General features: G+C 65.4%; 52 protein-coding genes, 1 tRNA gene and 1 pseudogene (1 of these 54 cut by a window edge). 22 read left to right on the top strand and 32 right to left on the bottom strand.

What is annotated here, in order from left to right; genetic code table 11:
* The 4 genes from EPN59_RS14920 to otsA all read left to right on the top strand — a co-directional run.
* Window positions 1-549, top strand: the 3' portion of a protein-coding gene (locus tag EPN59_RS14920) for a sigma-54 dependent transcriptional regulator (RefSeq protein WP_293034190.1). It extends 855 nt beyond the left edge of the window; the window shows 549 of its 1,404 coding nt (coding positions 856-1,404); its start codon lies off the left edge, out of view; its stop codon occupies window positions 547-549.
* A 162-nt stretch (window positions 550-711) separates the two neighbouring features.
* On the top strand, window positions 712-885 hold the full coding sequence (locus EPN59_RS14915; RefSeq protein ID WP_293034191.1) for a hypothetical protein: 174 nt from the start codon (window positions 712-714) through the stop codon (window positions 883-885).
* 208 nt (window positions 886-1,093) lie between these two features.
* A complete protein-coding gene (locus EPN59_RS14910; RefSeq protein WP_293034192.1) occupies window positions 1,094-1,318 on the top strand; it encodes a hypothetical protein in 225 nt (74 codons plus the stop codon).
* Between the two features lie 213 nt (window positions 1,319-1,531).
* The gene (otsA, locus tag EPN59_RS14905) at window positions 1,532-2,956 is read left to right on the top strand and encodes an alpha,alpha-trehalose-phosphate synthase (UDP-forming) (RefSeq protein ID WP_293034193.1); all 1,425 of its coding nucleotides are present in this window, start codon (window positions 1,532-1,534) and stop codon (window positions 2,954-2,956) included.
* A gap of 163 nt (window positions 2,957-3,119) precedes the next feature.
* On the opposite strand, the gene EPN59_RS14900 is transcribed toward otsA, so the two are convergent.
* From EPN59_RS14900 to EPN59_RS14860, 9 genes are all read right to left on the bottom strand, one after another.
* Complete coding sequence (locus EPN59_RS14900; RefSeq protein WP_293046284.1) at window positions 3,120-3,677, bottom strand: hypothetical protein; 558 nt, start codon at window positions 3,675-3,677, stop codon at window positions 3,120-3,122.
* 206 nt (window positions 3,678-3,883) lie between these two features.
* Entirely contained in the window at window positions 3,884-5,299 is a 1,416-nt protein-coding gene (locus EPN59_RS14895; RefSeq protein WP_293034195.1) for an MFS transporter, read from the bottom strand.
* A 150-nt stretch (window positions 5,300-5,449) separates the two neighbouring features.
* On the bottom strand, window positions 5,450-5,953 hold the full coding sequence (locus EPN59_RS14890) for a YbhB/YbcL family Raf kinase inhibitor-like protein (protein WP_293034196.1): 504 nt from the start codon (window positions 5,951-5,953) through the stop codon (window positions 5,450-5,452).
* 170 nt (window positions 5,954-6,123) lie between these two features.
* Window positions 6,124-6,573: a DNA mismatch endonuclease Vsr gene (gene vsr / locus EPN59_RS14885; RefSeq protein ID WP_293034197.1), complete on the bottom strand. Its 450-nt coding sequence runs from the start codon at window positions 6,571-6,573 to the stop codon at window positions 6,124-6,126.
* Between the two features lie 66 nt (window positions 6,574-6,639).
* The gene (gene dcm / locus EPN59_RS14880; protein ID WP_293046282.1) at window positions 6,640-8,088 is read right to left on the bottom strand and encodes a DNA (cytosine-5-)-methyltransferase; all 1,449 of its coding nucleotides are present in this window, start codon (window positions 8,086-8,088) and stop codon (window positions 6,640-6,642) included.
* Between the two features lie 111 nt (window positions 8,089-8,199).
* Window positions 8,200-8,481 (bottom strand): hypothetical protein, encoded by a 282-nt coding sequence (locus EPN59_RS14875; protein WP_293046280.1) that lies wholly within the window; start codon window positions 8,479-8,481, stop codon window positions 8,200-8,202.
* Window positions 8,482-8,769: 288 nt separating this feature from the next.
* On the bottom strand, window positions 8,770-9,042 hold the full coding sequence (locus EPN59_RS14870; RefSeq protein WP_293033843.1) for a hypothetical protein: 273 nt from the start codon (window positions 9,040-9,042) through the stop codon (window positions 8,770-8,772).
* Window positions 9,043-9,111: 69 nt separating this feature from the next.
* A tRNA-Arg gene (locus EPN59_RS14865) sits at window positions 9,112-9,186 on the bottom strand.
* A 207-nt stretch (window positions 9,187-9,393) separates the two neighbouring features.
* Window positions 9,394-9,576: a rubredoxin gene (locus tag EPN59_RS14860; protein ID WP_293033851.1), complete on the bottom strand. Its 183-nt coding sequence runs from the start codon at window positions 9,574-9,576 to the stop codon at window positions 9,394-9,396.
* 285 nt (window positions 9,577-9,861) lie between these two features.
* Between EPN59_RS14860 and EPN59_RS14855 the strand changes: the two genes are divergently transcribed.
* From EPN59_RS14855 to EPN59_RS14835, 5 genes are all read left to right on the top strand, one after another.
* On the top strand, window positions 9,862-10,263 hold the full coding sequence (locus tag EPN59_RS14855; protein ID WP_293033841.1) for a DUF4399 domain-containing protein: 402 nt from the start codon (window positions 9,862-9,864) through the stop codon (window positions 10,261-10,263).
* A gap of 121 nt (window positions 10,264-10,384) precedes the next feature.
* The gene (locus EPN59_RS14850; RefSeq protein WP_293033839.1) at window positions 10,385-12,313 is read left to right on the top strand and encodes an ATP-binding cassette domain-containing protein; all 1,929 of its coding nucleotides are present in this window, start codon (window positions 10,385-10,387) and stop codon (window positions 12,311-12,313) included.
* A gap of 332 nt (window positions 12,314-12,645) precedes the next feature.
* On the top strand, window positions 12,646-14,631 hold the full coding sequence (locus tag EPN59_RS14845; protein ID WP_293033837.1) for a DNA topoisomerase IV subunit B: 1,986 nt from the start codon (window positions 12,646-12,648) through the stop codon (window positions 14,629-14,631).
* Window positions 14,632-14,695: 64 nt separating this feature from the next.
* Entirely contained in the window at window positions 14,696-17,011 is a 2,316-nt protein-coding gene (parC, locus tag EPN59_RS14840) for a DNA topoisomerase IV subunit A (protein WP_293033835.1), read from the top strand.
* Between the two features lie 178 nt (window positions 17,012-17,189).
* Window positions 17,190-17,648, top strand: coding sequence for a CopD family protein (locus EPN59_RS14835; RefSeq protein ID WP_293033833.1), 459 nt, complete (start codon window positions 17,190-17,192; stop codon window positions 17,646-17,648).
* 148 nt (window positions 17,649-17,796) lie between these two features.
* Here EPN59_RS14835 and EPN59_RS14830 read toward each other — a convergent pair whose 3' ends face one another.
* From EPN59_RS14830 to EPN59_RS14810, 5 genes and pseudogenes are all read right to left on the bottom strand, one after another.
* Window positions 17,797-20,154: an EAL domain-containing protein gene (locus tag EPN59_RS14830; RefSeq protein ID WP_293033831.1), complete on the bottom strand. Its 2,358-nt coding sequence runs from the start codon at window positions 20,152-20,154 to the stop codon at window positions 17,797-17,799.
* Window positions 20,155-20,519: 365 nt separating this feature from the next.
* Window positions 20,520-20,648 (bottom strand): annotated as a pseudogene (locus tag EPN59_RS14825) (PhzF family phenazine biosynthesis protein); the annotation flags it as partial.
* A gap of 191 nt (window positions 20,649-20,839) precedes the next feature.
* Entirely contained in the window at window positions 20,840-21,304 is a 465-nt protein-coding gene (locus EPN59_RS14820; RefSeq protein WP_293046278.1) for a RidA family protein, read from the bottom strand.
* 78 nt (window positions 21,305-21,382) lie between these two features.
* The gene (locus tag EPN59_RS14815; RefSeq protein ID WP_293033827.1) at window positions 21,383-22,582 is read right to left on the bottom strand and encodes a PLP-dependent aminotransferase family protein; all 1,200 of its coding nucleotides are present in this window, start codon (window positions 22,580-22,582) and stop codon (window positions 21,383-21,385) included.
* 107 nt (window positions 22,583-22,689) lie between these two features.
* Window positions 22,690-23,598 (bottom strand): DMT family transporter, encoded by a 909-nt coding sequence (locus EPN59_RS14810; protein ID WP_293033825.1) that lies wholly within the window; start codon window positions 23,596-23,598, stop codon window positions 22,690-22,692.
* 166 nt (window positions 23,599-23,764) lie between these two features.
* On the opposite strand from EPN59_RS14810, the gene EPN59_RS14805 reads away from it, so the two are divergent.
* The 4 genes from EPN59_RS14805 to EPN59_RS14790 all read left to right on the top strand — a co-directional run bounded on the left by EPN59_RS14805 (window position 23,765) and on the right by EPN59_RS14790 (window position 28,681).
* A complete protein-coding gene (locus EPN59_RS14805) occupies window positions 23,765-25,273 on the top strand; it encodes a PLP-dependent aminotransferase family protein (RefSeq protein WP_293033823.1) in 1,509 nt (502 codons plus the stop codon).
* 157 nt (window positions 25,274-25,430) lie between these two features.
* A complete protein-coding gene (gene htpG, locus EPN59_RS14800; RefSeq protein ID WP_293033821.1) occupies window positions 25,431-27,356 on the top strand; it encodes a molecular chaperone HtpG in 1,926 nt (641 codons plus the stop codon).
* Window positions 27,357-27,496: 140 nt separating this feature from the next.
* Entirely contained in the window at window positions 27,497-28,168 is a 672-nt protein-coding gene (locus EPN59_RS14795) for a chorismate lyase (protein WP_293033819.1), read from the top strand.
* Window positions 28,169-28,186: 18 nt separating this feature from the next.
* A complete protein-coding gene (locus EPN59_RS14790) occupies window positions 28,187-28,681 on the top strand; it encodes a DNA-deoxyinosine glycosylase (protein WP_293033817.1) in 495 nt (164 codons plus the stop codon).
* 51 nt (window positions 28,682-28,732) lie between these two features.
* Here the strand turns inward: EPN59_RS14790 and EPN59_RS14785 are convergent, their stop codons facing one another.
* The 4 genes from EPN59_RS14785 to EPN59_RS14770 form a co-directional block, all read right to left on the bottom strand.
* Window positions 28,733-29,047 carry a CcdB family protein gene (locus EPN59_RS14785; RefSeq protein ID WP_293033815.1) on the bottom strand — a complete coding sequence of 105 codons (315 nt, stop codon included), beginning with the start codon at window positions 29,045-29,047 and terminating at the stop codon, window positions 28,733-28,735.
* The gene (locus EPN59_RS14780) at window positions 29,047-29,292 is read right to left on the bottom strand and encodes a type II toxin-antitoxin system CcdA family antitoxin (protein WP_293033813.1); all 246 of its coding nucleotides are present in this window, start codon (window positions 29,290-29,292) and stop codon (window positions 29,047-29,049) included. Before EPN59_RS14780 ends, EPN59_RS14785 begins: the two co-directional genes overlap by 1 nt.
* Before the next feature lie 312 nt (window positions 29,293-29,604).
* Entirely contained in the window at window positions 29,605-30,063 is a 459-nt protein-coding gene (locus EPN59_RS14775) for a DUF2846 domain-containing protein (protein ID WP_293033811.1), read from the bottom strand.
* A 368-nt stretch (window positions 30,064-30,431) separates the two neighbouring features.
* Window positions 30,432-30,647 (bottom strand): DUF3079 domain-containing protein, encoded by a 216-nt coding sequence (locus EPN59_RS14770; RefSeq protein ID WP_293033809.1) that lies wholly within the window; start codon window positions 30,645-30,647, stop codon window positions 30,432-30,434.
* 291 nt (window positions 30,648-30,938) lie between these two features.
* Between EPN59_RS14770 and EPN59_RS14765 the strand changes: the two genes are divergently transcribed.
* From EPN59_RS14765 to EPN59_RS14745, 5 genes are all read left to right on the top strand, one after another.
* A complete protein-coding gene (locus EPN59_RS14765) occupies window positions 30,939-31,139 on the top strand; it encodes a DUF3562 domain-containing protein (RefSeq protein WP_293033807.1) in 201 nt (66 codons plus the stop codon).
* 137 nt (window positions 31,140-31,276) lie between these two features.
* Window positions 31,277-32,245 carry a spermidine synthase gene (locus EPN59_RS14760; protein ID WP_293033805.1) on the top strand — a complete coding sequence of 323 codons (969 nt, stop codon included), beginning with the start codon at window positions 31,277-31,279 and terminating at the stop codon, window positions 32,243-32,245.
* Window positions 32,246-32,596: 351 nt separating this feature from the next.
* Window positions 32,597-32,833, top strand: coding sequence for a DUF3311 domain-containing protein (locus EPN59_RS14755; RefSeq protein ID WP_293033803.1), 237 nt, complete (start codon window positions 32,597-32,599; stop codon window positions 32,831-32,833).
* A complete protein-coding gene (gene mctP / locus EPN59_RS14750) occupies window positions 32,830-34,380 on the top strand; it encodes a monocarboxylate uptake permease MctP (RefSeq protein WP_293033801.1) in 1,551 nt (516 codons plus the stop codon). Before EPN59_RS14755 ends, mctP begins: the two co-directional genes overlap by 4 nt.
* A gap of 159 nt (window positions 34,381-34,539) precedes the next feature.
* Window positions 34,540-35,727 carry an FUSC family protein gene (locus tag EPN59_RS14745; protein WP_293033799.1) on the top strand — a complete coding sequence of 396 codons (1,188 nt, stop codon included), beginning with the start codon at window positions 34,540-34,542 and terminating at the stop codon, window positions 35,725-35,727.
* 21 nt (window positions 35,728-35,748) lie between these two features.
* Here the strand turns inward: EPN59_RS14745 and EPN59_RS14740 are convergent, their stop codons facing one another.
* From EPN59_RS14740 to EPN59_RS14715, 6 genes are all read right to left on the bottom strand, one after another.
* The gene (locus tag EPN59_RS14740; RefSeq protein WP_293033797.1) at window positions 35,749-36,180 is read right to left on the bottom strand and encodes a VOC family protein; all 432 of its coding nucleotides are present in this window, start codon (window positions 36,178-36,180) and stop codon (window positions 35,749-35,751) included.
* Between the two features lie 385 nt (window positions 36,181-36,565).
* Window positions 36,566-37,525: a transaldolase gene (gene tal / locus EPN59_RS14735; protein WP_293033795.1), complete on the bottom strand. Its 960-nt coding sequence runs from the start codon at window positions 37,523-37,525 to the stop codon at window positions 36,566-36,568.
* Window positions 37,526-37,782: 257 nt separating this feature from the next.
* The gene (locus EPN59_RS14730) at window positions 37,783-39,006 is read right to left on the bottom strand and encodes a benzoate/H(+) symporter BenE family transporter (protein ID WP_293033793.1); all 1,224 of its coding nucleotides are present in this window, start codon (window positions 39,004-39,006) and stop codon (window positions 37,783-37,785) included.
* Between the two features lie 68 nt (window positions 39,007-39,074).
* Window positions 39,075-40,247 carry a VWA domain-containing protein gene (locus tag EPN59_RS14725; RefSeq protein WP_293033791.1) on the bottom strand — a complete coding sequence of 391 codons (1,173 nt, stop codon included), beginning with the start codon at window positions 40,245-40,247 and terminating at the stop codon, window positions 39,075-39,077.
* A 34-nt stretch (window positions 40,248-40,281) separates the two neighbouring features.
* Window positions 40,282-40,869 (bottom strand): GNAT family protein, encoded by a 588-nt coding sequence (locus EPN59_RS14720; RefSeq protein ID WP_293033789.1) that lies wholly within the window; start codon window positions 40,867-40,869, stop codon window positions 40,282-40,284.
* 41 nt (window positions 40,870-40,910) lie between these two features.
* A complete protein-coding gene (locus EPN59_RS14715; RefSeq protein ID WP_293033787.1) occupies window positions 40,911-41,762 on the bottom strand; it encodes a MoxR family ATPase in 852 nt (283 codons plus the stop codon).
* 374 nt (window positions 41,763-42,136) lie between these two features.
* Between EPN59_RS14715 and EPN59_RS14710 the strand changes: the two genes are divergently transcribed.
* Both EPN59_RS14710 and EPN59_RS14705 read left to right on the top strand, forming a co-directional pair.
* Window positions 42,137-42,502 (top strand): c-type cytochrome, encoded by a 366-nt coding sequence (locus EPN59_RS14710; RefSeq protein ID WP_293033785.1) that lies wholly within the window; start codon window positions 42,137-42,139, stop codon window positions 42,500-42,502.
* A gap of 97 nt (window positions 42,503-42,599) precedes the next feature.
* Window positions 42,600-43,019, top strand: coding sequence for a cytochrome c (locus EPN59_RS14705; RefSeq protein WP_293033783.1), 420 nt, complete (start codon window positions 42,600-42,602; stop codon window positions 43,017-43,019).
* Between the two features lie 151 nt (window positions 43,020-43,170).
* Here the strand turns inward: EPN59_RS14705 and EPN59_RS14700 are convergent, their stop codons facing one another.
* From EPN59_RS14700 to EPN59_RS14685, 4 genes are read right to left on the bottom strand one after another with little or no spacing between them, the layout of a single operon-like run.
* Entirely contained in the window at window positions 43,171-43,644 is a 474-nt protein-coding gene (locus tag EPN59_RS14700; RefSeq protein WP_363928566.1) for a DUF1841 family protein, read from the bottom strand.
* Window positions 43,645-43,688: 44 nt separating this feature from the next.
* Window positions 43,689-44,333 (bottom strand): endonuclease III, encoded by a 645-nt coding sequence (gene nth / locus EPN59_RS14695; protein ID WP_293033779.1) that lies wholly within the window; start codon window positions 44,331-44,333, stop codon window positions 43,689-43,691.
* 25 nt (window positions 44,334-44,358) lie between these two features.
* Complete coding sequence (gene rsxB / locus EPN59_RS14690) at window positions 44,359-45,315, bottom strand: electron transport complex subunit RsxB (RefSeq protein ID WP_363928565.1); 957 nt, start codon at window positions 45,313-45,315, stop codon at window positions 44,359-44,361.
* Window positions 45,296-45,553 (bottom strand): hypothetical protein, encoded by a 258-nt coding sequence (locus EPN59_RS14685; protein ID WP_293033775.1) that lies wholly within the window; start codon window positions 45,551-45,553, stop codon window positions 45,296-45,298. The genes rsxB and EPN59_RS14685 overlap by 20 nt, the downstream gene beginning before the upstream one ends.
* 138 nt (window positions 45,554-45,691) lie before the next feature.
* Here EPN59_RS14685 and EPN59_RS14680 point away from each other — a divergent pair, with 138 nt between their 5' ends.
* Window positions 45,692-46,324: a TetR family transcriptional regulator gene (locus EPN59_RS14680; protein ID WP_293033773.1), complete on the top strand. Its 633-nt coding sequence runs from the start codon at window positions 45,692-45,694 to the stop codon at window positions 46,322-46,324.
* A gap of 110 nt (window positions 46,325-46,434) precedes the next feature.
* Here the strand turns inward: EPN59_RS14680 and phaZ are convergent, their stop codons facing one another.
* From phaZ to EPN59_RS14665, 3 genes are all read right to left on the bottom strand, one after another.
* Window positions 46,435-47,712 carry a polyhydroxyalkanoate depolymerase gene (phaZ, locus tag EPN59_RS14675; RefSeq protein ID WP_293033772.1) on the bottom strand — a complete coding sequence of 426 codons (1,278 nt, stop codon included), beginning with the start codon at window positions 47,710-47,712 and terminating at the stop codon, window positions 46,435-46,437.
* A gap of 237 nt (window positions 47,713-47,949) precedes the next feature.
* Window positions 47,950-49,803 carry a glycoside hydrolase family 15 protein gene (locus EPN59_RS14670; RefSeq protein WP_293033770.1) on the bottom strand — a complete coding sequence of 618 codons (1,854 nt, stop codon included), beginning with the start codon at window positions 49,801-49,803 and terminating at the stop codon, window positions 47,950-47,952.
* Between the two features lie 131 nt (window positions 49,804-49,934).
* On the bottom strand, window positions 49,935-50,084 hold the full coding sequence (locus tag EPN59_RS14665; RefSeq protein ID WP_293033768.1) for a DUF3096 domain-containing protein: 150 nt from the start codon (window positions 50,082-50,084) through the stop codon (window positions 49,935-49,937).
* A gap of 275 nt (window positions 50,085-50,359) precedes the next feature.
* Between EPN59_RS14665 and EPN59_RS14660 the strand changes: the two genes are divergently transcribed.
* A complete protein-coding gene (locus EPN59_RS14660; RefSeq protein ID WP_293033766.1) occupies window positions 50,360-51,532 on the top strand; it encodes a lactonase family protein in 1,173 nt (390 codons plus the stop codon).
* Window positions 51,533-51,633: 101 nt separating this feature from the next.
* On the opposite strand, the gene EPN59_RS14655 is transcribed toward EPN59_RS14660, so the two are convergent.
* Complete coding sequence (locus EPN59_RS14655) at window positions 51,634-55,899, bottom strand: DNA translocase FtsK (RefSeq protein WP_293033764.1); 4,266 nt, start codon at window positions 55,897-55,899, stop codon at window positions 51,634-51,636.
* Window positions 55,900-56,116: the final 217 nt, after the last annotated feature.

The following is a 56,116-nucleotide window of genomic DNA, read 5'->3' as shown; positions in this document are numbered from 1 at the left end:
GAGCAGGCCGTCGCCGAAGGCAAGCTGCGCCTCGATCTCTATCACCGGCTCAACGTCTTCCCGATCAACCTGCCGCCGCTGCGCGAGCGCGGCAAGGATGTCGGGTTGCTCGCCCAGTCGTTTCTCGACGAACTCAACGAACGCCACGGCACGAAGCGGCAGTTCCCGGCCGCCGTGCGCGAAATGCTGGCCGCGTACCCGTGGCCCGGCAACGTGCGCGAGCTGAAGAACTACGTGCAGCGCGCGCACATCATGGCGAGCGCCGATGGCGACCTGACCGCCGCCGTGCCGTTGCAGATCTCGCTGTCGAAGTCGATGGCCGGGACGGCGGTGACGATTCCATTTGGGACCTCGCTCGCCGACGCCGACCGGCAACTGATTCTCGCCACGCTTGAACAATGCGGCGGCGTGAAGACGCGGGCGGCGGAAATTCTCGGCATCAGCCTGAAGACGCTCTATAACCGGCTCGTCGAATACGGCAACGAGCGCGGCAAGGGCGAAGCGGACGATCCGGCGTCCACGCATGTCACGGGCGGCGCGGACGTCTGAGCATGCGACCCTGCGGCGGCCCGCGCAGGCTGTGGATCGGGCCGCTCGCGCCTGGTTCATGGTATGTCCCTTGCGCTGGTGAGCGGAGGGAGAGATTTCGAGGAGTGAGCCATGCCCCACTGCCAATTCACAGGTCACACAGACCACACCGGAAACACCGGTATGAAGCCGTATCTCGCACATACCCCGCAGCCTGACGACCCGCCGCCGGGCGAGCCGGACGAGCCGGATGGGCCGCCGATCGGCGATCCGCCGCCCGAGCCGTTCGAGGCGTCGCAATCGAATGGGCATGGGCTCCGGCCTGCCGACCCCACGCAGCGCAGTTGTGCCGTGTGAATACGGCGCACTCGACGGCCGGGCTGGCCAGGCTGACGTGCTCGGCCGCGCCGGGAAGCACATCGCGTACCCGCGTCGGGGTGGCTCTTACGCTTTTATGTACGAGTTACAAAGCTTTCGCCATTTTTACCGGAAATTTCACGCGACGAACCCTAGACTATGATCACGCGCTGCCGCCAGGTAGCGGCCTGGCGCTGGAGGCATGGACATGAGACATCCCGCATTGCGTCGTTCAGCACGTCATTCGGGCAAGCGCGGTCCGCGTGATGGAGATCAGCCGGGCAACTATCCGCCCACCATGGGCGCACCCGATCCGGCCGGGCAAAACCGCACGGCGCCGGGCGTGCCGCCCGATGGCGAGCACAACCAGGGCGGTGCGCGGGCTGAAGGGCTCGATTACCAGCGCGATCTCGGGTCGGAACAGGACGCGTGAGTTTCATCCGGCCCCCACAGCGCGTCATCCAGTCATTTCCAGCCGTTTCCCGCTGTTTTAGCCATTCCGCAGGGCGCACCCGCTGTGCGGGATGCGCTTGTCCCGTCGCTGCCGAAAGCGTGCTTCCACCCAGGCTGTCGGACACGTGGCACGCGTCTTGCGATCTTCAGGTCGATATCGTCTTGGAATCAACGAAACAGGAGGTTAGCCGCAATGGGCAGACTGATCGTGGTATCGAATCGCGTTGCGCCGACGCAGGAAGGGCGGCCCGCCGCTGGCGGGCTCGCTGTCGGCGTGCTGGACGCGCTCAAGGAAACGGGCGGTGTGTGGTTCGGCTGGAGCGGCGAGACCGTCACCGCGCCGTCGCATCCGGCCATTGAGCAGCAAGGCAACGTGACCTACGCGACGGTCGGCCTCACGCGCCGTGACTACGACCAGTACTACAAGGGCTTTTCGAACACCACGCTCTGGCCGACTTTCCATTACCGCAACGACCTCGCGCGGTACGAGCGCCAGGACTACGCGGGCTATCTGCGTGTGAACGTGGCGCTTGCGCGCCAGCTTCAGCCGATGATCGAACCCGACGACATCGTCTGGGTCCACGACTATCACCTGATCCCGTTCGCGCGCTGCCTGCGCGATCTCGGCGTGAAGAATCCGATCGGCTTTTTCCTGCACATTCCGCTGCCGGTGCCCGAGGTGCTGCGCTCGGTGCCGCCGCACGAGGAACTGATGAAGTTCATGTGCCACTACGACGTGGTCGGCTTCCAGACCGATTCGGATCGCCAGGCGTTCCTCGACTACGTCGAGCGCGGCGGCCACGGCAGCGCGAGCGACGACGGCATGGTCCACGCGTGGGGGCGTTTCCTGAAGGTGGGCGCCTACCCGATCGGCATCTATCCCGACGCAATTGCAACCTCCGCCGCGCAGTTCTCCGACCGCAAGTCCGTGCGCAGCCTGCGCGACGCCATGCGCGGGCGCAAGCTCATCATGAGCGTCGACCGGCTCGATTATTCGAAGGGCCTCGCCGAGCGCTTCCAGGCCTTCGAGCGCCTGTTGCAGAACGGGCCGGGCTGGCATGGCCGCGTGTCGCTTTTGCAGATCGCGCCGCCGACGCGTTCGGACGTGCAGACCTATCAGGCCATCCGGCGCAACCTCGAAGGCGAGGCGGGCCGCATCAACGGCCGCTTCGCGCAACTCGACTGGACGCCGATCCAGTACCTCAACCGCAAGTACGAGCGCAATCTGCTGATGGGGCTCTTCCGGCAGGCGCACGTCGGCTATGTCGCGCCGTTGCGCGACGGGATGAATCTCGTCGCGAAGGAATATGTGGCGTCGCAGAATCCCGAGGATCCGGGCGTGCTCGTGCTCTCGCAGTTCGCGGGTGCGGCGGAGCACATGCCGGGCGCGCTCGTCGTCAATCCTTACGATCTGAACCAGACGGCGGAAGCGCTCGAGCGCGCGCTCTCGATGCCGCGCAGCGAGCGTCACGCGCGCTACACGGACATGATGGCTTCGCTACGCGAGAACAATCTCTCGGTGTGGCGCGATACGTTCCTCACCGATCTGCGCAGCGTCGCGACGGCCGCATCGGTCACGGCCAGGGCGCGCAGCGTTGCACCGGCGAAGGCCGGGTGACCGCTCGGCTGCTCTGAGCCGCTGCGGCGTAGTAGTGCGTCTCGGCGTGGCGCAGCGGCGCGCGCACAAACGCGCACAAACGCGCGCACGCGCACATATCCACTCACGCGGCGGCCTGCGGGCCGCCGCGTTGCGTTGCAGCGCTCGCGCGTGTCAGGCGCGTTTAAGCCGCCTTGCCGTACGGCTCGGGCGTGCGGGTCGGATCGAAGTCGGCCCAATGGCCGCCTTGCCAGCGGCCCGAGGCCCGCTCGACGTCGGCCGCACCGGCTTCGCGCAGCACATCGGCGGCGGCGGCCTGGTTCTCGGGGCTCACGTGCACCGCGAGCAGCACGCCCGAACTGCGCATTTCGTGCAGCACGCGCTCATGATGCTCGGCGGCGTGCTGCCGGCTCGCGCTGATGCCGATCCAGGCGCCGATCCACGCGCCGACGCCCGCCGCAAGCACCATGACCGGCAGCGAGCCCGACAGCCCTGCAAAAAGCACGACGCCGACCACGGCGCCCGCCACCGCGCCAGCGGTGAAGTTGCGCGTGAAATGCGGCGACAGGAGGACGGGGCCTTGCGGCGTGGCGGTGTGGATCGCGTGACGGGCGTGCTGCCCGCGCGGGTTGACGAAGAAGAAGTTCACGTCTTCCTCGACGAAGCCGCGTGCGAAGAGTTTCTCGGCGACGGCCTCGGCGGCGGGGAAGGTCGTGAACCGTCCAGCGACGATCAATGACATGGAAATCCCCTTGGGTTTGATTGAACACCGTGAAGGGAAGATCGCGGCGGCACGAATCGACATGAATCGACATGAATCGGCGCGCCGTTATGCGTTTGGACAGCGGCGACGCGCACGAGTGCGAAGGACGAGCGGGCGTAAAACGGGGGCGCTACGGCGGCGTAATGTTGCCGTCGGGTTGCCGTTGAGTTGTCGTTGGGTTGTCGTTACGTCTTCGCGGTCGCCGCGCTGCCCGGTATGAGCCGCAGCATGCTGATGACGGCGGCAACGGCGGAAAACGCGGTTGCGGCATAGAGGGCGAGCGTCGGCCCGTGTTGCGGCGCAATGCCGAAGATCAGTGCGACGAGCGCGGCGCCGAGTGTCTGTCCGGTGAGGCGCGCCGTGCCGAGCATGCCGCTCGCGCCGCCCGAGCGTTCGCGCGGCGCGGACGAGAGCATCTGCCGGTTGTTCGGCGACTGGAACGTGCCGAATCCCGCGCCGCACAGCGCCATGCGCCAGCTGATGTCGAATGCGGACGGATGCCCGCCGAGCGTTGCGAGCAGCAACAGGCCGAGGGCGAACAGCGCGAGCCCGATGCCGCCGAGGATGCCCGCCGGATAGCGGTCGGACAGCCAGCCCGCGAGCGGCGCAGCCGCGACGATGACGAGCGGCCACGGCGTCATGAGAAAGCCGGTCTGTACCTGCGAGAGACCGAACGTGTCCTGCAGCAGGAACGGCAACGCGACGAAGGCAAGCATTTGCGCGCAGAACGAACACATCGACGTTCCGACCGAAAGCGAGAAAGCGGGAATGCGCAGCAGATCGACGGGCAAGAGCGGCGCAGGCTGGCTCAACTGGCGGCGCACGAAGTACCAGCCGATCGCGATGGCGGCCAGGAGCTCGACGGCGATCCAGATGCGGCGCTCGCCGTGGCCGAGGCCGTCGACGGCGAAGATCAGCAGGCCGAACACAAGTGCGTTGAGGACGGCGCTCCAGTAATCGTAGTGCGCCCGATGCGGATCGTTGAGGGGCAGCGTGCGCAGCCCGAGTGCAAATGCGGCGACGCCGATCGGCACGTTGATCGCGAAGAGCCACGGCCACGAGGCGACGGAGAGCACGGCGGAGGCGATGGTCGGGCCGACTGCGGAGGCGATGGCGACGACCATCGCGTTGATCGCGACGCCGCGGCCGAGCTTGCTGCGCGGATAGATCATGCGCACGAGTGCGGTGTTGACGCTCATGATGCCGGCGCCGCCGAAGCCCTGCACCATGCGCGCGAACGCGAGTTCGGGCAGCGACGTGGCGAGCGCGCAACCGAGCGACGCGACGGTGAAGAGCGCGAGCCCCGCCAGGTACACGCGCCGGTAGCCGATCCGGTCGCCGAGCGACGCGAGCGGCAAAAGCGAGATGGTGATCGAGAGCTGGTACGCGTTGACGATCCAGATCGAGCTGGCGGCGCTGGCGTGCAGGTGACGCGCGATGGTCGGCAAGGCGACGTTGGCGATTGCGCCGTCGAGCACGGCGAGCGTGATGCCGAGCGCAACGACGATGATCGCGTGATAGCGCTGCGGCAGCGGCAGCCCGGGCTCGGCTTCAACGAGGGCGGCGGCGGATGGTCCGGATAGCGAAGGATGGGTGGGCATCGATGATTGGGCGTGCGCCGCGCGTCGCTTCGCGGGCGGTTCGTACGCGATACACGCGAGCGAGCGGTTGGCATGCGAGCGGGCGCGAGGCGCCAAACGCGGGCGGCGTCCGGCGCATGGCCTGCGCGCTCGCCGCCCGGCGGCACAGCGTTATTTCAGTTCGTAGAGCCCGACGTAGGTGGCCGAGTCCAGTTCGTTCAGGTGCGTCATGAAACGCGCGACCGCGTTGGTCGTTTCCGGCGTAACCGGCAGTTGCGCGATCTTCAGCGCATGCACGCGGAAGATGTAGCGATGGGGCTGGTCGCCGCGCGGCGGCGCCGCACCGCCGAAGCCGACCGTGCCGTAGTCGTTGCGCACCTGCACCGCGCCTTGCGGCAGCAGACTGCCGTCGGCCTTGCCCGCGTTGCGTGCGAGCGAGCGCACGTCGGGCGGAATGTTGACGACGATCCAATGCCAGAAACCGCTGCCGGTGGGCGCGTCCGGATCGTAGACGGTCAGCGCGAGGCTTTGCGTATCCTCGGGCGGCGCTTCCCATTGCAGGGCGGGCGAGACGTTGTCGCCGTCGACGCCGAAGGCCCGATCGTCGAATTCCTGCGCCTTCGGCATGAAGCCGTTGCTCGGAAAATCGTCGGACCAGAGTCGGAAATCAGCCATCCTCCTTACCTCCTTCTTGTGAGTTGCAGCCGTCGATGCGTCTGCGGGCGCGGCCGAATCGGTCGAGTGAGTTTATCACCGCCACGCGCGCGCCATGGCTGGGCCTGACAGCGATGTCTGGCAGCCCGGCGCGCTCGTCCGCACGCGCATCCGTACGTTTTTCAGCACGCTTATCCGTGCGCTTCGAACCAGGCTGATGCCCCGTCCTTCAGCCATGCGCCGAGCCGCTCGACGACGGCTTGCGGATCGTGACCGGCGCCGCGCAGCGCGCACTCCCAGATCACCGCGACGCGCCAGCCCTGTGCGGCGAGCGCGGCGAGCGCGCGCGCGTCGTTGGCGCGGTTGCGCGCGATCTTCTCGCGCCAGAACTCGGGGCGTGTCTGCGGCCATTTGAAGAGTGCGCAGGGGTGGCCATGCCAGAAGCAGCCGTGCACGAACACCACGGCGCGATAGCGCGGCAGCACGATGTCCGGACGGCCCGGCAGCTCGCGCACGTCGAGCCGGAAGCGAAAGCCGCGCCGGTGCAGCAGGCTGCGGATCGTGCGCTCCGGTTTCGTGTCGCGGCCGCGGATGCCGGACATCATCCGGCTGCGGGTGGCGGAATCGACGACGTCTGTCATGGTCCGAGGTCTGTGCGCCGTCCGTTGGCTAGTCGTAACCCAGGTGGCTCAGGTGGCGCGGGTGGTTTAAGCGGCTTCGGCGGCTGGCCGCTTGCGCCGCGTTGCGCGCGCTGCTTTGTCCGCTGCTTCGTTCGCTGCTTTGTCCACCGCTTTGTCCGCCGCTTCTTCCGCAAGCTTGCGCGCTGTCCCGGGCCGTGTCTTGCGCGCCGCAGCCGGTTTTGCCTCGGCACGCGCGCTGGTTTTTTCGTCGCCCGTCGCACCCGCCCGTCCGAGTGCCGCATCGAGGTGCGGCATCATCGTGCGCGCGACTTCGCGCATCACGGGCATCACCACGCTGTTGCCGAACTGCCGGTACGCCTGGGTATCGCTGACGGGAATGCGGAACGTGTCGGGAAAGCCCATCAGCCGCGCGCACTCGCGCGGCGTGAGGCGGCGCGGGCGCACGCCTTCGCCCTGGTGGACGAGGATCTCGCTGCCGTCCTTGTGATAGCGCGCCGAAAGCGTGCGCGTGACGCTGTGGGGAAACGCGAGGCCGTAACCGAAACCGTTGCCGGCTGCGCGATGCTTCGCGGCGTACTGCTGAAGGTACTGCCAGAGACCGGGTGTGAGCGTGTACTTCGGCTGCACGCGGCGCGCGCGGTGATCGAAGAAACGATCGCCGTCAGCGGGGAGCAGCGGCTCCGTGCCGTCGGTGCGATGGAGGATCGACGCGAGGCGCGGGCCTTCGTCAGGCAGGGCGAGCGCGTCCCACGTGAATGCCGCGGGCTCGCGAAACCCGGCGATGATGATGCGCTCGCGATGCTGCGGCGTGAAATGGCGCCCGTCGATCACGCGATAGTGGACGTCGTAGCCCAGTTCGTCGCGCAGCACCTGGAGGATCACGTCGAAGGTGCGGCCGCGGTCGTGCGAGAGCAGGTTCTTCACGTTTTCGAGCAGGAAGGCGGCGGGGCGCTTCTCGGCGATGATGCGCGCGACGTCGAAGAAGAGCGTGCCTTGGGTCGTGCACTCGAAACCGTGCGGACGGCCCAGCGCGTTCTTCTTGGACACGCCCGCAATCGAGAACGGCTGGCACGGGAACCCGGCGAGCAGGACGTCGTGATCGGGGATGTCGGCGGCGGGGACGACAGTGATATCGCCGGTGATCGCGTGTCGATCGCCGTGGTTTTCCAGGTAGGTCTTGTTCGAGAACGGATTCCACTCGCTCGTGAACACGCACTCGCCGCCATGCGCCTCGAAGCCGAGGCGAATGCCGCCGATGCCCGCGAACAGGTCGACGAACCGGAACCGCGCAGGCGTTCCGACGGCGCGCTCGCTGCCGGACAACAGTTCGCGCAATGTGGCGTCGAGCATGGCGGGGCAGGGCGTTTCACCCTTTTCCCAGCGGCGCACGGTCTTGACGTCCTTGCCGACATGCGCGGCGATCTGTTGCTGGGTGAAGCGTTGACGTGCCTGCCGCAGCAGGTCTCGCGAATGAGCCGTGGACACGGAATCCTCTCTGGGTATTTTGGCGGACATTATGACCGACAGACGACCCGCGGCACCAGGGATTCCGTGAGCGGCGCGCAAGTCGCGCCGTGGGATGGCTCGGCCTGCCGCGTCGCGGCCGGAGGACGGATCGACGATCGATCAGGCGTGCCCGGATCTGGCTGCGGCTTCCTGCTGTGAAGGTGAGGGCGAGGCCGCCGACTCGGCCGCTTGCGTTGCGCCGCGCTCGTATTGGTCGAGCAGGGCAAGGAGGCTGTCGATTTCGCTGAGCTGGCCTTTGCTGACGAGGCCGGTGTCGAGCAAGCGGAACAGGCGTTGGCGCCAGTAGCGTGCGGGAAAGATCGGGCCGGCCAGATCGCCGTTCAGCGCGAGCGGCACGACACGGCGGATGTGCGCGATGTCCTGGTCGATCAGGTTCGACATGAGATGGCCAGCGACGGTGGGACGATTCGAGTCCATATCGCTATAACGGCAGCGGCCGCCGCAGCTTGAGGGCCGCGCGCCTCCCTGTTTACCCGGATCAATGCGTGGAGCAAAGCGCGGATCAACGCGCGGATCAACACGTGAAGCAAAGCGGCGACGTGCGCGATGGCCGATGCGGCGGATGGGTCGGCGGTGCGGCAGCCGTGCGAATCGGCTTTTGCGGCTTGCGCGGCGGGTGCAGGTTTATGCGGCCTGTGCGGCTTATGCAGCTTGTGCCGCTTGTGCGTTTTATTCGTCGCTCGGCGGCGTATCGGCTTGCGGCTGCGCGGCGGCTTCGAGGAAGCGGCGGGTGGCTTCGAACGACTGCAGCATCTGCTCGGGCCACGGCGTCTGGAGCATGACGGCCTGATGGTTTTCGAACGCCGACGTGAGGAGCCGTGCGAGTTCCGGCGAATTCAGATGACGCAGCACGACGCTGAGCGCAATCGCGCTGGCCTGGCTCGCGCCGGCCGTCTGCAGTTCGGAGGCGGTGAGGGCGGCGAGTTGCTTGTTGATGTCCATGAAGGATCTCTGCTTGGGATAGTGGCGTCCAGCCGTCCGGATGGGGGGAGGCGGCGCGTGGCGGGCGGCTGGTCCCCCTGGCAGGAATCGAACCTGCATCTAGCGCTTAGGAGGCACTTGTTCTATCCATTGAACTACAGGGAGGCGTGCGGGACGCATGACTGCAGGCTCCGCCGGTTCGCCATGTTTCCCAAGTTACCCGTCATGGCGCGGAGCACGCGCGCGTTCGCGCCGACGGCGAATCGCGATGCAGGACGTGGAGTATAGCAAACGCGCCCCGGCCCGAGAATGACACGTCAGCGGGTGCGTCAGTGGGCACCTCAGTGGGCGCCTCAGCGGGCGTCAGCGCAATCAGAACTCGACGACAGCGAATTCCGATTTGCCCACGTCGCACAGCGGGCAGCGCCAGTCTGCGGGGATATCGGCGAAACGCGTGCCTGCCGGGATGCCCTCGTTGGGCAGCCCTTCTTTCTCGTTATAGATCCAGCCGCAGATCAGGCAGACCCAGCTTTTGTATTCGATAACTTCGTCGATGACTTCGCTCACAGCAGACCTTCCATCCGTTCGATGTGATGCCTTTCATGCGCCCCCTTTTGCGGACCGTTTCGGGTGTCCTTCAGGGGCGGCAGGCGACCCGCGATAGTACCGGAAAATGACCGGAAAATCCCATCGCCTGCGGACGAAAGTCGTGTTGCGCGGCGGCGGCCGTCTGCAGCGCGAGCGCTTGCCGACGCGGTGTATCCTGATCCGCAGGCGTCTCGCGGGCATGGATGCATCGTGCGGCGCCTGTCGGTCCACCTACTTTCGAGGAGAACGACGATGGTCAGGAACATTCTGCTGGCGGGCGCGGCGCTCGCGGCCTTTCTTGCGGCGAGCGGCGTTGCGCGCGCCGAAGGCGTCTATTTCGTGACGCCGAAGGACGGTGCGACGGTGAGCAATCCGGTGCACGTGAAATTCGACGTCGACGGCATGACGGTCGCGCCCGCGGGCACGACCACGCCCAGCACCGGCCACCATCACCTGCTGATCGACAGCGGGCCGCTGCCGCAAGGCCAGGTCGTGCCGGTCAACGACAAGTCGGTCCACTACGGCAAGGGACAGACAGAAGCCGACGTCATGCTGCCGCCCGGCGATCACACGCTCACCGCGCAGTTCGCCGACGGCGCGCACCGCTCGTACGGGCCCCAGTGGAGCCAGACGGTCACGGTCCACGTGAAGTAACGCGGCCGCTCCGGCGTGCGGCAAAGCGCCGGGGAGACCGGAGTGGGGGGCGTGGGGGCCGCGCCCCGCCGCCCCGGTACAATGCGCGCTTCAGGTCCAACGCAGGCATCGTTCCCCAGTCATGTCGCTTTACACCATTACCGGCGCGCAACTCGCGTTCGGTCACGTCGCGCTCCTCGATCACGCGGACTTCTCGCTCGAACCCGGCGAGCGCGTCGGGCTGATCGGCCGCAACGGCGCGGGCAAGTCGTCGCTGCTCAAGATCGTCGCCGAACTCGCCAAGCCCGACGACGGCCTCATCACGCGTCAGCAGCATCTTTCGACCGTCTATGTGCCGCAGGAACCCGAGTTCGATGCCAACGCCTCGGTGTTCGATGCGGTCGCCTCGGGGCTCGAAGGCGTGCGCGCGCTGCTCGACGAGTACGATGCCGTCGCGCACCGTCTCGCCGACACGCCCGAAGGCATCGAGCACGATGCGCTGCTCGCGCGCATGAACGCGCTGCAGTCGTCGCTCGATGCGGCCGATGCCTGGAACTGGCGCACGCGCGTGTCGACGACGCTCGCGCAGATCGGCCTCGACGGCGACGCACGCGTGGGCGCGCTCTCGGGCGGCATGCAAAAGCGCGTGGCGCTCGCGCGCGCGCTCGTCGTGCAGCCCGATGTGTTGCTGCTCGACGAGCCGACCAACCACCTCGACTTCGACGGCATCCGCTGGCTCGAAGATCTGCTCGTCTCGCAGCGCGCGAGCCTGCTCTTCATCACCCACGACCGCGCGTTCCTCGACCGCGTGGCGACGCGCATCGTCGAACTCGATCGCGGGCATCTGCTGTCGTATCCGGGCAACTTCACGCAGTACCAGGAGCGCAAGGCGCAGCAGCTCGAAGTGGAGCGCGTCGAAAACGACAAGTTCGACAAGCTGCTCGCGCAGGAAGAGGTGTGGATCCGCAAGGGCGTCGAGGCGCGGCGCACGCGCAGCGTCGGGCGCATCGCGCGTCTCGTGCAGATGCGCAACGAGCGCGCCGAACGCCGCAACGTGCTCGGCAACGTGAAGCTCGACGTGGCGCAGGGCGAGAAGTCCGGCAAGATCGTCGCGGAACTCACCGACGTCGTGAAACGCTACGCAGACCGAACCATCGTCGACCGCTTCTCGTCGATCGTGATGCGCGGCGACAAGATCGGCTTCGTCGGCCCGAATGGCGCGGGCAAGACCACGCTGCTCAAGCTCATCCTCGGCGAGCTTGCGCCCGACGAGGGCACGGTGCGCGTCGGCACGAACCAGCAGATCGCGTACTTCGACCAGATGCGCGCGCAGCTCGACCTCGAAAAGAGCCTCGCCGACACGATCAGCCCCGGCAGCGACTGGGTCGAGATCAATGGCGCGAAAAAGCATGTGATGAGCTATCTCGGCGACTTCCTGTTCGCGCCGGAGCGCGCACGTTCGCCGGTGAAGTCGCTCTCGGGCGGCGAGCGCAACCGTCTGTTGCTCGCGCGCCTCTTCGCGCGGCCCGCCAACGTGCTGGTGCTCGACGAGCCGACCAACGACCTCGACATTCCGACGCTCGAACTGCTGGAAGAACTGCTCGCCGACTACGACGGCACCGTGCTGCTCGTGAGCCACGATCGCGCGTTTCTCGACAACGTGGTGACGTCGGTGATCGCGTCCGAGGGCAACGGGCTGTGGCGCGAGTACGTGGGCGGCTTCACCGACTGGCAGACGCAGAGCGCGCGCTCGCAGGAAATCGCCGAGGCGCGCGCGCCGCGCGACGCCGCGCCGGTTGCGGCCGCGCCGAAGGACAGCGCGGCGGGGCGCAATGCGCAGCGCTCCGTGAAGCTCTCGTTCAAGGAGCAGCGCGAACTGGAGGCGCTGCCCGCGCAGATCGAGGCGCTGGAGACGAAGCAAAAAGCCATCGGCGCGCAGATCGAGGAGGGTTCGATCTTCGTGAAGGATGCCCAGGAGGGCGCGCGGCTCACCGAGCGCTATGCGCAGATCGACGAGGAACTGCTCGTCGCGCTCGAACGGTGGGAGGCGCTGGAGAGCAAGCGCAAGTAGCGGAGTCAGGCAGGTTCAGGCAGAACTGAGCAGAAACGAGCGAGGCGGCCTTTCGAACAGGCCGCTTTTTTTCATCCGGTGTGAGCGTTGCCGGGCCGGTGCGTCGGTATCAAGCCACCGTACCCGGCTCCGAACCAAATTGCCGCGCAGCACCAAATCAGTACAATACCTGGCCAATAGCAGGTGAATCGGCTCGCCGCGCGTCTGCCTGCGCGGCGGGCATGCCAGTTCACACCGTTGTTTCGTTTCGCTTTTTTTGAAAACTCAACGCGTTATCCACGTAGATGTCCACAGAGCCTGTGGACATCTGGGCGGAAATCCGACGGACCACCATGTCTACGAAGAAGTCAAACGCCGCGTACAGCGAAGCGTCGATCAAAGTGCTCAAGGGCCTCGAGCCCGTCCGGCAGCGGCCGGGCATGTACACGCGCACCGAAAATCCGCTGCACATCATTCAGGAAGCCATCGACAACGCCTCCGACGAAGCGCTCGGCGGCTATGGCAAGCGCATCACGGTGACGCTGCATGCCGATCAGTCGGTTTCCGTCGAGGACGATGGCCGCGGCATCCCATTCGGCCTGCATCCCGAAGAGAAAGTGCCGGTCGTCGAAATCGTTTTCACGCGGCTGCACGCGGGCGGCAAGTTCGATAAGGCCGCCGGCGGCGCGTATACGTTCTCGGGCGGTCTGCATGGCGTCGGCGTGTCGGTGACCAATGCGCTGTCGAAGCGCCTCGACGTCACCGTCTGGCGCGACGGCAAGGTCGCCGAAATCGGCTTTGCGGACGGCAACGTGGCGAGGCCGCTCACCACGCGCAACGCCGCGCGCGACGATAAGAAGAGCGGCACGCGCGTGACCGCGTGGGCCGATCCGAAGTATTTCGATTCGGCCAATCTGCCGCTCGGCGAGTTGCAGCGTCTGTTGCGCTCGAAGGCGGTGCTGCTGCCCGGCGTCGAAGTCGAACTCGTCAACGAGAAGACAGGCGAGCGTCAAAGCTGGAAGTACGAAGACGGCCTGCGCGGCTATCTGCTCGAAGGCATGGGCGGCAGCGAGCTGCTGATCCCGCTGTTCGAAGGCGAGCTGTATGCCGATCACGCGCGCACCGGCGACGACACCTTCGCCGACGGCGAAGGCGCTGCCTGGGTCGTCGCGTGGAGCGAGGAAGGCTCGCTCACGCGCGAATCGTATGTGAACCTGATTCCGACGCCCGCGGGCGGCACGCACGAATCGGGCCTGCGCGACGGTCTTTTCCAGGCCGTGAAGAGTTTTGTCGAATTGCACAACCTTCAGCCGAAGGGCGTGAAGGTGCTGCCCGAAGACGTGTTCGCGCGCGTGTCGTTCGTGCTTTCGGCGAAAGTGCTCGATCCGCAGTTCCAGGGGCAAATCAAGGAGCGCCTGAATAGCCGCGACGCCGTGAAGCTCGTTTCGTCGTGCGCGCGTCCGGCGCTCGAACTGTGGCTCAACCAGCACGTCGAGCACGGCAAGAAGCTGGCCGAACTGGTCATCAAGCAGGCCCAGGCGCGCACGCGCGCGGGCCAGAAAGTCGAGAAGCGCAAGAGTTCCGGCGTGGCCGTGCTGCCGGGCAAGCTGACCGACTGCGAATCGACGGACATCGGGCGCAACGAACTGTTCCTCGTCGAGGGCGATTCGGCGGGCGGTTCCGCGAAGATGGGCCGCGACAAGGAATATCAGGCGATCCTGCCGCTGCGCGGCAAGGTCCTCAACACGTGGGAGACCGAGCGCGACCGTCTGTTCGCCAACAACGAGGTGCACGACATTTCGGTGGCGATCGGCGTCGATCCGCACAGCCCCGACGACAGCGTCGATCTCTCGAACCTGCGTTATGGCAAGATCTGCATCCTCTCGGATGCCGACGTCGACGGTTCGCACATCCAGGTGCTGCTGCTCACGCTGTTCTTCAAGCACTTCCCGCAACTGATCGAGCGCGGCCACGTGTGCGTGGCGCGTCCGCCGCTCTTTCGCGTCGATGCGCCTGCGCGCGGCAAGAAGCCCGCGCAGAAGCTCTATGCGCTCGACGACGGCGAACTCGACGCGATCCTCGACAAGCTGCGCAAGGACGGCGTGCGTGATACGCAATGGACCATCAGCCGCTTCAAGGGCCTCGGCGAAATGAGCGCCGAGCAGCTTTGGGACACGACCATGAACCCGGACACGCGGCGTTTGTCGCCGGTTTCGCTCGGCGAACTCGACTACGAGGCCACCGTCGCGCGCATGACGATGCTGATGGGCAAGGGCGAAGCGGCGTCGCGCCGCTCGTGGCTCGAAGAGAAGGGCAACGAGGTCGAAGCGGACATCTGACGCGCGTGCCGGGGTTTGCACACGCTTGCACACACGTCTGGACAGGAATACGGACTGACTGAATATGGACGATCTTTTTGCTGAAGTGACGGGCGGCGCCGAAGGCGACACGCTGACGCTCGGCCACTACGCGGAGCGCGCGTACCTCGACTACGCGGTGAGCGTCGTGAAGGGCCGCGCGCTGCCCGATGTCTGCGACGGCCAGAAGCCGGTGCAGCGGCGCATTCTCTACGCGATGAACGAAATGGGCCTCGGCGACAACGCCAAGCCGGTGAAGTCGGCGCGCGTGGTCGGCGACGTGCTCGGTAAATACCACCCGCACGGCGACCAGTCGGCGTACGACGCGCTCGTGCGGCTCGCGCAGGACTTCTCGATGCGCTATCCGCTCATCGACGGCCAGGGCAATTTCGGCTCGCGCGACGGCGACGGCGCGGCGGCGATGCGTTACACGGAAGCGCGCCTCACGCCGATTGCGAAGCTGCTGCTCGACGAAATCGACATGGGCACGGTCGGCTTCATGCCGAACTACGACGGCTCGTTCGAAGAGCCGAAGACGCTGCCCGCGCGTTTGCCGATGCTGCTGCTGAACGGCGCGTCGGGCATCGCAGTGGGTCTCGCCACGGAAATTCCCTCGCACAACCTGCGCGAAGTCGCGGCGGCGGCGGTTGCGATGATCCGCAATCCGCAGATCACGCACGCCGAAATCATGGACAAGCTGCCGGGGCCGGATTTCCCGGGCGGCGGCCAGATCATTTCGAGCGAAGCGGAAATCGCGGCGGCGTACGAAACCGGGCGCGGCAGCCTCAAGGTGCGCGCGCGCTGGAAGATCGAGGATCTCGCGCGCGGCCAGTGGCAACTGGTGGTGACCGAGCTGCCGCCGAACACGTCGTGCCAGCGGGTGCTCGAAGAGATCGAGGAACTGACGAACCCGAAGCTCAAGCTCGGCAAGAAAACCCTCACGCCCGAGCAGCTGCAGAGCAAGCAGTCGATGCTCGCGCTGCTCGACGCGGTGCGCGACGAATCGGGCAAGGCCGCGCCCGTGCGCCTCGTGTTCGAGCCGAAGACGAGCCGCATCGACCAGAGCGAATTCGTGAATTCGCTGCTCGCGAACACGAGCCTCGAATCGAACGCCACGCTCAATCTCGTGATGATCGGCGCCGATGGCCGTCCGCGCCAGAAGGGCATCGGCGAGATCCTGTACGAGTGGATCGGCTATCGCTTCGCGACGGTCACGCGCCGCACGCAGCATCGCCTGACGAAGGTCGACGAGCGCATCCACATCCTCGAAGGGCGGATGATCGTCTTCCTCAACATCGACGAAGTCATCCGCATCATTCGCGAATCCGACGAGCCGAAAGCGGCGCTCATCTCGGCGTTCGGTCTTTCCGACCGCCAGGCCGAAGACATCCTCGAAATCCGTCTGCGCCAGTTGGCGCGGCTCGAAAAGATCAAGATCGAGAAGGAACTCGAAGCGCTGCGCGACGAAAAGGCGAAGCTCGAAGAACTGCTCGCGAACGAAGCGTCGATGAAGCGCGTCATCGTGAAGGAAATCGAAGGCGACGCGAAGCAATACGGCGACGACCGCCGCACGCTGATCCAGCAGGAAAAGCGCGCGTCGTTCGAAGTGCGCGTGGTGGACGAGCCGGTTACGGTCGTCGTGTCGCAGAAGGGCTGGGTGCGCGCGCTCAAGGGCCACGGGCTCGACAGTCAGGGCTTCACGTTCAAGGCCGGCGACGCGCTCTATGCGGCATTCCAGTGCCGCACGCCCGATACGCTCATCGCCTGGGGCAGCAATGGCCGCGTCTATTCGATATCGGTCGCGCAACTGCCGGGCGGGCGCGGCGACGGCGTGCCGGTCACGTCGCTCATCGAACTCGAAGCGGGTTCGCATCTGCTGCATTACTTCGCGGCCGGCGCGGATCAGCCATTGCTGCTCGCGTCGAGCAACGGCTTTGGCTTCATCGCGAAGATCGGCGACATGGTGAGCCGCGTGAAGGCGGGCAAGTCGTACATGACGATCGACGAAGGCGCGGTGCCGCTTGCGCCGATGCCGGTGCTGCCGGGCGCGCTCCAGGTGGCGTGTCTGTCGTCGGGCGGGCGGCTGCTCGTGTTCGGCCTCGACGAGATGAAGACGCTTTCCGCAGGCGGCCGCGGCGTGACGCTCATGCAGCTCGACGACAAGGAGAAGCTCGTGCAGGCGCTCGCGATCGGCGCGGCGGGTGTGGTGCTGCTCGGCACGGGGCGCGGCGGCAAGCCGGGCGAGGATCTGATGGCGGGGCCGGTGCTGGCGCCGCAGATCGGCAAGCGCGCGCGCAAGGGCCGCGCGCCCGATTCGAAGCTCAAGCAGATCTTTTCGTTGCGTCCGGTGTTGCAGCAGTAAAGCCCAGTAAAAGTCAGGAGCAGGGCGGCGGGCGACGCCTGTGCGATGCGCGAGCGCGACGCAGGTGCCCACACTCTGAACGTGCCTTTACGCGACATGAAATAATCGCGCGCTAACGCGCTTGCGTTGTTCGCAGGCGTACTGCCGTCCCGTCAAGATTACAAAAGGAATCTGAAGCATGAATCACGCGCTCGGAATCGCGCTCTTTTTGCATCTGTTGAGTGTTGCCGTCTGGGTGGGCGGCATGGTGTTCGCACTCTTCTGTCTGCGCCCCGCGCTCGAAGATCTCTCGCCGCAGCTACGGCTGCCGCTCTGGGAGGCCGTGCACAAGCGCTTCTTCAACTGGATCGGGGTCGCGGTGATCGTGATTCTGCTGACCGGCGGCTACATGCTGATGGTGTTCGGCGGCGCCGGAGCGCCCTGGCAACTGAACGCGATGGCGGCGCTCGGCTCGATCATGATGCTGCTCTACGGCCACATCATTTTCGTGGTCTTTCCGGCCATTCGCCGTGCCGTGCAGGCGCAGCGCTGGCCCGACGGCGCACGCGCGGTGGTGACCGTGCGCCGGCTCGTCATGTTCAATCTCGTGCTGGGTGTGCTGACGATCGGCATTGCCGTGTCGGGGCGCGGGTTCTGATCGATCGGTTCGATCGGTTGTTTTGCGACGCGGGTCCGGTGCTGTTTGCCGGCCCGCGTTTTGCCGTCTTGAAGCCGCCAGGCTGGTGTGAATCACTGCGGCGAATCGCAGCGGTGAATGACTGAATGAAGCGCCCGCTGCGGCGCGTTTATCGATTCGGTTCGTCGCTCAGGCGTTCGTTGTGCCGGGCCGCTGCCGCGGGCTGCGCAGTTTCGCATACGCCGAAGCGCTCGATCAGCGCGGCCACGCCCTCTACCGGCACGGGGCGCGAGAACAGGTAACCCTGTGCCTCGATCGGCCCGAGCGCCGCAAGCCACGCAATCTGCTCTTCGGTTTCGGTGCCTTCGACCACCACCGTGAGGCCGAGCGAGCGCGCCAGATTCACGATTGCCGAAACCATCACGCACACGCTGCGGTCGGCTGGAATCGCCTGCACGAACGTGCGATCGACCTTGAGCGTATCCACAGCGAAGCGGTTCAGATACGAGAGCGACGAGTAGCCCGTGCCGAAGTCGTCGAGCGCCACGCGCACGCCGAGGCGCTTCAGCGCGAAGATTTTCTCGGAGACGAGATCGGGATACTCCATCATCGCCGTTTCGGTGATCTCCAGTTCGAGCCGGTGCGCGGCGATGCCCGTTTCCTCGATGGCGCGCGAAACGGTTTCGTAGAGATCGCCGCGCCAGAACTGGACTGCGGAAATGTTGATGGCGAGCGTGAGCGCTTCATGACCCTGTTGCTGCCATTGCGCGAGTTGCGCGCAGGCCGTGCGGATCACGAAGTCGCCGACCGGCACGATCAGTCCCGTCGATTCCGCGACCGGAATGAATTCGCCTGCGGCAATGAGCCCGTACTGCGGATGGTTCCAGCGCACGAGCGCCTCGAAGCCGGTGATGCAGCGCCGCCGCAAATCGATCTTCGGCTGGTAGGCGAGAAAGAGCTGCCCAACGGCTAGCGCCACGCGCAATTGCTGTTCCCACTTCATCAGATGGTCGGCGCGATGCGCGAGCTGCGGCGAGTAGAAGCGAAAGCAGTTGCGGCCCGCTTCCTTCGCGGCATACATCGCGAGGTCGGCCTTTTTCAGCAGATCGATTTCGCTTTCGTGCGCAACCGCGTAAAGCGCGATGCCCGTGCTCGCATGCAGCACGAACGTGCTGCCGCGCACCTCGAACGGTGCGGTGAACGCCGCGCTCGTTGCTTCGGCGATGGCGACCGCGCGCTTCTCGATGTCGTCGCCTTTGACGATCACGACGAACTCGTCCCCGCCGATGCGCGCGAGCGTGCCGCCGGGTCCGACCGCCTCGGCAAGCCGCGCCGCGCTCATCTGCAGCACGACGTCGCCCGCGTTGTGGCCGAGCGTGTCGTTGACGGTCTTGAAGTTGTCGAGGTCGATGAAGAGGATCGCGAGGCGGCCGACGTTGCCCGGTTGCGAAACTTCGAAGCGCAGTTGCTGCAGCGTGGCATAGCGGTTGGGCAACCCGGTCAGCGGATCGTATTGCACGAGTTGCGACATCTCGCGCTCGCGACCGAGCAATTTGCCGATCAAGCCGGTTGCAACCGCGAAGAAGGACAGCATGGCGAGCGAGACGAACGTCGCCATCAGCAGATAGACGCGGCGCGTGTGACGGAAGTCGCTGAATTCTTCGGCTTGCGATAGTCCGACGAGCACGCCGAGCGGATAGCCGTCGATATGCCGGTACGACACGATGCGCGTGACGTGGTCGAGCGGATCGACGTAGGTGCCCGAAACGTGCTCGGAGATCGGGTATGTGCCGCTCGCCGAAAACGCGCCGCTCGGGCGTTGCGCGTTGCCGGTGCGGCGCGCGAGCACCGTGCCCGAGTCCGAAATCACGGCGATCACGCCCTCGCGTCCGATGGCCGCGATGTTGTAGAAGTCGCTCGTGAAGTAGCCCGGATCTTCGGAGACCACCACGACGCCCGCAAACGAGCCATCGGGATGATTGAGCCGGCGCGTCATCTGCAGCGTCCATTGGCGCGAGATGCGGCCGAGCACGGGCTTGCTGATGAAGAGCTGGTCGTCGTTCTCGTGCTCGTGCACGCGAAAGTGTTCGCGGTCCGATAGATCGACCGGCTTCGGATCGGGATCGACGGTGCTCGCGATGAGCGTGCCGTGTTCGTCGATGAGCGAGACCTGCACGAGCGAGTCGCTCTGCACGACGCCCTTTTCGACGGTCTTCGCGAGATTGAAGGTGCGCGGCGATTTCTCGAACTCGTACTTCACGAAGCGCGTGATCTGATCGACCTGGTGAATTGCCTTGACGGTGTGCTGTTCGAGTGCGGCGGAAAGGAGCGCCGCCGACGCGGTGGCTTCGCGCATGGTCGCGTCCTTCTCGACCGCGAGGCGGGTGAAGATCACGGCCCACAGCAGGATGAGGACGAGTACGCCGAGCAGCGGGATCGCCAGCAGCGTGCGAGGGCGCGCGAGGGCCGGCGCGGGCGTTGCACGCAGGCCCGGCTCGCGCGAAAACGGACCCCCGGCCGGGCTCATCTCGATCGGTGCAGGCGTGATTCGGCGCGACGCGGGTGCGGCAGCCGGGACAGCAACGAAGCGCTCGGATTCATCTGCGGCATGCTCTGGGGAAAGGTCGAGACGCGCGCGGACGAGGCGCGCTGGACGGTGACGCGGGGCGCGTTTCGGCACCCGATGCCGCGATATTAAAGGCTGAGGATTGTTTGCGGAAGGGTTAGCGGATGGGGTAAACGCGAGACCTGTTACCGCGTGCCCACGGTATCGACGCGTGCTGCATAGATGTGCGATTGCGCATCGCTTGCGTGTGCGAAATGCGCGGTTTTGCGCCTGCCGCACGAGCGTTCGACTGTGTTGCGTGCGCAGGCATTCAGGTGGTCAGTTGTTCAGGGCAGGCGGCAGGTGCCGTCGATGACCGTGAGCGCCGCGCCGCCGATCCAGACCTGGTGAGCATCGTCGTCGTAGTCGATCGTGATGCGGCCGTCGCGTCCCATCACGGTGCCCTGTTTGAAGCGGACGCTGCGAAGAGTCATGGCGGGAAGTACCGGCGATGAAGTGAGGGCGGAAGCGCTGCGCGGCACGATATCCGTGGCGGCGCGGGGGTGTGACGTTCAGCATGCCGGGCGCGCGCTGGCGGGCACGGCATGTTTCAAAACCAGCGGGCCTCGCGCAAAGCGAGGCCCGGATGCGGCAACTGCCTGGAGGCTTACGCGACTTCGGCGATCAGGTCGATCTCGACACACGCGCCAAGCGGAACCTGCGCGACGCCGAACGCCGAGCGTGCATGCTTGCCCTTCTCGCCGAACACATCGGCGATCAGCTCCGACGCGCCGTTCGTGACGAGGTGCTGCTCGGTGAACGTGAGCGTCGAGTTCACGAGGCTCATCAGCTTGACGATGCGCTTGATGCGGTTCAGGTCGCCGGTATGCGCGTGCAGCGTGGCGATGAGATCGATGGCGATGGCGCGCGCGGCGGCCTTGCCTTCTTCGGTGGTGAGGTTCTCGCCGAGCTTGCCTGCCCAGACCTTGCCGTCCTTCTTGGCGATGTGACCGGACACGTACACCGTGTTGCCGCTTTGTGCGCTCATGACGTAGGCCGCGGCGGGTGCGCCTGCCTGCGGCAGGGTGATGCCGAGTTGTTCGAGACGGTCGTAGACGTTGATGTCAGCCATGATCAAAAATCCTTGTACGAAATTGTGCGTAATGATGCTTGGTGGAGCCGTGGAAACAGGGGAATAACGTGTTCGTCGTCAGGCCCGCGCGCGAATCAGTGCGCCGAGCTTTGCCATGCCTTCATTGATCTTCTCGGGCGGCACGGTGACGAACGACAGGCGCAGCATATTGCGTCTTGCTTCGTTTGCAAAGAACGGCGCACCCGGTACGAAGGCCACATTCTGCGCAATGGCTTCTTCGAGCAGCTTCATGCTGTCGATGTGCGCGGGCAGGTTCACCCAGACGAACATGCCGCCTTCGGGCTTGTTCCAGCTTACGCCTTCGGGCATGTAGCGCGCGAGCGCCGCGTGCATCGCCTCGCACTGGTCGCGGTAGAGCGCGCGGATCTTCGGGAGGTGCGTGTCGAGAAAGCCGTCCTTCACGACCTCGTGGACGATGCGTTGCGTGAAGCTCGGCGTGTGCAGATCGCTCGCCTGCTTGGCCTGCACCAGCTTGAAGTGCAGCGCCTCGGGCGCAATGATGTAGCCCACGCGCAGGCCCGGCGCGAGCACCTTCGAGAACGAGCCCAGATGGACGATGTGTTCGGGCGCCATCGAGAGCAGCGTCGGCAGCGGCTTGCCCGCGTAGTCGAGCGCGCCGTACGGATCGTCTTCGATCACCGGGAACGGTGCGTGCTGCGCGAACGCGGCGAGCGCTTCGCGGCGCTCGAGCGGCAGGCGTCGGCCGGTCGGGTTCTGGAAATTCGGAATCGCGTAGAGGAGGCGCGCATCTGCGGTCAGTGCGGGCGTGAGCCCTTCGGGCACGAGGCCGAGATCGTCGGTCGGCACCTGCACATAGCGCGGCTCGTAAAGCGAAAACGACTGGAGCGCGCCGAGGTAAGTGGGCGTCTCGACCAGCACGGGGCTGCCCGGCGATACGAGCACCTTGCCGAGCAGATCGAGCGCCTGCTGCGAGCCGGTCGTGATGAGCACCTGCGATGCACGGATCGTCGCGCCGCCCACCGAGTAGCGCTCGGCCACCCATTCGCGCAGCGGCAGATAGCCTTCGGTCGCGCTGTACTGGAGCGCGGCGGCGGGACTGTCGCGCAGGATGCGGTCGGCCGCGACGCGCATGGCCTCGGCGGGGAAGGTGGACGGTGCGGGCAGGCCGCCCGCGAATGAAATGACCTCGGGGCGCTCGGTGACTTTCAGGATCTCGCGGATCGCCGAGCTTGTGAGCTTGATGGCGCGCTCGGACAGTTGCCAGGCGCGGGCGCCCTGAAGTTCGCTTTGATCCATGAAGGTCTCCTGTAAAGGGTTGTCGTTAGAAGTTAGAAACGTGTGCACCGTGTGTGGTGCACCGTGTGTGGTGGATTACACACGATAAGGCGCCGCCTGGAAATGCCTCAGGCGGCGCGCACGGGTATCGGCGCGGTGCGGATCGCCGTGCGGCGGCCGAGCATCACGGTGGCGATGACGGCTGCCGCATAGAGCCATGCGGCGGGCGCGATCTGCTCGCCGAACAGCAGCGCCGAGAACGCCATCGTGAAGAAAATCTGCAGCAACTGCACCTGGCCCACGCGCGCGGTGCCGCCCATCGCGAGCCCGGCGTACCAGGCAAAGAAGCCGATGAACTGCGAGAACAGCGTGACGTAGCCGAACGCGAGCCACGTCTTGAGCGCGACCGGACCGGGGTGCGCGAGATGGTGCTGGAAGGCGAGCCAGCCGACCGGCAGCGCGAGGAACGGCGCGGACAGCACGAGCGCCCAGCAGATCACCTGCCAGCCGCCCAGTTCGCGCGCGAGCCGTGCGCCTTCCGCATAGCCGAGCCCGCCGATGCCGACTGCCACGAGCATCCACGCATCGCCCGCATGGAGCGCGCCGCCGCCTGCCTGAAGCGCGAAAGCGACGACGAGCGCACTGCCGGTGAGCGCGCTGAGCCAGAAGGCCTTCGAGGGCCGCTCGTGCGAGAGCCACGCGGCGTAGATCGCGACGGCGAGCGGCTGCAGGCCGTTGACGATGGCGCCGTGCGAGGCGGGCACGGTCTTCATCGCCCACGCGGAAAACACGGGATAACCGACGATCACGCCAAGCGACACGACGGCGAGGCTTTTGACCTGCGGCCACGTGGGGCGTTTTTCGCGGCGCACGGCAAGCAGCACCGCGGCGGGCACGGCGGCGGCGAGTGCGCGGCCGAGGCCGTTGAGGATCGGATGGAATTCGGCGACGACGATGCGCGTCATCGGCAGCGTGAGGCTGAAGATGATGACGCCGATGAGGCCGAGCAGCATGCCCTGGGTTTCGCGTGCTTTCATGGTTGGAGTGTCGGTGAGCGGCGGCGTCCGAATCGGCGGAACCGGACAGTTTCCGGCTGCGCGAACCCGCGCCTTGCCGGGACTCATGACATCGAATGTACCGGTAGGGAGTCTGACAGTAACGGTACAATCGGCCCGATAGTGTTCGGTACAGTTGGGAGCCGCCATGTCCTCCGTTCCACTCGACCAGATTCCGGCGCCGCACGACGCGGCCACGCTTACGCTCGTCGAGCAGCTCGTGCAGTGGGGCCGCCGCCGCATCGAGGAGCGCGTGTTCCGCCCCGGCATGCGCATGCCGTCGATTCGCAAGCTCGCGCTCGACAAGGGCGTGTCGCGCTTCACGGTGGTCGAAGCTTACGAACGGCTTGTCGCGCAGGGTTATCTCGACTCGCGGCGCGGCTCGGGCTTTTATGTGCGCGAGCGGCTCGCCAACGTGACGGCCATCGAGCGCCGCGGGCAGTCCGCGAACGCCGCGAACGGCCCGGCCGACGCTGGAGAGCCGCTTGAGCCGGTTTTGCCGCCCACGCTCGACGTGGTCTGGCTGCTGCGCAACATGCTCCAGACTTCGACGCATCCCGAGAAGGGACCGGGCCTCGGCTATCTGCCCGCCCGCTGGCTCGATGGCGAACTGATCGCGGGCGCGCTGCGCTCGCTCGGGCGCCAGAGCGGCGCGCAGATGCTCGGCTTCGGCTCGCCGCAGGGTTTCCTGCCCGTGCGCCAGCAGTTGCAGACGCGCCTCGCCGAGTTCGAGATTGGCGCGACGCCCGACCAGATCGTGATGGTGTCGGGCGTCACGCAGGCCATCGATCTGCTCGCGCGCCTCTACGTGCAGCCGGGCGACACGGTGATCGTCGGCGATCCCGCGTGGTTCCAGATGTTCGGGCGCTTCGCGTCGCAAGGCGCGCGGCTCGTCGGCATGCCGTACACGCCCGAGGGGCCAGATCTCGACGCGCTGGAGTCGCTCGTGACGACATGGCGGCCCAAGATGCTCGTCATCAACTCGGTGCTGCAAAACCCCACCGGCACCTCGCTCACGGCTGCGCAGGCGTTTCGCATCCTGCGGCTCGCGGAGCAATACGACTTCATCGTCGTCGAGGACGATATTTACGGCGATCTCTGTCCGGCAGGCTACCCGGCCACGCGTCTCGCGAGCCTCGACCAGTTGCGCCGCGTGATCTATCTGGGCAGCTTTTCGAAGACACTCGCGCCGAACCTGCGCGTGGGTTTCATCGCCGCCGCGCGCGATGTCGTGCAGGCGGTAAGCGACCAGAAGATGCTGGTGGGCATGACGAGCCCCGAACTCAACGAGCGCGTGCTCTATCGCGTGCTCACCGAAGGGCACTACCGGCGCCATGTGGAGCGCCTGCGCGCACGGCTCGATGGCGTGCGCGACAAGGCCGCGCGCATGCTCGAACGCACGGGCATGCGCCTTTTTACCGCGCCGGGAGCGGGCATGTTCCTGTGGGCCGACACGGGCGTCTGCGCCGATGCGCTCACGGCGGCCGGGCACGAAGCGGGCTTTCTGCTGACGCCGGGGAGCCTCTTCTCGCCGCACCAGTCGCCGACCACCTGGATGCGTTTTAACGTCGCGAACTGCGGCGATCCGGCGCTTTCGTCGTTCCTGACGAACTATCTCGACCGTGTCGCGCGGCGCGGCACGGCTGCTGGTGCGTGAGGTTGGAAACTGAGGCTGGAAACTGAGACCGGCCCTTGAAATACGCGCCGTGCGTCCCCAAGTCTGCGCACGGCGCGCCGCGCACCGTAACTCACCGTAACTGTACGCGGCGCCGAACCTCTAACACCCGCATTGCAACGAAAAAGGACCCTCGAACATGGCTCAAGAAACGATGAGCTTCCAGGCGGAAGTGAAACAGCTTCTGCACCTGATGATCCATTCGCTGTACAGCAACAAGGAGATCTTCCTGCGCGAGCTGATCTCGAACGCATCGGACGCGGCCGACAAGCTGCGCTTCGAGGCCATCGCGAACAACGCGCTGTACGAAGACGATGCGATCCTGCGCATCCGCGTGGGCTACGACAAGGCCGCGCGCACCATCACGATCGACGACAACGGCATTGGCATGAGCCATGACGAAGTGGTCGCACACCTCGGCACGATCGCGCGCTCGGGCACGAAGGAATTCTTCGGCAAGCTGTCCGGCGACCAGCAAAAGGACGCGGCGCTGATCGGCCAGTTCGGCGTGGGCTTCTACTCGGGTTTCATCGTTGCGGACAAGATCACTGTCGAGAGCCGCCGCGCGGGCCTGCCCGCGTCGCAGGCCGTGCGCTGGGAAAGCGCGGGCGAGGGCGAATTTTCGGTCGAGGCAATCGAGCGCGCAGCGCGCGGCACGACGATCACGCTGCATCTGCGCGCAGACGAGGACGAACTGCTCTCCTCGTGGAAGCTCAAGTCGATCATCCAGAAGTATTCGGATCACGTCGGCCTGCCCATCGAAATGAAAGCGGAAGAATGGGACGCCGAAAAGAACGAGATGGTTACGAAGGATGCGTTCGAAACCATCAACCAGGCGAGCGCCTTGTGGACGCGTTCGAAGAGCGAGATCAGCGACGAGCAGTATCAGCAGTTCTATCAGCACCTCGCGCACGATCATCAGAATCCGCTCGCGTGGACGCATAACCGCGTCGAAGGCCGCAGCGAATACACGCAACTGCTGTACGTGCCCGCGCATGCGCCGTTCGACATGTGGAACCGCGATCATCGCGGCGGGCTGAAGCTCTACGTGAAGCGCGTTTTCATCATGGACGACGCCGAACAGCTGCTGCCCGCTTATCTGCGCTTCGTGAAGGGCGTGGTCGATTCGAGCGACCTGCCGCTGAACGTTTCGCGTGAAATCCTGCAGGAAAGCCGCGACGTCAAGGCAATTCGCGACGGCGTGACCAAGCGCGTGCTCTCCATGCTCGAAGAGATGGCGCAAGCCGCCGACCCGGCGCAGACGGACGCCGACACGACGGACGAAGACAAGGCGAAATTCGCCACGTTCTGGACGGAATTCGGCCAGGTGCTGAAGGAAGGCATCGGCGAGGACTTCGCGAATCGCGAGCGCATTGCGAAGCTGCTGCGCTTCGCGACGACGCATGGCGACACGGCCCAGCAGAACGTTTCGCTTGCCGATTACGTGGCGCGTATGAAGCCCGAGCAGACGAAGATCTACTACGTCACCGCCGATACCTGGCAGGCCGCGAAGAACAGCCCGCATCTGGAAGTGTTCCGCAAGAAGGGCGTTGAAGTGCTGCTGCTTACGGACCGCGTGGACGAGTGGATGCTCTCGTACCTCAACGAATTCGACAGCAAGTCGCTCGTGAGCGTTGCGCGCGGCGACCTCGACCTCGGCGCGCTCAACGACGAGGAAAAGCAGCAGCAGGAGAAGGTGAGCGAAGCGTTGAAGCCGCTCGTCGAGCGCATGAAGGAGACGCTCAAGGACAAGGCGAAGGACGTGCGCCTCACGTTCCGCCTGACCGATTCGCCGTCGTGCCTCGTGGCCGACGAGGGCGAAATGAGCGGCTATCTGCAGCGCATGCTGAAGGCAGCGGGCCAGCAGGCGCCCGATTCGCATCCGATTCTGGAGGTGAATCCGGAGCACCCGCTCGTGAAGGGGTTGTCCGCCGATCACGCCGACTTCGCGGACTGGTGCCATCTGCTCTTCGATCAGGCGCTGCTTGCGGAAGGCGGCGCGCTCGACGATCCCGCGAGCTTCGTGAAGCGCACCAACGCGCTGCTGCTCGCGCGCGCGGGTTGACGGCGCAGCACGCACGGCGCGCGTGCATGGTGCGCACGGCGTAAGTGCTTCGAAACCCCTCGCGGTCCGCGTGCCGTGAGGGGTTTTTCTTTTGCGTGTGTTCGCACGAAGCCAGATATTCGCGGCCTATAATGCGCGCCATGTCCATCCGATTCGATGCCGCCGACGCGCACTGGCGCGTCGCGCCCATGCCCGGCTTCAGCGCCGATCAGAAAGACTGGCTCACGCGCGGCGGTTCGCTCACCGCGCACTTGCGCACGCTCGGACATGTCGAGGTGCGCGTGACCCACGAGGCCGTCGAGCTGCCGTGGCCAGACGAGTGCGCGGCTCTGGGTCTTGCCCCGCGCGCGAGCGCGTGGGTGCGCGAAATCGTGCTTGTGGTCGACGGCGTGCCGTTCGTCGCCGCGCACAGTGCGACGCCGCTTGCCGCGAGCCATGGCGCGTGGCGCGCGATGCGCAGCCTGCGCACGCGCCCGCTGGCGGAACTCCTCTATCGCGATAGCGGCGTGGCGCGCTCGGCGCTCGTGAGCCGGCGAGTGAATGCACGGCACGCGCTGCATGCGCTCGCCGCGAATGCGACACCTGGAGGGGTGCCGCATGCTTATGCGGCGCGCCGCTCGGTGTTCGAGCGGCATGGCGCGCCTTTGCTCGTCACCGAGTGCATGCTGCCCGCGCTGTGGGCGCATCTCGCTCATGCTGCCGGCGCTGCACGTATCGACCGTGTCGTGCACACGGGACGCGAACGCGGTCCCCTCGATCACACCGCTTCGCGTGCGCACGCGGCTCAACGCGAGCTTCCTGCGTCGCGTTGAGCCGTTGCCGGAGTGCCCATGACTTTCAAGCGGTGTTTTGCACCCGTCGTCGATGAGATGACGCGCGTGCTGATTTTAGGCAGCTTGCCCGGTGAGGTTTCGCTCGCTCACGGGCAGTACTATGCGAATCCGCAGAACAAGTTTTTTAATCTGGTCGGCGACACGATCGGCGTGCCTCTCGTCGATCTCGACTATGCGGCGCGGTTGCGAGCGTTATTGGATCATCACATCGGTCTTTGGGATGTTGTTGCTGAAGCGCGTCGAATTGGGAGCCTCGATAGCCGCATACGTGACCACGCAAGCAACGACTTGATCGCGCTTATCGATACATTGCCGAATCTGGTCGCCATAGCGTTCAACGGCGGAACTGCGGAGAAGATCGGGATGCGGGCGCTTGGTGAGACGGCGGATCGATATCGGCTCATCCGGTTGCCGTCGAGCAGCCCGGCGTATGCTTCAGTCACATACGCAGAAAAGTTGGCCGTTTGGCGGCAACTGCGGCAATCGAATTGACGTGTCCGAGCGTGGTCTCGCGTCAGCGAGAGTAGAGGCGTGTCTGGCGGCTTACCAACTGCCAAACAATCGGTCTAGCGCCGAATTAATCTCGTCCTGCCGATGGAGTAGCGACGTAACGGATTGGGTTAATTCATTTCGTGGAATCGCGCCAAGTGTTGGCGTATCCAGCATGCACTCAATGCTTTCGATCGTGAAGACAGGTATCAGGTCAGGCGGAAGAGGGACTGAGGCGAAGCTGTCCAAGCGTCGCAACGGGATAACCACGCGTGTCGCCAGACCGGATAAGTGGTTGCCTTGGACATCGACAACGTAAGGCACGGCTGGATGTTGGCCCGGATTCAGAAATACGTCAAAACGGGCCATCAGAACGTCCGATATTGAGCGAGCGGCAGGCCATCGCGCTCAACCATCTCGTTATAGGCCTCGATAAAACCGGCGTACTTGATGGCCCACTGGCGATCCTTTTCTGCTTGAACAGCTTGGCGAAGTGCCCGCTCGCAGGTCTGCGAGAAATTGATACCGAGCTCCTTGGCGTCCTTGTAGACGTCTTCGGGCAGACTAATATTTGTGGCCCGCCGGGGAGCCGCATCGGCCGCTGGACGACGCATGGCGCTGCTCCTAATGTGGGTAAGTTATGCGCATTGTAGTCCACATGAAAATGTTGGGTATTGATTCGCGAGCGATTGGCCATGCGAGCGACGATTTGGGCACTCTGGTCGAAACGCACCCGAGTCTGGTCTCCATAGCGTTCAACGGCGGAACTGCGGAGAAGATCGGGATGCGGGCGCTTGGTGAGACGGCGGATCGACACCAAGCACCGCTATACCTGCTGAACGACACGACGCCTTCGTGCGTCACGCAGCCCAGGCGGCGAAGCGGATACACCGCTCACCGCCACCAGGCTGTTCAATACAAACGATCTATTGCGTTACGGTATTTGTTTTCACGCCAGTATATTTGAGCTGCTCGATTTCCTGAGGCGCGGTATCCGGGTCATCCAGCGTTGGTGTGATATGCCCGACCAATATCCCCATGCTGATCGAGGTGCGCACATATTTTGTGTCGCCGGCGCGCAAGGCGAAGGTGATCGTTTTCTTGGTCTCAGTCGTGGTCGCCACGGTGTAATCGCCCGGGGTCTCGTCTACATAGAAGAATCCCCCGGGTACCGAACGGCCGACCACTTGTTCGTTAAGTCTGATCTCCGGCTGGATCAGCGCTCCGCCCATGCTGTTTTCCCGAAAGAAATAGATCCGGCCGTGATCCGGGGCAAGCGTCGGTATCGACGATGCGACGTCCTTATATTGCGGTCCCGAAGCGCAACCGGCTGCAATAAACGCTGCGCTAGCTGAAAGCAATAACGTCCGGCAAAGATTTTTCATTGAAGGGTCCCCGTAAAGCCTGATTGGTTTGAATATGCAAAGGTGTTCAACAGGGCAGCACCTTGCGCCCGACCTTCGCGATTTCTCTTTACGGCCCCAAATGCAAAATCTTTAGGATCAGTCGATCCGGTTTGGCTAGATATGCTAATTGAATGCGATGTCGGGCTATGTCGTAGCCGAAATGCGGTGTATTGGCGGTTTTGATAGCGGCATACGCGAGCATGCAAGTCACGATCGCGTCGCACTCGACGAGACTTTGCCGCCTCTGGTTTCCATTGGGTTCAACGGAGGTAATGCCGGGAAGCTTGGAACGGGCTGTGCAGGCGAAACCTGGGTTCGTGCCGCAGCGCGCGTCTTCACCCGAGTCCTCAGCCAATCTTCCCCGGCGTCACACTCTTTTCCGATGGGTCGACATCGAGGCCCCAGTCGCCTTGCTCGTACCAGTCGTCGCCTAACAACTCGACCGGATGCTGCGTGCGGCTCTGTCCATTGCCGCATCGCATGTCGTCGGCCTGGCAGTAGTGATCGCAGCCCCAGCAAACACGCTCGGGGTGTAGTGGATGGATCGGAAACTTCTTTGCCATGATTTGTCCCTGAACAATCGCGACAATTGTCGTTCATAGGTTCGAACATTGATGCATGTCAAAACGTCGCGCCCGCGACGCGCGTGGGTGACGTTCTCCGTCGTTTTTCAAGTTGGTTGCGCGCGCATGTGACGCGGCTCAACGCCCGGTGAGATAGTCCTCGAGGTGCCAGACAACCCTTTGCTGTCCCGTCCGGTTTGGGTGAAAGTGTTATGTAGGCAGGTAGTGGGAAACAACATGGTCGGTAAGGCGATTTCCCGCGCCTGATACTCCGACTGCAGGGAGAAAAAGATGGCCGCGCACCACGTTGACGAATTTATCGTCCAGTCGATTGCCAGTGACACCGATATCCCTCTAGAAACCGTATCGAGGATGTACGCAGAAACCTGGGCGGAATACAGCGAAGGCGCCCGAATCACAGACTACCTTCCGGTTCTCGTAGCCCGTCGCGTGCGGGACAATCTGCGGCGGCGGAAACACGATCCGCACTGAGTTGCCGTTCGATCGCTTGCAACGAAGCGTACCCAAAACGGCTGCTGGCCGTTGCAGCACTTCGGCAGTGCATTCGGCCGTGAATGCTATGCTCTCGTTCGCCCGGGAAACCGCCTCTTTCGTAAGCTATCTTTTACATGACGACTCTTATCAAGCGCGCCTCGGCTGAGGCGCGCGCTTTTAGCCAGCCCAGCACTGACCGCAACGACGCCGCCGCGCAGGAAGCCGAAGCCGAAATCGCGCCGCGCGCGAAAACGACGAAGGTCACGAAGACCACGAAGGGTGCCGCGCGAGCGCGCCGCGCCGACGACGATCTCGACCGCGCGCCGCTCATCGAAGCGCCGCGCAAGCCGCGTTTCGCGCCCGTGACGTTCTCGGAGGAGGGCGGCGTGCGCTATCTGCATTTCGGTACCGAGTGGGTGCAAGGCGCGATGCGCCTGCGCAAGCCGCATCACATCGAACTCGAATACGCCCAGCAGATGATGGCCTGGCTGTTGTTCCTCGCAACGCCCGCGCGCATCGTGCAACTCGGCCTCGGTGCTGCGGCGCTCACGAAATTTGCGCATCACTATCTGCGTCCGGCAAAGGTCGAGGCGATCGAGCTGAATCCGGCGGTCGTGATCGCGGCGCGCACGATGTTCGAACTCCCGTCCGACGACGCGCGCCTCACCGTACGCGAACTCGATGCGTGGGACTTCGTGAACGACCGCGCGAATCACGGCACGATCGGCGCGATGCAGATCGACGTCTACGACGCAACTGCGCGCGGCCCGGTGCTCGACAGCGTGGCGTTCTATCGCGCCGTGCGCTTGTGCCTGACCAATGCCGGCATCGCGACGATCAATCTCTTCGGCGATCACCCGAGTTTCGTGCGCAACATGAAGCGCCTGAATGAAGCGTTCGAAGGCCGCGTGATCGCGCTGCCCGAAGTGCACGAGGGCAACCGCGTGGCGCTCGCGTTCTCGGGCCCTGCGCTTGAGGTCGCGTATGCGGCGCTGGAAAAGCGCGCGCGCGTGCTGGAGACGACGCTCGGCCTGCCTGCGCACGAGTGGGTGAAGGCGCTGCGCGAATCGAGCGGTCAGACGGGCGAGACGTTCTCGATCTGAGCCGGCGCGCCTGCGCTGTGCTTCAGTTCACTCAGGTTCGCTATGCCGGGCGGCTGTCGCGCCCGTCCTGGCGATGCCGGCCCAGCTTCACGAAACCGGAACCGGCCTCAGGCCGGTTTTTTATTACCGGTTGCGTGCGGGCAACCGCAACGGCAAGCCTGCACGCATCGCCGCTTGACAGCTGCGTCCGGATTGGGGTCCGCCCCGGCTTGACCACATATCGCAACGTGATACTCTTTTTCTCGCTTTCGATGACCTTGCCGGCTGAGCGAAGAGCAGGGCGTCGACCGCTCCACGGGGGGCGCGGGTATTGCTACCACTAGCTACCACTAAAAGCAAAGAGGAGACGCCATGGCAAAGGACGTTGACAGCGCAACGGGCAGCAAGCACTGGCTCTGGCTGCTGGTGATACCCTGGATCGCAATGGTCTGGGTGCCGTCGTACAACAAGGTCGAGCCGACCCTGTGGGGTTTCCCGTTCTTCTACTGGTATCAGCTTATCTGGGTGTTTATCAGTGCGATTATCACTGCGTTCGTCTATCAGATGACGAAGAACCGCAATCGCGGCGATGCAGGGAGGTCGCAATGAACATCACCGCGACCGTCGTCTTCATCCTGTTCTTCGTCGGCGTCACGATTCTCGGCTTCTTCGCCGCGAACTGGCGCAAGGGCGACCTCGCGCACCTCGACGAGTGGGGCCTCGGCGGACGCCGCTTCGGCACCTTTGTCACCTGGTTCCTGCTCGGCGGCGACCTTTACACGGCGTACACGTTCATCGCGGTGCCGGCGCTCGTGTTCGGTGCGGGCGCAACGGGTTTCTTTGCGCTGCCATATACGATCCTGATCTATCCGTTCGCGTTCGTCGTGTTCCCGAAGCTGTGGGCCATCGCGAAGCGCCATCGTTACGTCACGTCGGCCGACTTCGTGAACGCGCGCTATGGCAGCCGGATGCTCGCGCTCGCCATCGCCGTGACCGGCATCGTCGCGACCATGCCGTACATCGCGCTGCAGCTTGTCGGGATCGAAGTCGTGATCGGCGCGCTCGGTTTCAATACGACGGGTTTCGTCGGCGACCTGCCGCTCATCATCGCGTTCGCCATCCTCGCCGCGTACACGTACACGTCGGGTCTGCGCGCGCCGGCGATGATTGCCGTCGTGAAGGATGTGCTCATCTACATTACGATCGGCGCGGCGATCATCGTGATTCCCGCGCAGATGGGCGGTTTCGGCCACATCTTCGGCGCGGTGCCGCCGGCCAAGCTGCTGCTCAAGGCGCCGGACGCGGCGAGCCTGAACGGCTATAGCGCCTACGCGACGCTTGCGGTAGGTTCGGCGTTTGCGCTGTTCCTGTATCCGCACTCGATCACGGCGATTCTCTCGTCGTCGTCAGGCAACTCGATCCGCCGCAACATGGCGATGCTGCCCGCGTACTCGTTCGTGCTCGGCCTGCTCGCGCTGCTCGGTTTCATGGCGCTCGCCTCGGGCGTGCAGAACATGCCGGAGTTCGTGCCGTACTTCAAGGCCTTCGGCTCGAGCTTCGCGGTCCCGGCGCTGTTCCTGCACTTCTTTCCGTCGTGGTTCGTCGGCGTGGCGTTCGCCGCGATCGGCATCGGCGCGCTCGTGCCGGCCGCGATCATGTCGATTGCCGCCTCGAACCTCTACACGCGTAATGTCCACAAGGAGTTCATCAACCCCCGGATGACCAACCAGCAGGAGACCAACGTCGCGAAGTTCGTCTCGCTGATCGTCAAGGTCGGCGCGGTGGCGTTCATCATCGGGCTGCCGCTCAAGTACGCGATCCAGTTGCAGCTGCTGGGCGGGATCTGGATCATCCAGACGGTGCCGGCCATCGTACTCGGCCTCTACACGCGCAAGCTCGACTACCGCGGCCTGCTGCTCGGCTGGGCCGCGGGCATTGCGACGGGCACGTGGATGGCCGTTTCGCTGAAGCTCGCGAGTTCGATCTTCGTGATTCATCTGTTCGGTATGGCCGTGCCGGGCTACGCGGCGGTGTGGTCGCTGGCCGTGAACCTCGTGGTGGCGGTCGTCGTGTCCGTGCTCGTGCATGTCTTCGGCATGCAACTGGGTGAGGACCGCACGCGCCCTGAGGACTATCTCGACGTGGTCGAAGGTTGAGCTGCGCCTGGTCGCCGCTTGCAGCCTTCAGCAGCTTCCAGCAGCCCCAATGCCCGCAACGAATAGTTGCGGGCATTTGTTTTTCTGGTGCACGATGGTCGCTGCGACGCTGCGCTCACCAGCGTCCGGTTCCTTGCCGGTTCACGTTCCGCTCGCGCCATGGCCCAGTCCGAATCCAATCCCGCCGCCGTTCGTTCCGTACCGCCGCCGCGCCGCGCCCGCTCGCGGCTCGCGCGCATCTGGCGTGCGCTCGCCTCGCCGTTCTACCGCTACCGCAACGCGCGCCTGATTCACGGCATCCGCGTGGGCCTTGCGATGATGGCCTCGATCCTCGCGACGAGCGGCATCCACATTCCGCACGGCATCTGGGCGTCGGTGACGGTGCTCGTGGTGATCGGCGGGCTCCAGCATCACGGCAATATCCGCAAGAAGGCGACCGAGCGCTCGCTCGGCACGCTGCTCGGCGCAGGCATCGGTCTCGCGCTCATCGGCTTGCAGGCGCTCACGCACTCGATGGCGCTCACGTACGTGCTGATGTCGGTGGTGGCGGGCGTCTGCGGGTGGCATGCGATCGGCAAATCCGGTTACGTCGCACTCCTCACGGCGATCACGATGTGCATCGTCGCGGGCCACGGGGACAACCTCATCGACACCGGACTCTGGCGCACGCTCAACGTGATGATCGGCATCGTGATCGCGCTGGCATTCTCGTTCGTGCTGCCGCTGCACGCGACGTATTCGTGGCGCTACCGGCTCGCCGACAATCTGCGTGATTGCGCAAACATCTACACGCAGGTCGTGCGCGGCGAGCCTGCCGATAGCGAGGTTCTGGTGCCGGCCTTCATGCGCATGAACGACCGGCTCGTGCAGTTGCGCGTGCTCATGCCTTCGGTGGCCAAGGAGATCGACGTGCCGCTCGCGCGTCTGGAAGCCATCCAGCGGCTGCACCGTTCGCTCCTGAGCGCGCTGGAGATCATGACGACGGGCATGGAGCGCTACGAGCGGCAGATCGTGCAGGTTGCGTTCGCCGGACGCGGCGCGCGGGTGCGCGAGTCGCTGCTCGCGACGGCGCGAGCGCTGCGCTTTGGCGGCGCTCGCCATCCCGATGTGGCGGCGCGTGCGCTGCGCCCGCTCGATGGCGAGGAGTCGTACGTCCACGGCGGCGAACGCCGCGCGCCCGGCGATGCGTTGCCCGAGCCATCGGCCGTGCCGCTCGCGCCGGAAATGCAGGGGCCGTACTGGCTCGGTCTGCGCGTGGAGGAGCAGGTCGATCTGCTGCGCGCGTTGCTGCTCGAAACCGAGCCGCGCTGGAATATCGAGCGCGCCTCGGTGCACCGCATGGCGTGAGGCGCGCGGCGTTGGCGGAGGTCAGGCAGCGGGTGACTCGAGCGGCGGCGCGCTGATCATCCAGGGCACGCCGAAGCGGTCGGCGAGCATGCCGAATCCCTGCGACCAGAAGGTCTTCTGGAACGGCATCGTTACTTGCCCGCCGTTCGCGAGCGCGTTGAAATACCGTTCGGCCGTCGCGATATCCGGCGCAGTCAGCGAAATGCCGAAGCCCCGGAATTTGTCTTCCTTCGTCATGCAGCCGCCGTCGGACATCATGAGTTCCGCGTCGCCGATCTGGAGCGTCGCGTGCATGATTTTTTCGGCGAATTCGGGCGGCATCGGGCGTGCCGGATCGGGCGGCGCTTCCTTGAAGCGCATCTTCATCAGCTCCTTCGCACCAAGCGCCTCGCGGTAGAACGCGATCGCTTCGTCGCAGGTGCCGTTGTAGAACAGGTAGGGCTGGATCTGCATCGTCGGTTTCCTGGCGGGATGGGACATCTGGCCGGCCCGAAGACAGGGCCGGATTGCACGGCAGGGGCGCCGCTGTCCTGATTCTAGGCGTGCAGGTTCGTGCCAGCGTGGATTTTGTCCCGCGAGTTGTCCAGCGGGTTGTTCGGCGGGTTGTCCAGCGGGTTGTCCAGGGACAGTCGGCGCACGCGCCCGGGAACGGGCGTTGCGCGGGGCGTGCAGCCACGCGAGCGGTGGCGCCGCGGGGCGCTACAGGCACGAGGGGCACGAGGGGCTATGAAGGGCGCGAGGGCCACGACAGGCTCGACAGGCGCGAAGGGCGCGTTGCGGCAGGCCCATCGCGCAGCGGCCGCGCTAAAGGTTTGCGCGGCCCGTGCACATCGGCGCGTCAGTGCGCGCGCACTTCCTCGATCAGCTTTTCGAGCTTCACGGCGTCGGCGGCGAACGCGCGGATGCCTTCCGCGAGTTTTTCGGTCGCCATCGCGTCGTCGTTCACGAGGAAGCGGAACGACGCTTCGTCCACCGGCACGCGCGCGATTTCCATGCCCTTGAACGCTTCAGGCGAAAGCTTGCGCTCGACCGTTGCCGTGCTGTCGTGGAGCTTTTGCAGCAGATCGGGACTGATCGTGAGCAGGTCGCAGCCTGCGAGTTCGACGATCTGGCTCGTCGTGCGGAAGCTCGCGCCCATCACCTCGGTCTTGTAGCCGAACTTCTTGTAATACGCGTAGATGCGGCGCACCGACTGCACGCCCGGATCGTTTGCGCCGCCGTCCTTCGCCTCGTCCCAGTTCGGGCCCGCGGCCTTCTTGTACCAGTCGTAGATGCGGCCGACGAACGGCGAGATCAGTTGCGCGCCCGCTTCGGCGCATGCGGCGGCCTGCGCGAGCGAGAACAGCAGCGTCATGTTGCAGCGGATGCCGTCCTTCTGCAGCACTTCGGCGGCACGAATGCCTTCCCACGTCGATGCGAGCTTGATCAGCACGCGCTCGCGCGGGATGCCGGCTGCCTTGTACAGATCGATGATGTGATGGGCCTTGTCGATCGACTTCTTCGTGTCGAACGAGAGGCGCGCGTCGACTTCGGTCGAGACGCGGCCCGGGATGATCTTGAGGATCTCGGTGCCGAAGGCGATCAGCAGATGGTCGATGATCGATTCGACCGGTTCGGACGCGTGATCGCGCACGGTTTTCTCGAGCAGCGGCCGGTATTCGGCCTTTTGCACGGCCTTGAGGATCAGCGACGGGTTGGTCGTCGCGTCTTGCGGCTTGTACTGCACGAACTGCTGGAAGTCGCCGGTGTCGGCGACGACGGTGGTGTACTGCTTGAGCTGCTCGAGTGCGGTAGTCATGTCAGGCCTTGAGGGCGCGAAGGCGCCGTGACAGTTGAAAGTTGAACGGCCGTGCGCCCGAAGGCGCGCCGGGAGAATGCGGTGGGATGCTGATTGGACCCCGTAGCGCTGCCTTGCCCGGGGCGCGGTTCACGCCTGCCATTTTATGGCGGATTGCAGGGTGCTGCGATGACACGGTCGGGGCCGCCGCCGCCTGCCCGCCCGGCGCGACGGCGCCTGGGTGTGGGTTCAGCGGGTTCAGAGCAGGTTCAGCGGGTTCAGGCGCGCCGCGCGCTCAGCACGACCTGCGTGATCACGCCCGCGACGAGCCCCCAGAACGCCGCGCCGATCGAGAGCAGCGTGAGGCCCGAGGCCGTCACCATGAACGTGACGAGCGCGGCTTCGCGCTGCCTTGCGTCCTGCATCGCATTGGTCAGGCCGCTCATGATCGAGCCGAACAGCGCGAGCGCGGCGATCGAGACGACGAGCGCCTTCGGGAACGCGGCGAAGAGCGCGGCGATGGTCGCGCCGAACGTGCCCGCGATCAGATAGAACACGCCGCACCACACGGCGGCCATATAACGCTTGGTGCGGTCCTCGTGCGCGTGCGAGTTGGTGCAGATTGCGGCGGTGATCGCGGCGAGATTGACGCCGTGCGAGCCGAACGGCGCGAGCACGAGCGATGCGATGCCGGTGGTCGCGATGAGCGGCGAAGAGGGCGCGCTCTTGTGATCGTAGCCGTCGGCGCGCAGCACGGCGATGCCGGGCACGTTCTGCGATGCCATCGCGACGACGAAGAGCGGAATGCCGATGCTCACGATAGCCGCAACCGAGAACGCGGGCATGGTGAACACGGGTTTCGCGACGGCCACGCGGAAGTGGCTGAAGTCGAGCAGCCCGAGCGCGGCGGCGGCCGCAATGCCGACGACGAGCGTGGCGACGATCGCATAGCGCGGCAGGTAGCGCTTGATGACGAGATAGGCGAAGAACATCGTGAGCACGAGCGGCGTCTGGTATTGCGCGGCGCGGAAGATCTCGATGCCGATCTCGAACAGGATGCCCGCGAGCAGCGCGGCTGCGATGCCTGCCGGGATGCGCTTCATGAGCGTGTCGAACCAGCCGGTGAGTCCGACTGCCGTGAGCAGCAGCGCGCAGACGAGATACGCGCCGATTGCCTCGGCATAGGGCACGTGCGGCAGCGAGCTGATGAGGAGCGCCGCGCCCGGCGTGGACCATGCGACGACGATCGGCGCGCGAAACCACAGGGAAAGGGCGATGGTGCAGATGGCCATGCCGATGGAAAGCGCCCAGATCCACGAAGAAATCTGCGCGTCGCTCAGATGGGCGGCCTGGCCGGCCTGGAACATCAGCACGAGCGAACTCGTGTAGCCCGTCATCATCGCGACGAAGCCAGCGACCACCGTGGACACGGACGTGTCCGCGAAAGGCCGCAGCGGTCCGGGCCGGAACGTCCGGAGATCGGGGGATGAAGGCGCGGTCATGCAGTGTGTCTCCTCGTCGTGCTTGTCTGTCGTTCTGGTGTTACTGCTTCGGTGTTACTGCGCTGGCATTACTTGCTGAGCGCGCGCATGGCTGTCTCGAGCCCGGCGACGGTCAGTGCATACATGCGGTGGCCGAGTATCTCGCGGATGATCGACACCGACTGGCGGTACTCCCACAGGTGCTCGGGCTCGGGATTGAGCCACGCGAAACGCGGGAAGTGGTCGGCGAGACGGCGCAGCCACACGGCGCCCGCTTCGGGGTTGTTGTACTCGACCGAGCCGCCCGGCTGCAGCACCTCGTAAGGGCTCATGGTGGCGTCGCCGACGAAGATCAGCTTGTAGTCGGGCGTGAACCTGTGCAGCAGGTCCCACGTGGGCATGCGCTCGGCGTGGCGGCGGCGGTTGTTCTTCCACAGATGGTCGTAGACGCAGTTGTGGAAATAGTAGAACTCCAGATGCTTGAACTCGGCCTTCGCCGCCGAAAAGAGTTCCTCGGTGCGCCGGATGTGATCGTCCATCGAGCCGCCTACGTCGAGCAGCATCAGCACCTTCACGTTGTTGTGCCGCTCGGGGACCATCTTGAGGTCGAGCCAGCCCGCATTCGCGGCGGTGCTGCGGATCGTGCCGTCCAGGTCGAGCTCCTGGTGCGCGCCCTCGCGCGCGAAGCGGCGCAGCCGCCGCAGCGCGATCTTGATGTTGCGCGTGCCGATCTCGACCTGGTCGTCGTAGTCGCGAAACGCGCGCGCATCCCACACTTTCACGGCGCGGCGCTGGCCGCCTTCGCCGCCGATGCGGATGCCCTCGGGATTGAAGCCGCCGTGGCCGAACGGCGATGTGCCGCCCGTGCCGATCCACTTGTTGCCGCCTTCGTGGCGCTCTTTCTGTTCCTCGAACAGTTGCTTCAGGCGCTCCATGAGCTTGTCGAGACCGCCCATCGCCTCGATCTGCGCGCGCTGTTCGGGCGTGAAGTCGCGTTCGAGCCGCTTCTTGAGCCAGTCCTCGGGGATGTCGAACGCGAGTTCCGATTTCTTCTCGATGCCGCGGAAATACGCGCCGAACGCCTGATCGAACCGGTCGAAGTATTGCTCGTCCTTCACGAGCGTCATGCGCGCGAGGAAGTAGAACTCGTCGAGCGACGGCGGAATCACGCGTTCCTTGAGCGCTTCGACGAGTGTCAGGTACTCCTTCACGGAAACCGGCAGTTTCGCGTCGCGCAGCGTGTAGAAGAAGTCGATCAGCATGCGGTGTCTCCGGGCTCGCGACGTGCGCGCGGTGTCAGCGTGCGAGCTTGAGCAACAGGTTCTCGCGCACGGCGGGCCACTCGCTCGCGATGATCGAGAACACGACGGTATCGCGCAACTCGCCTTGACGGCCAACCTGGTGATTGCGCAGGATGCCGTCCTGCTTCGCGCCGAGGCGCGCGATGGCCGCGCGCGACGCGTGGTTCATGAAGTGGGTGCGGAACTCCACGGCGATTGCGCCGAGTGTCTCGAACGCATGCGTGAGGAGCAGCAGCTTGGCTTCGGTGTTCAGGCCGGTGCGCTGCACGCGTTTGGCGTACCACGTATGGCCGATTTCGAGGCGGTGGTTCTTTTCGTCGACGTTGAAAAAGCGCGTCGAGCCGATCACGTCGCCTGCGCTGTCGCGCACCACGAACGGCAGCGTGCCGTCGCGCTCGCGCATGGCGAGCGCGGCATCGACATACGCGCCTTCTTCGCCGGGCGCGGGCACGCTCGTGTACCAGAGCTTCCAGAGTTCTCCATCGGCGGCTGCCGCGGCGAGCGCCTGCGTGTGCTGCGCCGTGAGCGGCTCCAGCGTGACGTGCTCGCCCTTCAGCGTGACGGGTTCGATCCAGCGGCTCATAGCGGGTTTTCCTGGGTTTTCCTTGGACGACTGCGCGCGGTTCAACGATTGTGACGGTTCATGTAGATGAGCCGCTCGAACAGGGTCATGTCCTGTTCGTTCTTGAGCAGCGCGCCTGCGAGCGGCGGCATGGACTTCTGGCCGTCGGCCGCGCGCAGCGCTTCGAGCGGAATCTCTTGCGCGAGCAACAACTTGAGCCAGTCGAGCAGCTCGGATGTCGAAGGCTTCTTCTTCAGGCCCGCAACGTTGCGAAGCTCGAAGAAGCTTTCGAGCGCAGCGTTGAGCAGTTGCTTGCGGATGCCCGGATAGTGCACCTCGACGATGCGCTGCATCGTGGCTGCGTCGGGAAAGCTGATGTAGTGGAAGAAGCAGCGGCGCAAGAACGCGTCGGGCAGTTCCTTCTCGTTGTTCGACGTGATGATGACGAGCGGGCGCTGCTTCGCCTTGATGAGTTCGCGCGTCTCGTAGACGTAGAACTCCATGCGGTCGAGCTCGCGCAGCAGATCGTTCGGGAATTCGATATCGGCCTTGTCGATCTCGTCGATCAGCAGCACGCTCTGTTCATCCGATTCGAACGCCTGCCACAGCACGCCCTTCACGATGTAGTTGCCGATGTCCTTCACGCGCTCGTCGCCGAGCTGGGAATCGCGCAGCCGCGAGACCGCATCGTATTCGTAGAGGCCCTGCTGCGCTTTCGTGGTCGATTTGATGTGCCACTGCATGAGCGGCATGCCGAGCGCCGCGGCGACTTCCTCGGCCAGCATGGTCTTGCCGGTGCCGGGTTCACCCTTGATGAGCAACGGGCGTTTCAGCGTGATCGCGGCGTTGACCGCGAGTTTGAGATCGTCGGTGGCGACGTACTGCGATGAGCCTTCGAAACGCCTGGCGCACATGATGAAGCCGCTCGCTGAAAAAAAATCCCAGTATAAGTCAGATGCGAGGTGGCGTCGGAAGGCTCTTTTGCGTGCCGCGGGGCGCGCCCCCGGATTTTCGCGCCGCCCGCCAGGGCCCGCCAGGCGTGGCGCACCGTGTGGACGTGCGGCAGGGCGTCGCGGTACAATCGGTTCGATTTTTTTTCAGCTTGCACAGCGACATAAAAAAGTAAAAGCGGGTAAAAGCGAGAAAAGCAAGCAGCGAGTAGAAGCTGGCGGTTCATACTGCGCAATACGGAGCAAGGCGGCACAACACAGCAGAACGCGGCAAAACACGGCGCTGGCCGTCACCTGCGGCCCGGGCGTTCGGTTTCCCTCAAGCGAGGTTGAATGCTATGAAAAAAATTATCGGCAGGCACGTCGCAATCGGGGCGTTGGCGGCGCTGGCGGGTTTTGCGGCCACGGCTCGCGCGGATGTCGTCGGCAACGCAAAGGCGGGTCGGGACAAGGTGGCGATGTGCATCGGCTGTCATGGTATTCCCGACTATCGCGCGGCTTATCCCGAGGTCTATCACGTTCCCATGCTGGGCGGCCAGAACGCCGCGTACATCGAAAACGCGCTGCGCGGCTACAAGAAGGGCGACCGGCGCTTTCCGACGATGCATGCGATTGCCTCCTCGCTGACCGAGCAGGACATCGCCGATGTCGCGGCCTACTACGCGGCGCAGACCGCTACGTCGAAGAACAATCCCGAGAGGTAAGCGGCGCCGGTTGGCAATCGACTTGCATGGGACCGGAGCAGACGCGCAAGTGCTCACGCTGGTCGATGCGCCAACGCTGGCCGATACAGGAGAATTCATGAACAAGCCCACCCAGGCCGCGCAGTCTTTCTTCGCCGATGTTGACGGCCACGCGTTTGCCGCGCTCGTGAAAGGCGCCGCATGCGCGGCGTCGCTGGCCGCGCTGCTCGCGTTCAATCCGGCGCACGCAGCCGATGCGGCGAACGGCAAACGGCTCGCCGACGTCCATAACTGCGCCGCCTGCCACGGCGCCAACCTGAACAAGCCGATAAGCCCCGAATATCCGAAGCTGGCGGGCCAGCACGCGGACTATATCTACTGGGCGTTGCGCCAGTATCAGATGGGCAATGGCAACCCGCATCTGGGCCGCAACAATCCGATCATGCAGGCGCAGGTGCAGAGTCTCTCGCAGACCGACATGAAGGATCTCGCCGCGTATATCGAATCGCTCAGCGGCGATCTGGTCAACAAGAAGTAGCGGTGCGTTGACGCGCGCGGCAGGCGCCGCATATTGCTTTAATCCCGGCATTATCGGGTAATCCCCCCGCGAAGGTCTCACGCTTTTCAGCGAGACCTACGCGGGGGTTTTTTATGCGTGCCGCAAGCGGGCGAGGTGATATCAGTCGAGGTCAGTCGCGCGAGGCGCGGCGCTGGATGCGGGCGAGGTAGGCGTCGCTATCGGGCGGCGTGTTGGTGCGCTGCGCTTCCCAGATCGTCTCGCCGAGGCATTCCATGATCGCGTGCTGCGCGTCGTGCGTCGTGCCGAGCCGCGCCGCGAGCCGTTCGTGCGCCGCGCGGATGCCGGGCGGCTGGTCGATCGAAAGCTGCTCGCTGATCGCGAGGTGCATCGACAGATGCAGGAACGGGTTGCTCTGGCCGCGCTCGGGCGAGTAGTCCTGCCCGGCTGCTGCGTCGGCATCGGCGAGTTCCGCGTGGTACTCCGGATGCTCGACGATCCAGTCGGCGGCAATCGCTTCGAGCGGCGTGAGGATTTCGCCCGCGCGCTGCTTGCGCCAGGTCTCGGTGAAAAAGCGGCGGACTTCGTCGCGGCTGGGATTGAACATCTTCTGTGATGGGGCGTGACGTTTGAATCGAAGGCTCATTTTACGCCGCGCGGTGCGCGGCCGTTGTCGGCCGTGGGCGTCGCTCAGAGATCGGGCGGCGGCGTCTTCGGCCTGTACTCGCAGAGCGGCTCGATCGCGCAGTGCCAGCATTCCGGGCGGCGCGCCTTGCACACGTAGCGCCCGTGCAGGATCAGCCAATGGTGCGCGTCCTGGCGGAATTCGGGCGGCGTGAATTTTTCGAGCGCGGTTTCGACGGCGCGCACGTCCTTGCCGGGCGCGAGTCCGGTCCGGTTCGCAACCCGAAAGATGTGGGTATCGACGGCGATGGTCGGCTGGCCGAATGCGATGTTGAGCACCACGTTCGCTGTCTTGCGCCCGACGCCGGGCAGGCCTTCGAGCGCTTCGCGCGTGTGCGGGACTTCGCCGCCGTGCTGGGCGAGCAGGATCTCGCAGGTCGCGATCACGTTGCGCGCCTTCGAGCGATAAAGACCGATGGTCTTGATGTAGCCCGCGACGCTTTCCTCGCCGAGCGCAAGCAGCTTCTCCGGCGTGTTCGCGACCGGAAACATCTTGCGCGTGGCCTTGTTGACCGAAACGTCGGTCGCCTGCGCCGAGAGCATCACGGCAATCAGGAGTTCGAATGGCGATGTGAATTCGAGCTCGGGTTTCGGGTGCGGATTGAGGCTCTGCAGCGTTTCGTAGATGGCGCGGCGCTTGGTGGCGTTCATCGATCGTGGGCGTGGTCGCGTGTGCTCAGGCGGGTGTGTCGTCGTCGTTGCCGCGCGTGTTGTCGCGGTGGGGCGCGGGGGCGGGCTCGCCGTTCTGCGCGGACTCGCCGACGCCGAGCCGGTGACGGCGCGCTTCTGCTGCATCGATCTGTGCCTGCACGTCGGCGCTGACGTTTTCGGTGTTGCGCGGGCCGACGCCGCGCTCGGCCATCTCCGCCTTCTTGCGCCGCGCGCGTTCGAGCGCGGCTTCGATGATCGCCTTTTTCTTCGCTTCGGCGTCGCTTCCGGGCGTGGCCGCGCCCGGTGCGGTTGCCGTAGATCCGGCGCTGGAGGCGGCGCTTGCTGCCGATGCTGCTTCCGAAGATGCCGGTGAAGAGGCAGGCGAAGCAGCCGCGCGCCGGGCTGCGGCCCGCGCTTCGGCGGCATCGCGCTCGCTGGCGAGCCGTGCCTCACGGCGCCCGTAGCGGACGCGGGCTTCGTCGGCCTGTTCTTGCGTCCAGGCATCCCAGCCGGTCGCCGTGCCGGTGATCGGGATCATCGCGATGCAATCGACAGGGCAAGGCGCCACGCAAAGATCGCAGCCCGTGCAGAGGTCCTTGACGATCGTGTGCATCTGCTTGGGCGCGCCGACGATCGCGTCGACGGGGCAGGCCTGCATGCACAGCGTGCAGCCGATGCACAGGCTTTCGTCGATGAACGCGACCGGGCGCGGCCGTTCGGCGCCGTTGACGGGATTGATCGGAATGACGGGCTTGCCGAGCAGCTTCGCGAGGCGCGCGACGCCTTCGGCGCCGCCGGGCGGGCACTGGTTGTAGCTGGCCGTGCCTGCTGCGATGGCTTCGGCGTAGGGCCGGCAGCCGTTGTAGCCGCACTTCGTGCATTGCGTCTGGGGCAGCAGATCCTCGATGCGGTCTGCAAGCGTTTGGGAATCTTTCACTGTTGCGGCGTCTGGGTGGGCCGGGTCACCTCTTGCGCGCCGCAACGTTGCGGCGCGCGGTCGCGGCGCCAAAGTTAGCATTATCGCCGATTTCACGCATTGCCATTGCCGGGCCATGTGCCATAATCAAAGCGCTTACTTCGAAGTACAGCGTCGAAGTGCGGCGTCGAAGTGCGGCGTCGAAGTACAGCGGTGAAGTACCGCGCCGAAGTACCGTGTCCGGGGAAAGGGCCGCCAGATAGCGCCGGAAGAAAGCGCAGAACACGGCAACCAGGACTGACAATTAAAAAAGGTAACGCAAGACCATAGGATGAAGGGTGTCTGTCCATTAATCTGGCGCGCCCCGTTCAACGCTGCCGCAGGTGAGGAGAGACCACGCAGCGTGATCCGGAAACGCGGCTTACCGAGCGATCCTGCCACCATGAATCAACCCAAAATCAAAAGAGATCCTGAAGGCACACGTCGTCGTATCCTGCTCGCAGCGGCGGAAGAGTTTGCAAATGGCGGTCTGTTCGGCGCGCGCGTCGACCAGATTGCACGCCGCGCGGAAACCAACGAGCGCATGCTGTACTACTACTTCGGCAGCAAGGAGCAGCTGTTTACAGCCGTGCTCGAGCACGCGTTCTTCGCACTGAACGAAGCCGAACGCACGCTCGACCTCGCCGACGTTGCCCCGGTCGAGGCCGTCACGCGGCTCGCACATTTCGTCTGGGACTACTACCGCGAGCACCCCGACTTCCTGCGCCTCATCAACAACGAGAACCTGCATGAGGCCCGCTATATCCAGACCTCGACGCGGATCCGCGAGATGATTTCGCCGATCGTCGCAACGCTCGGTGCGATTCTCACGCGCGGCGAGTCGGCGGGACTGTTCCGCTCGAATCTCGATCCGCTGCGTGTTTACGTGACGCTTTCGGGGATGGGCTACTACATCGTCTCGAACCGCTACACGCTTGCGGCGACGCTCGGGCGCGACTTCAACACACCCGCCGAACGCGCGGAGATGGTCCAGCTCAACACCGAGATGCTGCTCGCATTCCTGATGCGCAAGTAGCGTCAGGGCTTCGCAACCGGCACAGCCAGAAGCACGCGCGCCGCACAGGGCGGCGCGCGTGCTTTATGTGTTTACGGCGGTGCTCAGGCGGGTTGGGCGGGCGGAGCGGGTCAGGCGACCGCGCTTTCGCCCGCGTGCTGCTTCGCCTTTTCGTGCTGGCGGATGAATTCGCGCAGTTGCGGGTAGATGATCGTGCGCCAGCGGCGGCCCGAGAAGATGCCGTAGTGGCCACACTTCTCGGCGGTGAGGTGATGCTTGTGCTCTTCGGGGATGCCCGTGCACAGGTCGTGCGCGGCGCGCGTCTGTCCTGCGCCCGAGATGTCGTCGAGTTCGCCTTCGATCGTGAGCAGCGCCGTGTTGCGGATGTCCTGCGGACGCACGCGCTCGCCGGCCACGTCCCACGTGCCTTCCGCGAGGCGGAATTCCTGGAACACGGTCTCGATCGTCTCCAGGTAGTATTCGGCGGCCATGTCGAGCACGGCGTTGTATTCGTCGTAGAACTGGCGATGCGCGTCGGCATCCTCTTCGTCGCCGCGCAGGAGGCTCTTGTAGAAGTCCCAGTGCGACGCGGCATGGCGGCCCGGATTCATCGCCACGAAGCCCGCGTGCTGCAGGAAGCCCGGATACACCGCGCGCCCTTCGCCCGGGTAGTTCGCGGGCACCGTGTGGATCACGTTGTTTGCAAACCATTCGAGCGAATGCTCGGTGGCGAGCGAGTTCACCGACGTGGGGCTGCGGCGCGCGTCGATCGGGCCGCCCATCATCGTCATCGTGAGCGGCGTGTCTTCGCCGCGGCTCGCCATCAGCGAAATGGCCGCGAGCACCGGCACGGTCGGCTGGCACACGGAGAGGACGTGAAGGTTGCGCGCGCCGATATGGCGGATGAATTCCTCGATGTACGCGACGTAGTCGTCGAGGCGGAACGGGCCGGCTTCGAGCGGCACCATGCGCGCGTCGATCCAGTCGGTGACGTAGACCTTGTGGTCCTGCAGGAGCGTCTTGATGGTGTCGCGCAGGAGCGTGGAGTGGTGGCCCGAGAGCGGCGCGCAGACCAGCACGGTCGGCTCGTCCTTGAGCGTCGTGACCGCCGAGCTGTCGTCGGCGTAGCGCTTGAAGCGCAGCAGGCGGCAGAACGGCTTCTCGATGATGGTCTGCTCAACGATCGGGATGTTGAATCCGTCCTTGACGATTTGACGGATGTTGAATTCCGGCTTTTCGTAATCCTTGCCGAGCCGATACAGCAGCTCGTAACCGGCGGCGAGGCGCGTTGCGCCCGGCACCAGCGAAAACGGGCTCGAGGGATTCGAAAACGACTTGGAGGCGGCCTGCGCCCAGGCGGTCAGCGGGCTCAGCAGTGCGCGCTGATATTCACGGATGTGGTAGAGCATGGGCGCTCCAGCGGTCAAGATGTGGTTCGAATCCGGCTCACGCTCGTTTGTGCGTCGTAATCGCGCGTTGCGAAAGTGAGCCGGACAAGTGTAGTTGTTAAATATACGGTGCGCCGCAACGTTTCAATACTGGCGCCACACAAATTTCTTTCGAGTGCCAGATCGTTGTGCAGCGCAACAACCTTAGTTTAACGCAGCTACGAAAAACGCATCGTTTGCGTCACGGCGCCGCAACAGTCACGGCACCGTAACAGTTTCCGTTTCCACCGGCACGCCTGCGCACGGCGGATGGCCGATTTCCTTCGCCATTTCCTGCTCGTGCCGCATCAGATTCAGGCCTGTATGGACGAGCGCGACGTGTGAGAACGCCTGCGGGAAATTCCCGACCAGCCGCCCCGAAACCGGATCGTATTCCTCGGACAGCAGGCCGACGTCGTTGGCGAGCGACAGCAGCCGCTCGTACATCCGGCGCGCGTCGTCCATGCGGCCCTGCAGCGCGAGGTTGTCGACCATCCAGAAGCTGCATGCGAGGAAGGTGCCCTCGCCGGGCGGCAGACCGTCGTCGAATTCGGTCGTGCGATAGCGCATCACGAAGCCTTCCCACATCAGGTCGCGCTCGATCGCCGCAACCGTCCCCGCGATGCGCGAGTCCGACGCGGGCAGGAAGCCGACGAGCGGCATGAGCAGCAGGCTCGCGTCGAGTTCGGTGCCGTCGTAGGTCTGCGTGAACGAGTTGAGCTTCGGGTTGAAGCTGCGCGCGCAGATCGTCGTGTGGATCGCGTCGCGCACCTGGCGCCAGTGATCGACCGGCCCCGGTAGCGCGAACTTTTCCGCCGATCTGACCGCGCGGTCGAACGCCACCCAGGCCATGACCTTCGAGAACGTGAAGTGCTGGCGGCCGCCGCGCGTTTCCCAGATGCCCTCGTCGGGCTCGGTCCAGATCTGTGCGAGGTGTTCGAGCATCGCGGTCTGGATCGCCCACGCGGTATCGTCGGCCTGCAGTCCGCCTACGCGCGCCAGATGCAGGGCGTTCGCCACTTCCCCGTAGACGTCGAGTTGAAGCTGCCCGACCGCGTTGTTGCCGATGCGCACGGGTTTGGCGTCCTCGTAGCCGGGCAGCCAGTCGACTTCGAATTCGGGCAGGCGGCGCTCGCCCGCGAGTCCGTACATGATCTGCAACTGCGACGGCGAGCCCGCCATGACGCGGCCAAGCCAGTCGCGCCAGGCGCGCGCCTCGTCGAAGTAGCCGCCGCGCATCATGGCGAGCAGCGTGATGGTTGCGTCGCGCAGCCAGCAGTAGCGGTAATCCCAGTTGCGTGTGCCGCGCAGCTGCTCGGGCAGCGAGGTGGTGGGCGCGGCGACGATGCCGCCGGTCGGCTCGTAGGCCAGCGCCTTGAGCGTGATGAGCGAGCGGCGGATCGGCCCGGCCCAGCGGCCTTCGACCGTGCCGCGCGCCGACCATTCGGACCAGTAGTTTTCGGTGCGCGCGAGCGCCGTGAACGGATCGCGCGGCGGCGGCAGGCGCAGATGCGAGGCCGCATACGACATCGAGAACGGCACGCGTTCGCCCGTCTTGACTTCGAACTGCGCGACGGTGCGCATGTTCTCGCCTTGCAGCTTCACGGGCGTGCGCAGGACGACCGTATCCGGGCCGACGATCGCCTTGATGCCGCTTTCGTACGTGAGCCGGCTCACCCACGGTACGGAAAAGCCGTAGTCGAAGCGCAGCACGAGTTCGGTGTGCATGCGCACCGTGCCGCGGCGGCCCACGACGATCCGCACGAGTTCCGACCAGCCGTTGCCGGGCGGCATGAAGTCGATCAGCGTGACCGCGCCTTCGGGGGTTTCGAAGTCGGTTTCGAGGATCAGGGTCTCGTCCCGGTAGCGGCGCGTGGTCTTGATCTCGACGCCGTCGGCCGCTTCGGGCGCGATCAGCCAGCGGCCGTTCTCTTCGGTGCCGAGCAGCGCGGCAAAGCAGGCGCCGGAGTCGAAGCGCGGCCAGCAGAGCCAGTCGATGGAGCCGGCGCGGGACACCAGCGCGGCCGTGTGGCCGTCGCCGATCAGGGCGTAGTCTTCGATGAGGGCGGGCATGTTGGGTTCTGGCAGGCGTTGCAGGGTTTAATGGCGGATGTACGCACAAGATTAGTGGCTGCGGGGTCCGTCGTGCAACGCGTTTTGCTGCTGTGCGTGCGCTATGGCCTGGTGCACCGCACGATGACTGTTCAGAGGTGGCCGTGAAAGCCGAAGAGCCCGATCAGCCCGATGATGATCAGATAGACCGCGACGATGTAGTTGAGCAGGCGCGGCGCCGCGAGAATCAGGACACCCGCGATCACCGAAGCGAGCGGGCCGATGGCGAGATGGACGTTCATGTTTGCTCCTTATACCCTGGCGCGCCGGACGCGGGCGTTCGACCGCTCTCGTATACTCGATCCGGATTCATCGGATCATTGCGCGCTCGCGCGCACCGCCGATCCGCTTTGCCGCAATTCACTGAAGTCTGCCGCACCCAGTTTGCTCAATCGAACAGGAGATCGACTTGTTCACGCGTCCCGCACACGCATACGCCGTGCCTGTTTCGTTCCGCTCCCGTCTGCGTGCATTTGCGCGCAGACTTGTTCATCGAATCGCCCAAGGTTTTGTCATCATGGCCTGCGCTGCCGTCACCACCGCCTTCGCACAATCGTCCGCCGCCGCGTCCGCCGCCGCGTCCACGGACGGCATCTTCAACCTGATCGTCGGGACCTACACCGGCGGCAAGGGCGAAGGGCTTTATGTCTATCGCTTCGATGCGAACACAGGTGAAGCGACGCCGTTGAGCGTCGCGAAAACCGTGAATCCGTCGTATCTGGTCGTGAGCCGCGACGCACGCTTCGTCTACGCGGTCAACGAACTGCCCGGCGACGACGGTCCGGCTTCGCTGCGCGGCGACGTGAGCGCGTTCGGCTTCGATCCCGCGAGCGGGCAGCTCGCGTTTCTGAACAAGGTGTCGGCCGAAGGCAACGATCCATGCTATCTGAGCCTGTCGCCCGACGGGCGCTATCTGCTCGTTGCGAACTACTCGATCGCCGCCGATCCGGGCGGCAGCTTCGCGGTGCTGCCCGTCGAACCCGACGGCAAGCTCGGCGCGGCCGCGCTCACCGTGCATCACGAGGGCGGCGGCCCGGTAAAAGGCCGCCAGGACAATGCGCATGTTCACTCGACGGTGTTCTCGCCCGACGGCCACTTCGTCTTCGCGCAGGATCTGGGCGCCGACAAGCTCTATGCCTACCGCTATACGCCGGACGGCGGCGCGGCGGTCGCCCCGGCTGACCTGGCCGAAGCGCGCTACACGGCCATGCCGGCGGGTTCCGGCCCGCGCCATCTGGTCTTCGGCAACGACGGACGCCACGCGTATCTCACGAGCGAACTCGACGCGACGGTCACCGTGCTGCGCTATCGCGACGGGCACCTCACGCCCGAACAGGTCGAGCCGCTCGTCGAACCCGGCTTCAAGGGCGCTGTGGGCGCAGCGGCGCTGCATCTGTCGCCGGATGGGCGCTTTCTTTACGTGTCGAATCGCGGCGATGCCAACGACATCTCGATCTTCGCTGTGGACGCAACGAACGGGAAACTCGCGCGCATCGGACGCCAGTCGAGCCTCGGCAAGGCGCCGCGCGAGTTCGCCATCGATCCGACCGGGCGCTGGCTGATCGTCGGCAATCAGGGCAGCGACACCGCTTATGTGTTCCGCCGCGATCCGCAGACCGGGCTGCTCGGGCCGGACCCGAAGCGGCTCGATATCCCTTCGCCGGTCGATTTCAAGTTCGTCGCGCGCTAACGTTCCAACGCGTTCTAACGCGCTGAGAGGCGGGACAACAGCGGCGTGCGCCAGCCAGGGCGCTGGCGCGTGCTGTAGGTGCCGCGTGTGCCGCGTGTGCCTCACTCGGGCTGGCCGGGCGCGAGCACTTCGCGGCTGCCGTTGATGCCCATCGGCGAGACGAGGCCCGCCGCTTCCATCTGCTCGACGAGCCGCGCGGCGCGGTTATAGCCGATGCGCAACTGCCGCTGCACCGACGAGATCGACGCGCGCCGCGTGCGCACGACGAACGCGACGGCTTCGTCGTAGAGCGGATCGGCTTCGGCATCGGGCGCGTCGCCGAAGAGATCCTGCGCTGCGCCATCGCTCGCCGGGCCGTCGAGGATGCCTTCCACGTACTCGGGCTCGCCGAACTGCTTCAGATACTCGACCACGGCGTGCACTTCCTCGTCGGCGACGAACGCGCCGTGCACGCGCTGCGGATAGCCGGTGCCGGGCGGCAGGAACAGCATGTCGCCCTGGCCGAGCAGCGACTCGGCGCCCATCTGGTCGAGGATCGTGCGCGAGTCGATTTTCGACGACACCTGGAACGCCACGCGCGTCGGAATATTGGCCTTGATGAGGCCCGTGATCACGTCGACCGAAGGCCGCTGCGTCGCGAGAATCAGGTGGATGCCCGCCGCGCGCGCCTTCTGGGCGAGCCGCGCGATCAGCTCTTCGATCTTCTTGCCCGCCACCATCATGAGATCGGCGAGTTCGTCGATCACGACGACGATCATCGGCAGCGGCGCGAGCGGTTCGGGCGCCTCGGGCGTGAGCGAGAACGGATTGCCGATCTTCTTCTCGTGCGCGGCGGCGTCGCAGATCTTCTGGTTGAAGCCCGCCAGATTGCGCACGCCCACCGCCGACATCAGCCGGTAGCGCTTTTCCATTTCGCCGACGCACCAGTTGAGCGCGTTGGCGGCGAGCTTCATGTCGGTGACGACGGGCGCGAGCAGATGCGGAATGCCCTCGTAGACCGAGAGTTCGAGCATCTTCGGATCGATCATGATGAGCCGCACGTCCTCGGGCGTGGCTTTGTAGAGGAGCGAGAGGATCATCGCGTTGATTGCGACGGACTTGCCGGAGCCGGTTGTGCCCGCAACGAGCATGTGCGGCGCTTTCGCGAGATCGGTGACGACCGGCAGGCCGACGATGTCCTTGCCCATCGCGAGCGTGAGCTTCGAGGTCGAGCGCAGCCAGGGCGCCGATTCGAAGATCTCGGACAGCCGGATCATCTGGCGGCGCGCGTTGGGCAGTTCGAGCCCCATGCAGGTCTTGCCGGGGATCGTTTCGACCACCCGGATCGACGTGAGACCGAGGCCGCGCGAAAGGTCCTTCATGAGGCCGACGATCTGGCTGCCGCGCACGCCGAGCGCGGGCTCGACTTCGAAGCGCGTGATGACCGGGCCCGCCGACGCGCCGACCACCGTGACCGGCACCTTGAACTCCTGGAGGCGCTGCTCGATCAGCTGGCCCGTCTCGGCGAGCGCGGCTTCCGGGACCGGGTCGATGTCCGTGGAGGGGCTTTCGAGCAGATCGAGGCCGGGCAGCTCGACAGTCGATGCGGCGAGCGGCTGGAATGCGAACATCGTGGGCGCGTGGCCGCGCACCGGCTGGCGCGAAGCGGCTTCTGGCGCCGCTTCCGGCGTCGCTTCGGCGGCGGCCGGGGCCGCGTACGTTGCATCGGCTGCATTCGGTGCGGCTGGTGCCTTGAGTGCGTCTGGTGCGGTGAGTGCGTCCGTCGTGTGCGGGAGCGGGATTTCCCACGGCGCGGGCGCAAGATCCATGCTCAATGGCATCAGCACGGGCGGCATCGGCACGGGTGCGATTGCGGCCATATCCATGCTGGGCGGCGCGTCTGCCACGACTTCCACCAGCGCGTTTGCCTGCGTGTTTGCCAGGGCAGGCTGCGTCGCTTGCCAGTCGAATGAGGCTGCGGCGTGCCACGCGGGAACGTTCGCCGTGCCGGTGCTTTCGATCTGCTGTCCGAGGTCACTCTCGCTCGCCGCGACGGGTGCGGCGGCTTCAGCCGTCACGCGCTGCGCGTCATGCGCGATGCGCGGGAAGCGCACGATATTCGAGCCGGTCGCCGCTGTTTCGGAAGCGGGCAGGGCGGGTTCCTCTGCGTCGATTGTTTCGCTCGCCACGGGCGTGGCTTGCGCGTGGGCCGTGCCGGGCGCTGCGGGCGGCGGCATGTCCGCGAGCGTGGGGGCGAACGCTGCGTAATCGTCTGCGGGCGCTGGGACCGATGGTGCTGCTGCGGCGTTGTCGGCCGGCTCGTCGTCCATCAGAGTCCACGGCGCGAGGCCATGCTCGGTTGCTGGCCACGCGGGTTGCGGCGACTGAGCGAACGCGAATGGATCGGCCGCATCGTCCTGCGCAGCCGACGAGGACGCGCTTTGATGCCAGCTCGCGCCGTACGGCGATGCATCCGGCGTCACGGTGTGTGCAGGCGGGGTTTGGGGTTGCGCATCCGCGTCGGGCGCAGCGACGGACGCTGCCGCAGCGGGGAGCGCCGCGTATGACAGGCTCGCCGGATCGTGCTCGATCACCGCTTCATGTGCTTCATGCGCGTCGTGCAGGTCGTTCGGAGTCGAGGCGGCGAGCGGCGCTGCGTTGTGCGACACGGCTGGCTGTGCTGGCTGAGGCGCATCGACCGCCGTGAGCGAACCGGGATGCGCCGCGAAAGTCGCGGTTGCGGAGCGGGCTTGCCAGACGCCGAATGCCTGCGACGCATTCATCTCGCCGTCGGCCGCTGCCGCAACGTGCTGCTCCGGTTGCCATACTTCGGTGGGGGCGGCCGGAAGCAGTCCCGCCGTCTTGTGCACGTCCGCTGCGTCGCTCGTCGTAACAGCGGCTTGTGCCGCGCTGTCCTGCGTGACGTCCGGGAGACGGGGCTCCGGCACGTGCTCGCGATGGGCGGCCGCAGCCTGCGCACGACCGTCAGCGTCCGTGCTGCGCGCGAGGCTCGCACCCGCGAGCGTTGTCCAGCGCGCAGTGTTCTCGTCGATCGAGCGCAGCGTTTCGAGCACGTCGTCTGACAGCGGCACGTTCGGTTGCGCGTCGACCGGCGCTGCAGGCTGCGGAGCGGCTGGGCGCGCGGCGGGCGTCGTTGCCATCGGCTTGCTGGCAGATTGCGCCTGCATCGCGGCGAGCGCGGATTTCGTCGGCCAGACGAACGGGCGCGGCGGCCTCGATGTCCTGGACGGACGCGGCGGCGTCACGGATGCCGCCACGCGCGCAGCCGTGTTGCCCGCGACGGGCTGCGCGACGTTGCGCCGGGTCGGCAGCGGGCTGGCAAAGGGCGGCTTGATTCCATCGAGCGGCGGCGTTGCCGCTGCGCCACGCACGCCATGCGCGATACCGGATGCGGCCGAAGCGGGGGAGGCGTTCGCGTGCGCCCCCGAAACCGGAGGCCGAACCGGTTCGGCGCGCCACGGCGTGCTGCCGCCGGGCGTCTGCTTGAGCGGCGGTACAACGGACGCCATCGGTGCGCGCGCATTGATGGCCGCAGCCGGTCCTGTCGCGGCAAGCACGGCTGCGGCGGGCGTTTCGTGCAGCCATCCTGCTGGCGCTGCGGGCTCGCTCAGGCCCGAGTCAGGTGCGATATCCGCTGTGTCCGACAGACGCGGCTCGACACGCCACGTCGCGGTCTCCCGTACCTCCCGTGCCTCCCGTGCCTCCCGTACCTCCCGTACCTCCCGTACCTCCCGTACCTCCCGTACCTCCCGTACCTCCCGTGCCACTTCGCCGCGCGCTGCAGCCGCTCCCGTGGCGCTTGTTGAGCCCGTTGTGCGTTTGCCCGTCGCGGGCGGGTACCACGGGGTCGGGCGCCGGGGCCGCGAACCATCGAGTGTGGCCGGCGAATCAAGCGGAAAGAGGCCACTGGCGCCATGTGCGGAAGCCGCGTCGCTGCCTGCCTGGTGACGGCTTCGCCGCTCGCCGCGCGGCACTTCGCTATCGTCGCGGCGCGCCCGAATGTTCAGGCCGAGCCCGAGCGAAACGTCGGCGAGCGCGAGCATGTTGCGCCAATGCGAATCGAACAACCAGGGCAGGCTCACGAGGAAGAGCGCGATCATCGAGAGCGGCGTGGCCACATGGCCGACGTGTTTCCCGAGCGCCAGTGCCAGCGCCTGTCCGAGCGCGTTGAACCCGTTGATGTGAATGAGCGTGGCTTCGAGCGTGCAGCTCGCGACGAGTACGCCGAGAAATCCCAGCCAGAGCCGGATCGTGCCCGGCCCGCGCAGGCCCGTGCCGCCGGGCAGCACGGATCTGACGAGACGCCAGATCAGAGGGATGAGCCAGATGGAGGAGGCGCCGAACCAGCCAGGAACTACCGTGTGCATGCCAGAGGTCAACGAATGGAAGTAGTGCAACCCGTGGAGTTTAACCGCTCGGCCGACCGGGCCGATACGCGGTTTGCAGCGGCGCCGCGCTCGACTTCGTGCTGGTGGTGCTGCGTGCGGGCCGCCGCGGCCCGTGTGCACCCGACAAAACAGCGCGCAGGTATGCGGTGCGCGCGGGTGACGGGGCGATCACGGGCTCGTCACGGGCAAATCGCGG

Origin of the sequence: Paraburkholderia sp. (assembly GCF_004298475.1) — a bacterium.
GTDB lineage: Bacteria > Pseudomonadota > Gammaproteobacteria > Burkholderiales > Burkholderiaceae > Paraburkholderia > Paraburkholderia denitrificans.
The sequence above is the reverse complement of the archived record's forward strand: the minus strand, read 5'-3'. Positions and strand labels throughout refer to the sequence as shown.

Excerpts from the sequence above, each read along its gene's own strand:
- EPN59_RS14915 (WP_293034191.1), top strand. The coding sequence starts at position 712 with ATGAAGCCGTATCTCGCACATACCCCGCAGCCTGACGACCCGCCGCCG.
- EPN59_RS14910 (WP_293034192.1), top strand. The coding sequence starts at position 1,094 with ATGAGACATCCCGCATTGCGTCGTTCAGCACGTCATTCGGGCAAGCGC.
- otsA (WP_293034193.1), top strand. The coding sequence starts at position 1,532 with ATGGGCAGACTGATCGTGGTATCGAATCGCGTTGCGCCGACGCAGGAA.
- EPN59_RS14900 (WP_293046284.1), bottom strand. The coding sequence starts at position 3,677 with ATGTCATTGATCGTCGCTGGACGGTTCACGACCTTCCCCGCCGCCGAG.
- EPN59_RS14895 (WP_293034195.1), bottom strand. The coding sequence starts at position 5,299 with ATGCCCACCCATCCTTCGCTATCCGGACCATCCGCCGCCGCCCTCGTT.
- EPN59_RS14890 (WP_293034196.1), bottom strand. The coding sequence starts at position 5,953 with ATGGCTGATTTCCGACTCTGGTCCGACGATTTTCCGAGCAACGGCTTC.
- vsr (WP_293034197.1), bottom strand. The coding sequence starts at position 6,573 with ATGACAGACGTCGTCGATTCCGCCACCCGCAGCCGGATGATGTCCGGC.
- dcm (WP_293046282.1), bottom strand. The coding sequence starts at position 8,088 with ATGTCCGCCAAAATACCCAGAGAGGATTCCGTGTCCACGGCTCATTCG.
- EPN59_RS14875 (WP_293046280.1), bottom strand. The coding sequence starts at position 8,481 with ATGTCGAACCTGATCGACCAGGACATCGCGCACATCCGCCGTGTCGTG.
- EPN59_RS14870 (WP_293033843.1), bottom strand. The coding sequence starts at position 9,042 with ATGGACATCAACAAGCAACTCGCCGCCCTCACCGCCTCCGAACTGCAG.
- EPN59_RS14855 (WP_293033841.1), top strand. The coding sequence starts at position 9,862 with ATGGTCAGGAACATTCTGCTGGCGGGCGCGGCGCTCGCGGCCTTTCTT.
- EPN59_RS14850 (WP_293033839.1), top strand. The coding sequence starts at position 10,385 with ATGTCGCTTTACACCATTACCGGCGCGCAACTCGCGTTCGGTCACGTC.
- EPN59_RS14845 (WP_293033837.1), top strand. The coding sequence starts at position 12,646 with ATGTCTACGAAGAAGTCAAACGCCGCGTACAGCGAAGCGTCGATCAAA.
- parC (WP_293033835.1), top strand. The coding sequence starts at position 14,696 with ATGGACGATCTTTTTGCTGAAGTGACGGGCGGCGCCGAAGGCGACACG.
- EPN59_RS14835 (WP_293033833.1), top strand. The coding sequence starts at position 17,190 with ATGAATCACGCGCTCGGAATCGCGCTCTTTTTGCATCTGTTGAGTGTT.
- EPN59_RS14830 (WP_293033831.1), bottom strand. The coding sequence starts at position 20,154 with ATGAGCCCGGCCGGGGGTCCGTTTTCGCGCGAGCCGGGCCTGCGTGCA.
- EPN59_RS14820 (WP_293046278.1), bottom strand. The coding sequence starts at position 21,304 with ATGGCTGACATCAACGTCTACGACCGTCTCGAACAACTCGGCATCACC.
- EPN59_RS14815 (WP_293033827.1), bottom strand. The coding sequence starts at position 22,582 with ATGGATCAAAGCGAACTTCAGGGCGCCCGCGCCTGGCAACTGTCCGAG.
- EPN59_RS14810 (WP_293033825.1), bottom strand. The coding sequence starts at position 23,598 with ATGAAAGCACGCGAAACCCAGGGCATGCTGCTCGGCCTCATCGGCGTC.
- EPN59_RS14805 (WP_293033823.1), top strand. The coding sequence starts at position 23,765 with ATGTCCTCCGTTCCACTCGACCAGATTCCGGCGCCGCACGACGCGGCC.
- htpG (WP_293033821.1), top strand. The coding sequence starts at position 25,431 with ATGGCTCAAGAAACGATGAGCTTCCAGGCGGAAGTGAAACAGCTTCTG.
- EPN59_RS14795 (WP_293033819.1), top strand. The coding sequence starts at position 27,497 with ATGTCCATCCGATTCGATGCCGCCGACGCGCACTGGCGCGTCGCGCCC.
- EPN59_RS14790 (WP_293033817.1), top strand. The coding sequence starts at position 28,187 with ATGACTTTCAAGCGGTGTTTTGCACCCGTCGTCGATGAGATGACGCGC.
- EPN59_RS14785 (WP_293033815.1), bottom strand. The coding sequence starts at position 29,047 with ATGGCCCGTTTTGACGTATTTCTGAATCCGGGCCAACATCCAGCCGTG.
- EPN59_RS14780 (WP_293033813.1), bottom strand. The coding sequence starts at position 29,292 with ATGCGTCGTCCAGCGGCCGATGCGGCTCCCCGGCGGGCCACAAATATT.
- EPN59_RS14775 (WP_293033811.1), bottom strand. The coding sequence starts at position 30,063 with ATGAAAAATCTTTGCCGGACGTTATTGCTTTCAGCTAGCGCAGCGTTT.
- EPN59_RS14770 (WP_293033809.1), bottom strand. The coding sequence starts at position 30,647 with ATGGCAAAGAAGTTTCCGATCCATCCACTACACCCCGAGCGTGTTTGC.
- EPN59_RS14765 (WP_293033807.1), top strand. The coding sequence starts at position 30,939 with ATGGCCGCGCACCACGTTGACGAATTTATCGTCCAGTCGATTGCCAGT.
- EPN59_RS14760 (WP_293033805.1), top strand. The coding sequence starts at position 31,277 with ATGACGACTCTTATCAAGCGCGCCTCGGCTGAGGCGCGCGCTTTTAGC.
- EPN59_RS14755 (WP_293033803.1), top strand. The coding sequence starts at position 32,597 with ATGGCAAAGGACGTTGACAGCGCAACGGGCAGCAAGCACTGGCTCTGG.
- mctP (WP_293033801.1), top strand. The coding sequence starts at position 32,830 with ATGAACATCACCGCGACCGTCGTCTTCATCCTGTTCTTCGTCGGCGTC.
- EPN59_RS14745 (WP_293033799.1), top strand. The coding sequence starts at position 34,540 with ATGGCCCAGTCCGAATCCAATCCCGCCGCCGTTCGTTCCGTACCGCCG.
- EPN59_RS14740 (WP_293033797.1), bottom strand. The coding sequence starts at position 36,180 with ATGCAGATCCAGCCCTACCTGTTCTACAACGGCACCTGCGACGAAGCG.
- tal (WP_293033795.1), bottom strand. The coding sequence starts at position 37,525 with ATGACTACCGCACTCGAGCAGCTCAAGCAGTACACCACCGTCGTCGCC.
- EPN59_RS14730 (WP_293033793.1), bottom strand. The coding sequence starts at position 39,006 with ATGACCGCGCCTTCATCCCCCGATCTCCGGACGTTCCGGCCCGGACCG.
- EPN59_RS14725 (WP_293033791.1), bottom strand. The coding sequence starts at position 40,247 with ATGCTGATCGACTTCTTCTACACGCTGCGCGACGCGAAACTGCCGGTT.
- EPN59_RS14720 (WP_293033789.1), bottom strand. The coding sequence starts at position 40,869 with ATGAGCCGCTGGATCGAACCCGTCACGCTGAAGGGCGAGCACGTCACG.
- EPN59_RS14715 (WP_293033787.1), bottom strand. The coding sequence starts at position 41,762 with ATGTGCGCCAGGCGTTTCGAAGGCTCATCGCAGTACGTCGCCACCGAC.
- EPN59_RS14710 (WP_293033785.1), top strand. The coding sequence starts at position 42,137 with ATGAAAAAAATTATCGGCAGGCACGTCGCAATCGGGGCGTTGGCGGCG.
- EPN59_RS14705 (WP_293033783.1), top strand. The coding sequence starts at position 42,600 with ATGAACAAGCCCACCCAGGCCGCGCAGTCTTTCTTCGCCGATGTTGAC.
- EPN59_RS14700 (WP_363928566.1), bottom strand. The coding sequence starts at position 43,644 with ATGAGCCTTCGATTCAAACGTCACGCCCCATCACAGAAGATGTTCAAT.
- nth (WP_293033779.1), bottom strand. The coding sequence starts at position 44,333 with ATGAACGCCACCAAGCGCCGCGCCATCTACGAAACGCTGCAGAGCCTC.
- EPN59_RS14680 (WP_293033773.1), top strand. The coding sequence starts at position 45,692 with ATGAATCAACCCAAAATCAAAAGAGATCCTGAAGGCACACGTCGTCGT.
- phaZ (WP_293033772.1), bottom strand. The coding sequence starts at position 47,712 with ATGCTCTACCACATCCGTGAATATCAGCGCGCACTGCTGAGCCCGCTG.
- EPN59_RS14670 (WP_293033770.1), bottom strand. The coding sequence starts at position 49,803 with ATGCCCGCCCTCATCGAAGACTACGCCCTGATCGGCGACGGCCACACG.
- EPN59_RS14665 (WP_293033768.1), bottom strand. The coding sequence starts at position 50,084 with ATGAACGTCCATCTCGCCATCGGCCCGCTCGCTTCGGTGATCGCGGGT.
- EPN59_RS14660 (WP_293033766.1), top strand. The coding sequence starts at position 50,360 with ATGGCCTGCGCTGCCGTCACCACCGCCTTCGCACAATCGTCCGCCGCC.
- EPN59_RS14655 (WP_293033764.1), bottom strand. The coding sequence starts at position 55,899 with ATGCACACGGTAGTTCCTGGCTGGTTCGGCGCCTCCTCCATCTGGCTC.